The sequence below is a fragment of the Prescottella defluvii genome, assembly GCF_000738775.1.
Classification (GTDB): Bacteria; Actinomycetota; Actinomycetes; order Mycobacteriales; family Mycobacteriaceae; genus Prescottella; species Prescottella defluvii.
This window is the reverse complement of sequence record NZ_JPOC01000008.1, coordinates 1-57671: the sequence shown is the minus strand read 5'-3', so window position 1 is coordinate 57671 and position 57671 is coordinate 1. Positions and strand designations below refer to the sequence as shown.

Genomic DNA, 57671 nt, shown 5'->3' with positions numbered 1-57671 from the left:
CCTGCCGCGAACCGCAACTTCTCCTTCACATTCGACCGCAACGACTCAGGCGCCAGCACCAGGGCGTCGACTCCGTGGCCGGCGATGAGTCGGGCCGTCCAGTCCCACGAACGAACCGGGATCTCGAGGACCGTCCCCGGCCGTGACGAGAGTTCCCGCGGCCCCTGCACCGTGCCCAGCCGTCGGATCTCGTGTGCACGACCGTCGGCCACCCACACCGTCGCGGTTCCCGTCACCGACCCCGCGCCGGTGACCGCGTCGACGATCTCCCGCAGGTCCACGTCCGTCGGCTTCCGGACGACGTTCGAGGGTCCCACCGCCCGGACCGGGTCACCGATACGCGACAGCCGGAACGTCCGGGTCGCATCCCGATCGACGTCGTGCCCGACGAGATACCACCGACCGCGCAGTGTCACCACGCCCCACGGTTCCACCGTCCGCGTCACGTACGGTTCGGTCGGCGCACCCCGATGCTGGAACTCGACCACCCGGCCGGCGTCGACGGCCTCGAGCAGGAGTCGCATCGCAGTCTCGGATCCGCGGGTGCGCGCCGGGATCGCCGACACCGGGACCGCATCGAGATCAGCCTCGACCTGCACGCCCGCGGCGCGCAGTTTCATCAGCGCACTCTGCGATGCCGACATCAGTTCCGGCGAACCCCACAGGCGCACAGCCACCGCCACCGCTGCGGCCTCGGCCGTATCCAGGTCGACGTCCGGCAGTTCGTAGGCCGTCCGGTCGATCCGGTAGCCCTCGACCGTCGAGAACCGACCCGCCGGCCCCGTCTCCAGGGGAATCCCCAGGTCACGGAGTTCGTTCTTGTCCCGCTCGAACATCCGGCTGAAGGCCTCGTTGCTTGCAGACTCGTCATACCCGGCCACACTCTCGCGGATCTTCTCCGCCGTGAGGAACTGCCGGGTGGAGAGCAGACAGATGACAAGGTTCATCAACCGCTCAACTTTCGCTTTCGCCACGACGCAGAGCCTAACGGCTCCGAACCCGACCAACCGGTAGCAAAACAGTCGGAACGGACGTCACATGGACGCGATCAGCCGCTCCACCCTCTCGTCGACCGAACGGAACGGGTCCTTGCACAGCACGGTCCGCTGGGCCTGATCGTTGAGCTTGAGATGAACCCAGTCGACCGTGAAGTCGCGGCCCGCCTCCTGCGCGGCAGCAATGAACTCGCCCCGCAACTTCGCGCGAGTGGTCTGCGGCGGCGTCTCCACCGCGGCCTCGATGGTCTCGTCCTCGGTGACCCGCTTCGCCAGACCCTTCCGCTGCAACAGGTCGAACACACCCCGACCACGCTTGATGTCGTGATACGCGAGATCGAGCTGGGCGATCTTGGGGTCGGCCAACTCCATCCCGTACTTGTCCTGGTAGCGCTGGAACAGCTTGCGCTTGATCACCCAGTCGATCTCGGTGTCGACCTTCGCGAAATCCTGGCTCTCGACCGCGTCGAGGGTGCGGCCCCACAACTCGACCACCTGGTCCACCTGCGGATCCCTTTCGCGGGTCTGCAGGTGCTCGACGGCTCGCGAGTAGTACTCGCGCTGGATGTCGAGTGCGCTGGCCTGACGACCGCCCGCCAACCGGACCGGGCGGCGGCCCGTCAGATCGTGGCTGACCTCACGGATCGCGCGGATCGGATTGTCGAGCGCGAAGTCACGGAACGGGACGCCCGCCTCGATCATCTCGAGCACCAGCGCCGCGGTCCCCACCTTGAGCATCGTCGTGGTCTCGGACATGTTGGAGTCGCCGACGATCACGTGCAGGCGCCGGTACTTCTCGGCGTCGGCGTGGGGTTCGTCGCGCGTGTTGATGATCGGCCGCGACCGCGTCGTCGCGGACGAGACACCCTCCCAGATGTGCTCCGCCCGCTGCGACAGGCAGAACGTCGCCGCCTTGGGTGTCTGCAGGATCTTGCCCGCCCCACAGATCAGCTGGCGGGTCACCAGGAACGGAAGCAGGACGTCGGAGATCCGGGAGAATTCCCCCGCGCGGACCACCAGGAAGTTCTCGTGACAGCCGTACGAGTTTCCCGCCGAATCGGTGTTGTTCTTGAACAGGTAGATGTCCCCGCCGATCCCCTCCTCGGCGAGCCGCTGTTCGGCATCGACGAGCAGATCCTCGAGCACGCGCTCGCCGGCGCGGTCGTGGTTGACGAGTTGCAGCAGGCTGTCGCACTCGGCGGTCGCATACTCGGGATGCGACCCGACGTCGAGATACAACCGTGCGCCGTTCCGCAGGAACACGTTGGAACTACGGCCCCACGAAACCACCCGCCGGAAGAGGTACCGCGCAACCTCGTCCGGACTCAGTCTTCTATGACCGTGAAAGGTGCAGGTGACACCGAACTCGGTCTCAATTCCCATGATTCGTCGCTGCACACTTCGACAGTACAGCGCTGAACGTGTTTGCCACGGCGTTCACGACGAGGCTCGCGACCCTAGGGTGGGAACGTGGCCGAAGTGAGATGTTTCCCCGAACGAACCGACCGGATCCTCATGCGTCTGAGCACCGAACTGCCCCCGTCGCAGGTCGACGGCGGCTTGCGTGCACTCAGCACAGCCGCCAACCACAGTGTCTTGTGGATGGGCGTCGCAACCGGCATGGCGCTGAGTGGCGGGCGCGCGCGGCGGGCCGCGGTGCGCGGACTGCTGTCCGTGGCGGGCGCGAGCGCGTTGTCCAATGCTGTACTCAAACCGATTTTCCCCCGGCGGCGACCGCCCACCGGGACACTCGCGTTCGCGAACCGCCGCGGGCTCCCGGCACCCCGTTCGTCGTCGTTCCCGTCGGGGCACTCGGCCTCCGCGGCGGCGTTCGCCACCGGCGTCGCGCTCGAGTTCCCACTTGCCGGGGCGGTGCTCGCGCCGGTTGCGGCGGCGGTCGCGTACTCCCGGGTCCACACCGGTGTGCACTGGCCGTCCGACGTCGTGGTGGGTCTCGGCGTCGGTGGGGCCGTCGCCCTCGCGACCCGCCGCTGGTGGGCGGTGCGCGACGAGGAACCGGCGACCCTCGGCCCCGACCGCACCACCGCGGCCCTGCCCGACGGCGAGGGCATGGTGGTGTTCGCCAATCCGGGTTCCGGAACCGACGACGACGGCATTCGCGCCGAAGTGGAGTCGCAGCTACCGAAGGTGGTGGTCGTCGAGTTCGATCCGGATCGCGACTTCGATCAGCAACTCGACGAGGTCATCACCGCCCGCGACCCCAAGGCCCTGGGAGTCTGCGGCGGCGACGGGACGGTCGTGACCGTGGCGTCCGCCGCCGTCCGGCACGACCTGCCGCTCGCGGTGTTCCCGGGCGGAACCCTCAACCACTTCGCGCGCGATGCCGGCGTCGGCGACGTCGCGTCGACGGCGGACGCAATCGCCGATGGCAGTGCCGAACTCGTCGACCTGGGCCGGGTAAGGGTGGACGGATGTCAGGAGTCCACCTTCGTCAATACCGCGAGCCTCGGCGGGTATCCGGATTCGGTACGCCTCCGGGAACGCTGGCAGCCACGGCTCGGCAAGTGGCCGGCCGCCGCGCTCGCGATGGCCCGCGTCCTGGCATCGGCGCAGCCACTGAACGTGACCATCGACGGCGCCGGACACGCGGTGTGGATGCTGTTCGTCGGCAACGGTCGCTACGCCCCCACCGATCAGGTGCCGATGTCCCGCCCGGAAATCCACCGCGGCACGCTCGACGTGCGGTACCTGCTGGCCGACCGCCGGTTCTCGCGACTGCGACTCGTGGCCGCGGCGGTGACGGGAACCCTCGGTGCGTCCGCCACCTACGTACAGAAGAACACCAACGCGGTCACCATCGAGATCGACGGGGACCCGGTCGCCCTGGCGACCGACGGCGAGGTGGTCGCCGACGGCCGCCGCTTCCAGTTCCGGAGCGAACCGCACCGGGTGATGCTCTACCGCAAGCTGTGACGGACTAGGTGGTGTCCCCGTTCCCGGGGGCATCACCTTCCGCACCTTCCGCGTCCGGCTTCTTCTCGCTCGTCTCCGCGGCCGAACCACCGTTGTCGGCCGGCGGAGCGGGCGGAACCGGCAGCAGCGACTCGAGGACGCTTCCGGAGATGCGCCGGAACGTGCGCCGCGGCCGGGACTGGTCGAGCACCGCGACCTCGAGACTCGAAACCCCGAGTGTGCGGCGATCGGAATCCCCGTTGCCCGACGACGTTCCGTCCTGCAAGGCCGCGACCGCGACCGCAACCGCCTCCGCGAGGTCCATCCCGGTGCGGTACGACTCGCGCAGCGCGGTGACGATCGGCTCGGTGGTACCGCCCATCACGACGAACTGCTGCTCGTCGACGATCGATCCGTCGTAGGTGATCCGGTACAGCTGCGCATGCGGCGGAGCGTCCTGCGGACCGACCTCGGCAACGCAGATCTCCACCTCGTACGGCTTGGGCTGCTCGGTGAAGATGGTGCCCAGCGTCTGTGCGTACCCGTTGGCGAGCGAACGTCCGGTCACGTCCCGGCGGTCGTACGAGTACCCGCGCATGTCGGCGTGGACGATGCCGGCCCGCCGCAAGTTCTCGAACTCGTTGTACTTGCCTACCGCCGCGAATCCGAGGCGGTCGTACAGCTCGCTGACCTTGTGCAGCGCGGTGGACGGATTCTCCGCCACGAACAGGACCCCGTCCGCGAACGTGAGCACGATGACGCTGCGGCCGCGCGCAATACCCTTGCGCGCCAGCTCCGAGCGATCGCGCATGATCTGCTCGGCGGAGGCGTAATACGGCAACGTCATCGTGGGGTGCGTCCTTCCTCGGTACGGTCTGCCACGACGGCGCGCGCCAGTTCGGCGGTGCGCTCGGCCGGCACGTTCACTGCACCGTCGGCGGTGATCGAGACCGCCGTCGGGTAGATCGCCCGGACCAGATCGGGCCCGCCGGTAGCCGAGTCGTCGTCGGCGGCGTCGTACAGTGCCTCGATCGCCATCCGGAGCGCCGACTCCTCGTCGGCGCCTTCCCGATAGAGCTTCTTGAGCGACGACTTCGCGAACAGGGATCCGGATCCGACCGCGTGGTACCCGGCACGCTCCTCGTATCGGCCGCCCACGACGTCGTACGACACGATGCGCCCGGCACGGTCGACGTCGGCGGCATCCAGGTCGAACCCCACGAGCAGCGGGACGACCGCCAGTCCCTGCATCGCGGCGCCCAGGTTGCCGCGGACCATCGACGACAGGCGGTTGGCCTTGCCGTCGAACGTCAACTGGACGCCCTCGATCTTCTCGTAGTGCTCGAGTTCGACGGCGAACAACCGGACCAGTTCGATCGCGATGCCCGCGGTACCGGCGATTCCGGCCGCGGAGTAGTCGTCGGTGACGAAAACCTTCTCGACGTCGCGACTCGCGATGAGATTGCCCATCGTGGCCCGACGGTCGCCGGCGAGCACCACGCCGCCCGCGAACGTCAGCGCGACGATCGTGGTCCCGTGCGGCGCGATGTCCGCGCTGCCACCGTCAGAACCGGTGGCGCCCAGGCTCATCCGATTTCCGGGCAACAGTTCCGGAGCATGGATGCGCAGGTGCTCGGTGAACGACGACAGATTCGAGCCGTACGCGAACCCGGTGTTCATCCCGAGGCCGCCGGCAGTCGACGGCACCCCTGCACGATCCGCCCTCACTGGCCGCCCTTCTGGACGTAGGCGCGCACGAAGTCCTCCGCGTTCTCCTCGAGCACGTCGTCGATCTCGTCGAGCAGATCGTCGGTGTCCTCCGCCAACTTCTCGCGACGTTCCTGCCCGGCCGCGCCCTCACCGATCGGGGCATCGTCGTCGTCTCCGCCACCAGCGCGCTTGGTCTGCTCCTGGGCCATGGCCACCGACCTCCTCGTTACCGCGGACTCGTCGGAGCACACCTCCGACGGACGTCCTACTCGGACCCTAACCCTACCGATCGGCAGTGTCCGTGGGGCTGCAAGCGCGCGTGGCGACTCGCCGGTGTGATCAGTTCGTAAGCTGATCGACCAGCTCAGCAGCCGAATCCACCGAGTCCAGAAGCTCACCGACATGCGCGCGGCTGCCGCGCAGCGGCTCCAGGGTCGGAATCCGGACCAGCGATTCGCCGCCCAGGTCGAAAATCACCGAATCCCAGCTTGCCGCCGCGATATCCGCGCCGAACCTGCGCAGGCACTCACCGCGGAAGAAGGCCCGCGTATCGGTCGGCGGGTTGTGGACTGCGTCCAGCACCTGCTGTTCGCTGACCAACCGTTCCATCGACCCGCGTGCGACCAGCCGGTTGTAGAGCCCCTTGTCGAGCCGGACGTCGGAGTACTGCAGGTCGATCATGTGCAGGCGGGGCGCCGACCAGGCCAGCCCCTCACGGTTCCGGAAGCCCTCGAGGAGGCGAAGTTTCGCGGGCCAGTCGAGCAGGTGCGCGCAGTCCATCGGATCGCGTTCGAGCAGGTCGAGCACCATTGCCCACTTCTCGATGATGTCCGCGACCCGGGGGTCGTCGTTGCCCTCGCCGTCCACGAACTTCGCAACCCGATCGAGGTAGATCCGCTGCAGCGCAAGCCCGGTGAGTTCGCGGCCGTCTGCGAGGGCGACGGTGGCACGCAGGGTGGGGTCGTGACTGATCCGATGGACCGCGGTGACCGGACGGGCGAGCTGCAGATCGGTCAGGTCGACACCGGCCTCGATGAGATCGAGCACGAGCGCGGTGGTACCGACCTTCAGATACGTCGACATCTCCGCGAGGTTGGCGTCACCGATGATCACGTGCAGGCGGCGGTACTTGTCGGCGTCGGCGTGCGGCTCGTCCCGCGTGTTGATGATTCCGCGTTTGAGCGTGGTCTCGAGCCCGACCTCGACCTCGATGTAGTCGGCCCGCTGCGACAGCTGGAATCCGGCCTCGTCGCCGGACTGCCCGATGCCGACGCGACCGGAGCCGCAGATCACCTGGCGGGATGCGAAGAACGGGGACAGACCGGTGATCACCGCGGAGAACGGGGTCTCGCGTGACATCAGGTAGTTCTCGTGGGTGCCGTACGAGGCGCCCTTGCCGTCGACGTTGTTCTTGTACAGCTGCAGGCGCGGGGTGCCCGGGACGCTGGACGCGTGACGCGCGGCGGCCTCCATCACCCGCTCGCCGGCCTTGTCCCAGATCACCGCGTCGATCGGGTCCGTCACCTCGGGCGCCGAGTACTCGGGGTGGGCGTGGTCGACGTACAGGCGGGCACCGTTGGTGAGGATCATGTTCGCGGCTCCGACCTCGTCCGCATCGATGACCGGCGCCGGACCGCTGATCCGGCCCAGGTCGAATCCGCGGGCGTCCCGTAGCGGCGACTCCACCTCGTAGTCCCATCGGGTGCGCTTCGCTCGGGGCACCCCGGCGGCGGCCGCGTACGCGAGCACCGCCTGGGTGGACGTCAGAATCGGGTTTGCCGAAGGGTCGGTAGGCGACGAGATGCCGTACTCGACCTCGATACCGATGATCCGCTGCATGGCACGAGCCTAGAGCGTTCGGCGGCCCCGCACCCCGTGGACGACGTCGCTCACCGCGACACGGCCCGACACTGGAGGTACGTATCGGCGCCGATCCTCCGCAGCACCGCCGCCACGGGGGCCGGAGCCCACCGTGCCCGGCGGTCCTTCTCGAGACGCGGTTCGACGAGATGCACGACGCGTCCGCGCACCACGACGTCGGCTTCGCCCGCGGCGAGCACGTTGCGTACCCAGTCGCTGTCGGCGCCGTAGGTCAGCGCGAAGCGGTAGCCGTTTCCGATCCGAAACGCATTGACCGGCGTCCGATACGTGCGCCCGGATCGTCTCCCCCGGTGCTGCACGACCGCGAATCCGGGCAGATGCCCCGCGACACGGACCACGACACGATTGAGTCCCACCCGATTGGCCCGGGCGAGTGAACGCGGAAGGGGCATGGCGCCACCACCTCTCGTCCACTGCAGCCTAACGCCGGAACGACGCAACGGTGCCCGAGCCCAGTCGGGGTTGGGCTCGGGCACCGCGCAGCCGACGATAGCGACCGGCACCATGTTTCGCGGCCACTGTGGGGCGCATCTCACTGGATGGCGATCGTGTCTCGGCGCACAGCACGACGCGAATGTGGAGACTTGACCCTGACACGGTGTCAAGGACTCGAATGGTCGACGAAGGAGGTGGTTGTCGTGAACACAACCAATCGTCATCGGCCCGAGGGTCACCTCGTCGACGCTCTGGCCGCGTCGGACTCGTCGGATCGACTGCGGGCAGCACTCGCCGCGGGCACCGACCCCGATCCCACTCTCGTGGAGGTCCTCGTCGCCCGTTGCGCCGTCGAACCGGACTTCTTCGTCCGCGACATGCTGACGTGGGCGCTCTGCCGGCTGCCGGCGGACAGCACGGTGCCCAGGCTGCTCGATCAGCTCGGGTCCGAGACTCCGCAGGCCCGCAGTCAGGCGCTGCACACGCTGTCGAAGATCGGCGATCGGCGCGCGTGGCCCGCCGTCGCGGCTCTGCTGCACGACGGGCACGACGAGGTCGCGCGCAGTGCGTGGCGGGCAGCTGTGGCACTCGTACCGTCCGGTGGCGAAGGTGAACTCGCCGCGGATCTGGCGATCGGACTCGGGCGGGGCGACCGGGACATGCACCTCAGCCTGAGCCGGGCGCTGGCCGCACTCGGGGACGACGCCGCTCCGATCCTGGTCACCGCCATGGCTGGTTCCGATCCGCGCGTTCGTGCGCACGCCGAGGCCACCGAGCAGCTCCGCCTCGACCCCGACAGCGCGTTCACCCTCGCGGTCGAGGTGGCCAAGCGGGTTGCCGTCGTCGGCCCGGACACCTGAGGAGGACGTCGGATGCTGATCGGTGAGGTCTCGCGGCGCAGTGGGGTCAGTACCCGCATGTTGCGCCACTACGACGCGCTGGGACTGGTGCCGCCGACGGGCCGAACGTCCGGTGGCTACCGCGAGTACTCCCCCGACGACATCCGTCGCCTCTTCCACGTCGAGAGCCTTCGAACGCTGGGGCTGTCGTTGGACGAGGCCCGACGCGCCCTGGACGAACCCGGATTCGCGCCGGCCGACCTGGTGGGGAACCTCATCGCGCACACGCGGCGACGGATCGCCGCCGAGGAGGAGTTGCTCGCACGGCTCGAGCACGTCGATTCCGCCGCCCCGGCGGAATGGGACGCGGTCCTGCGCATCGTCACCCTGCTGCGCGCGCTCGAATCCGAGTCCGGGGCCCGCCGCCAGCAGGCCGTGTTGTCGCACGACGAGAGCGTCGCACTGCCGGTCGAGGCGCTGGTCGCGGCGGTCTTGGCGGAGGACGACCTCAATGTGGCGGGCGCACTTCAGTGGTCCCTGGCGCGGGCCGCCGGCCGGGGGTTGGCCGACCTGGCCGTCGGTCTGGATTCGGACGTCCCCGACATCCGGCGCCGTGCGGTATCGGCGATCGCCGCGGTTCCCGACGCGGAGGCGACGGCGCTGCTGCGTCGAGCGCTCGCCGATTCCGACGACACGGTCCGCGACCGCGCGGCCCTCGCCCTCGGCTCCCGGGGCAGCATCGACCCGATGCCCGTCCTCCTCGACATGATCGTCGAGGGTCGCCGCGACGTCGAGGCCGCGGAAGTGCTGGGTCTGCTGGCCGGGACATCGACCTCGGCCGACGCCGTCGTCGGCGCCGTGCAGGACAGGCTCGACGACACGACCGATCCGCCCGCACGGCTGCGGATCACGCAGGCGTTGGCGGAGATTCCCGGACCGGAGGCCCGCCGCGCCCTCGCCCGGCTGACGAACGACGACGATCGAACGGTCGCGGCGACCGCTGCCGCGATCATCGACCTACAGGATCGCGGACGGATGCGGCGCCGGCAGATGCGCTGATCGAAATCGTCGGGATTACCCGATCTCCATAAAACAACTGGACGGTCGGTCTACTGTCCCGTAGTGGCCGATATCGATCACTACGACCGTGGAGCCGATGTGACCCGAAAGACCCTCTCTCGGCGCGGGTTCCTCACCGCCGGCGCCGGTGTGGCCGCTGCGATCACTGCCGGTTCGCTGCTTCCGCCGTCACTGCAACGGGCATTGGCTTCGCCTGTCCCCGCGGGAGGACTCGACTCGGTCGAGCATGTCGTTCTCCTGATGCAGGAGAACCGGTCGTTCGACCACTACTACGGGACCCTGCGCGGGGTGCGGGGGTTCGGCGACCCCAATGCGCTGCAACTGCGGGGCGGAGCCACGGTCTTCGAGCAGCCGGGGCCCGGCGGTCCGGTACTGCCCTTCACCATCCGGGATTCGGCAACCGCGCAGCGCATGGACGTACAGAACGTCACCGGTCTCGACCACAGCTGGGAGGGCGGGCACCGAGCGCTCGCGGACGGCTGGCACGACGGTTGGATCGCCGCCAAGACCGCGACGACGATGGCCTACTACGACCGCCAGGACATCCCGTTCCACTACGAACTCGCCGACGCGTTCACCATCTGCGACGCCTACCACTGCTCGGTGCCCACCTCGACCAGCCCGAACCGCAACTACTGGGTGTCCGGGTACACCGGATTCGAGCCGCCCGGCCTCAATCCGTTCGGTTCGATGGATGAGTTGGGCGTGTCCGGGTCGTCGGAGCCGGCCGGCCCCGACGGGCGTGCCGTCACCAACGCCGCCTACAACCCCTGGCACGCCGGCTACGGGTGGCCCACCGTTCCCGAGCGGCTACAGGCCGCCGGCATCACCTGGAAGACGTACCAGGAGTGGGACAACTTCGGCGACAACAACCTCGAGTACTTCACCACCTTCAAGAAGGTTGGCGCCCACCTTCTCGGCAACCCCGGCCTGATCCCCTATGAGCTGCAGACCCTGGCCGGGTTCTACCTGGCGCTACCCGAGTTGCCGACCGCCGCCCAGGACGCGGCAGTGGTCGCGCTCGAGGCCGCGGTCGACGGGCTCTCCCCCACCGACCGGCAGCTGTACGACCGCGCGCTGTACCGGTCGCGGCCGGGCACCCTTGCCGCCGAGTTCCGCCGCGACGTCGAGTCGGGCAGGCTGCCGCAGGTCAGCTACCTGGTGCCGTCCGAGGTCGATTCGGAGCATCCGTCCGGATCGTCGCCGGCGGCGAGTGCGACGTTGCTGTATCAGGTGCTCGACGCGATCGCCTCCGACCCGGACCTCTGGTCGAAGACGGCCGTGATCGTCAACTTCGACGAGAACGACGGTTACTTCGACCACGTGCCGCCGCCGCGGCCGCCGCTGTCGGCCGATACCGAATGGGTGGCGGGTCAGCCCCTCGGACTCGGCCCGCGGGTGCCGATGACGATCATCTCGCCGTGGACCGTGGGCGGTTTCGTGTGCTCCCAGGTGTTCGACCACACAGCGGTCACGCAGTTCCTGGAGAAGCGTTTCGGGATCAGCCAACCGGAAATCGACCCGTGGCGTCGGACGGTGAGCGGCGACCTGACGTCGGCGTTCGACTTCGCCACCCCGCGGAGCCGGCCCACCCTCACCCGACCGCAGCCGACGCCGCCTCTGGAACCGAGATGGACGCCGACTCCACCGGTCGACCAGCGGCTTCCTCAGCAGGAGGACGGCGTCCGCCCTGCCCGCGCCCTGCCGTACCAGCCCGACGCCCACGTGACAGTGGATCCCGCGGCGCGTTCGCTGACGTTGACTCTGGGCAACACCGGTACCGCGTCGGCGCACCTGGCCCTGTACCCGTATGCGGGCGAGTTCGACCTCCCGCGGCACTACGACGTCCTCGGCGAGGACAGCGACACGGTGCACCTGCCGAGCTCGCGCTACAGCCTGGCACTGCTGGGACCCAACGGCTTCAGGCGGGAGTTCGCCGGGTCGACCGACGCAGCCGCGGCCGCCGTCGACGTGTCCGGGGCGATCGACGCCGCGACGCGATCGCTCGCGCTGACCGTGACGAACCGGGGAGCCCACGAGCTGACCGTCGACGTCGACGGTCAGCGGCGTCGGCTCGCGGCCGGCGGCTCCGAATCACTGACGGTGTCGTCGAAGAACGGTTGGTACGAGGCCACCGTGACCGTCGACGAGGACCCCGGCTTCCGGCGACGACTCGTCGGACATATCGAGAACGGGCAGGACAGCGTCAGTCAACCGACCTGACGGGATGTCGCCGGCACCCCGGCGAGGAACGTGATCAATCCGAGAGTCCCGTAGGAGGACCCGTGCGTCGTATCCGGCTCGTTTCGCTGATAATGACAGGCTCGATGGTGCTCGGTGGCGGCGTTGCCGCCGCCCAGAGCAGCTTCCCCACGTCGGGAAGTGGCAGTGGTAGTGGCAGTGGCAGTGGCAGTGGCGCCGAGCTGACGCCGTCCTATCTGAAGGACGATGCAGGCCGTTCACTGATCCTGCGCGGGTTCAACACGGCATCGAGCGCGAAGAGTGCGCCGGACGGTATGCCGGACTTCACCGAGGCAGATCTCGATCGCGAATATGCAGACATGGGAACCAACTTCGTGCGGTTCCTGATCTCCTGGCGCTCGATCGAACCCGCGCCGGGCGTGTACGACCAGCAGTATCTGGACCGTGTCGAGGACCGGGTCGGCTGGTACGCCGAGCGCGGCTACAAGGTCATGCTCGACATGCACCAGGACCTGTACTCCGGTGCGATCACCTCCGACGGCGCCGGCGGCAACGGCGCCGGCAACATCGGCAACGGCGCGCCGGCCTGGGCGACGTACATGGACGGTCTTCCCGTGGAGCCTCAGCCCCGGTGGGAGCTGTACTACATCCAGCCCGGCGTGATGCGCGCGTTCGACAACTTCTGGAACACCACCGGCAAGCACCCGGAGCTCACCCAGCACTACGCGAATGCATGGCGGGCGGTCGCAGAGCGTTTCGCCGACAACGACGCCGTCGTGGCCTACGACCTGATGAACGAGCCGTGGGGAGGCTCGCTGCAGGGGCCTGCGTTCGAGGCCGGTCCGCTCGCCGCGTTGTATCAGCAGAGCACCGATGCCATTCGACAGGTCGACCAGGACACCTGGGTGTGTGTGGCCCCGCAGGCGATCGGCGTCAACCAGGGCCTGCCCAGCGGGCTCACCAAGATCGACGATCCCCGCGCGGGTGAGCAGCGCATCGCCTACTGCCCGCACCTCTACCCACTGCCCCTCGACATCGGTGGCGGACACGAGGGCCTGGCACGCACGCTCACCGACGTGACCGTGGACGCCTGGCGCGCCAACACCGCCCACACCGCCGGCGTGCTCGGTGACGTGCCCATCATCCTCGGCGAATTCGGACTCGACACCACGTTGCCCGGCGCCCGGGACTACATCGAACGCGTCTACGGAACCGCGCGGGAGATGGGCGCCGGGGTCTCGTACTGGTCCAGCGATCCCGGCCCCTGGGGTCCGTACCTACCCGACGGCACCGAAACGCTGCTCGTCGACACCCTGAACAAGCCGTACCCGCGCGCCGTGGCCGGCACTCCGGTCGAATGGTCGTCGACCACGGATCGCCTCCAACTGACGATCGAGCCGGACGGCGCTGTAAGCGCCCCGACCGAGATCTATCTTCCGGAGGCCGGGTTCCCGGGCGACGTGCGGGTCGACGGCGCCGATGTCGTGGACTGGGATCGGCAGAATCGCCTGCTCACGGTGCGAACTCCCGCCGGCTCGGGTGCCGCGACCGTCACGGTGACTCCGGCTGCCTGATCCGGCGACACCGACGAACCGTCGTCGATGCGACGATGACTGCATGGATGAAGTGGTCTCGGTCTACGACGCGCAGGGCACCGTGATCGGCGCGGCACCGCGCTCCCGGGTGTACGCCGAGGGGCTGTGGCATGCCAGTGCGGGTGTCCTGCTGCGGTCGACCGACGGCAACCGTATCTACGTTCATCGCCGTGCGCCGGACAAGGCGGTGTTCGCGGGCATGCACGACTGCCTGGCGGGCGGCGTGGTGGACCCGGGCGAGACGCCCGAGGTCACCGCGCGCCGCGAACTCGCCGAGGAACTCGGCGTCACCGGTGTGGACCTGGCTCCGATCTCCCGGATCGCGTGGGACGGGACCTGGGCCGGTGCACCCCTGCGCTGTCACCTGTTCGCATTCGAGACCCGCTACGACGGCCCCATCCACCACCAGCCCAGCGAGATCACCGACGGCTGGTGGTGGTCCGAGCAGGAACTGCGCGCCCACCTGCAGGACCCGGAGTGGCCGTTCGTTCCGGACACCCGGATCCTGCTGGCGGACTACTTCGACTGACGCTGTCTACAGGTACTGGCCGGTGTTCGACTCGGTGTCGATCGCACGGCTGGCACTGGCGTTCTTGCCGGTGACCAGGGTGCGGATGTAGACGATCCGTTCGCCCTTCTTGCCGGAGATCCGGGCCCAGTCGTCGGGATTGGTGGTGTTCGGCAGGTCCTCGTTCTCCGAGAACTCGTCGACGATCGAATCGAACACGTGCTGCACCCGCAGACCCGGCGAACCGGTCTCGAGCACCGACTTGATCGCGTACTTCTTGGACCGGTCCACGATGTTCTGAATCATGGCACCGGAGTTGAAGTCCTTGAAGTACAGAACCTCCTTGTCCCCGTTGGCGTACGTGACCTCCAGGAAGCGGTTGTCGTCGCTCTCCGCGTACATCCGGTCCACGACCCGCTCGATCATCACCTTGATGCACGCCGCCCGATCCCCGTTGAACTCGGCGAGGTCGTCGGCGTGCAGCGGCAGGGTCTCGACGAGGTACTTCGAGAAGATGTCCTGCGCGGACTCCGCGTCCGGGCGCTCGATCTTGATCTTCACGTCGAGCCGGCCGGGCCGCAGGATCGCGGGGTCGATCATGTCCTCACGGTTCGACGCACCGATCACGATGACGTTCTCGAGGCCCTCGACGCCGTCGATCTCACTGAGGAGCTGCGGGACGACGGTGGTCTCGACATCGGACGACACACCCGAACCGCGGGTGCGGAAGATCGAATCCATCTCGTCGAAGAACACGATCACCGGCGTGCCCTCGGACGCCTTCTCGCGCGCCCGCTGGAAGATCATCCGAATGTGACGCTCGGTCTCGCCGACGAACTTGTTCAGCAGCTCCGGGCCCTTGATGTTGAGGAAGTACGACTTGGCTTCCTTGCTGTCCTGGCCCCGGGATTCGGCGATCTTCTTCGCGAGCGAGTTCGCGACCGCCTTCGCGATGAGGGTCTTGCCGCAGCCCGGCGGACCGTAGAGCAGCACACCCTTGGGCGGGCGCAACTCGTACTCGTGGAACAGATCCTTGTGCAGGAACGGCAGTTCGACGGCGTCCCGGATCTGCTCGATCTGCCGGCCGAGGCCTCCGATGTCGTTGTAGCCGACGTCCGGGACCTCCTCGAGGACCAGATCCTCGACCTCGGCCTTCGGGATGCGCTCGAACGCGTACCCGGCCTTGGTGTCGACCAGCAGGGAGTCGCCGGGCCGCAACCGGCGCGACGGCGAATCCGGATCCTTCACGCCGTCCTCGGCCGCGATCTCGGCGAGCGGCGCCGCAAGCCACACCACCCGCTCCTCGTCCGCGTGACCGACGACCAGCGCACGTTCGCCGTCGTCGAGAACCTCACGCAGAGCGCAGATCTCACCGATCCGTTCGAACCGGGTGGCCTCGACGATCGTCAACGCCTCGTTGAGGCGAACGGTCTGCCCCATCTTCAGGGTGTCGGTATCGATGTTGGGCGAGCACGTCAGCCGCATCTTGCGCCCGGAAGTGAACACGTCGACGGTCTTGTCGTCGTGGACATCGAGGAGCACGCCGTATCCACTCGGCGGCTGCCCCAGGCGATCCACCTCTTCGCGCAGGGCGATGAGCTGCTGCCGGGCTTCCTTCAAGGTGTCCATCAGCTTGCCGTTGCGGACGGTGAGCGAGTCGACGCGTGACTCCAACTCCCGCAACTGCTCGGGCGATTCCGCCAGCTGCCTACGGAGCGTCGCCGCCTCTGCCCGCAGGGCGTCGAGTTCACGCACCGCCGCAACCGGGTCCGGATTCTCTGTCGGGTTCATGTGCCGCTCCTCCCAGTCCGATCTGTCAACGCTACCGGCAGCGGGAGCAAAGCGGGACGCGACACGTGCCCGAGCTTTGCCACGGCAGCCACGGAATCGGAAGATCCACCCGAACCAGCCATGTTAGCCTTGCCTTCGTTCCGGCCGGTATCGACCGACCGAGCCCAGAAACGAAAGGCCCAACCACCGTGATGATCCGCAAATCGCTCGTCGCCGCCGGCGTCCTGGTCGCCGCCCTCGGAATGACGGCGTGCAGCTCCGACAACACCTCGGACTCCTCGGACAACGCAGCTACCACCAGCTCGGCCACCGCATCGACGACGACCGCAGCGGCCTCCGCCGACGCCCCGACCGCCGAGGAACTGCAGAAGCAGCTGACCGTGTTCTTCGACCCGGCAGCCCCGGCCGCCGACAAGACCGTGGTGATCGAGAACGGTGAGCAGCGGGCCGCCCTGCTCGAGCAGCTCAATGGTGTCCTGGCCGGCTACCCGCTCACCGCCGAGGTCAAGGAGGTCACCGTCGACGGCGACACCGCGACCGCCATCACCCAGATCGGCGGACCGCACGGTGGAGCGCCGGTGCCCGTCACCTTCACGCAGAAGAACGGCGAATGGGTGATCTCCGACGCCAGCACCTGCGAAATCCTCGGCATGGGCAAGCTCGTCTGCAGCTGATCCGCCGGTCGGTGGTTCACCACCGCAACAGCTGAAGGGACCCTTTGTGCGCTGACAGCGCACAAAGGGTCCCTTCAGCTGTTCACCGGGCGGAATCAGCCCTTGCTGGGGCGGCGCTGCGGCTTGGGGGTGACGGTGCCTTCGGCGAGTCGGCGCGCGGTGACGAGGAACGCGGTGTGGCCCTGCATGCGGTGCTCCGGGCGCACAGCGAGGCCCACGACGTGCCACCCGCGGACGATCGACTCCCACGAGCGTGGTTCGGTCCAGCACTCCTGCTCGCGCATCGCCTCGACGACCTTCGACAGCTGGGTCGTGGTCGCGACGTAGACGACGAGGACGCCGCCGGGGACCAGGGCCTTCGACACCGCCGGCAGGACGTCCCACGGTGCGAGCATGTCCAGCACGACGCGGTCGACCTTGCCTTCGACGTCGGCGTCGTACTCGGCGAGGTCGGCGATCGTGAGATCCCAGTTGTCGGGGCGTCCGCCGAAGAACGTCTCGACGTTGCGGACGGCGTGCTCGGCGTGATCCTCGCGCACCTCGTACGAGGTGACCCGGCCGGTCGGTCCGACGGCACGCAGCAGCGAGCACGTCAGCGCACCGGAACCGGCGCCCGCCTCGAGTACCCGGGCGCCGGGGAAGACGTCACCCTCGTGCACGATCTGCGCGGCGTCCTTGGGGTAGATCACCTGCGCGCCGCGCGGCATCGACAGCACGTAGTCGGTGAGCAGCGGGCGCAACGCCAGGTAGGGGGTGCCGTTGGTGGAGGTGACGACGGTGCCCTCGTCGGAGCCGATGAGGCTGTCGTGCAGGATGCCGCCGCGGTGGGTGTGGAACTCCTTGCCCGGTTCCAGGACCACCGTGTATTTACGGCCCTTGGCATCGGTGAGTTGGACGCGGTCACCGACCTGAAAAGGTCCGCTACGTCCCAGTCCGCCTGATGCCATCTCGCGCCCACTCCATTCGTTCGTCCGGCCGACATCGTGTCGGACCCAGCGCATAGCCTGCCAGGTGTGAGCATCGAGGTTCCGACGCACCCTGCTCCGGACGGTCACGGAGCCGGCCGGACGCCCGGCACGGTGCGCGGACGCCGTCTCGCGTTGTCGCCGTCGCGGGCGAGCGATTTCAGGCAGTGCCCGCTGCTGTACCGCTTCCGCGCGATCGACCGGATCCCCGAGACACCCACGAAGGCCCAGGTGAGGGGCACCGTGGTGCACGCCGCTCTCGAATCGCTGTTCGCGCTGCCGCGCGCCGATCGGGTGCCGGCGCGGGCACGCGAGTTGGTGGAACCGGCGTGGGAGCGTCTCCTGCAGCCCTCCCCCGACCTCGCCGACCTGGTCGGCCCCGCCGAACGCGGGCAGTTCCTCACGGAGGCTCGGCGGCTGATGTCCGGGTACTACAAGCTCGAGGATCCCACCCGGTTCGATCCCGAATCGTGTGAGCTCCGGGTGGAGACCGAACTCGACGACGGTGTCCTGTTGCGCGGTTTCGTCGACCGCATCGACGTGTCGGCAACCGGCCTGCTGCGGGTGGTCGACTACAAGTCGGGCCGGGCACCGTGGGAGATGGGCGAATCCAAGGCACTGTTCCAGATGAAGTTCTACGCCCTGATCCTGCTGCGGACCCGCGGCATCGTGCCGGCGCAGCTGCAGCTGCTGTATCTCGGCGACGGTCAGGCGCTGACGTACCGGCCGGAGGAAGACGAGCTCCGACGCTTCCAACGGATCCTGTCGGCGCTCTGGCGGGCCGTCGTCGACTCCGGTGCCACCGGTGACTTCCGCCCCAATCCTGGGCGATTGTGTGATTGGTGCAACCATAAGACGCGTTGCCCGGCTTTCGGAGGAACACCGCCCCCGTATCCCGGATGGCCGGTTCCTCCGGAGGACAGTTCGGAGTTCGAGGAGACAGTCCAGTGAGTGATCAGGCCTACTACATCCCGTTGGGACGCACCGGAGACGGCGCCGAGCTCTTCGGGTCGACGCCGCTGACAGCGAGCACGTGGGCCGACACGATGCAACACGGCGCGCCGCCGTCGGCGCTGCTGGTCCGCGCCCTCGAGCGCTGCGGCGACCGGCCCGACACGCGTCTGACCCGCGTCGTCGTCGAGATCCTCGGGCCGATCCCGATCACCGACATCGAGGTCCGCTCGTGGATCGAGCGTCCCGGCAGGCGTGTCGAACTGGTCGTCGCGGAACTGTGGGCGGCGGGACCGGACGGTAGTTCCCGCGCGGTCGCCCGCGCGACCGGCTGGCGGATGGAGACGGTGGACACCTCGGCGGTCGTGCACACCGCGGACGCTCCCCTGCGCCCCGTCGCCGAGGCGCACGAGGTCGCGCTCGACGGCCCGTTCTGGGACACCGGATTCGTCACGAGCCTGGAGTGGCGCTGGCTCGCCGAGATCGGCTGCGAGGGGCCCGGTCAGATGTGGGCCCGCCCGATTCCTGTTCTGGTGGAGGGCGAGTCGCTGACCCCGATCCAGCGTCTGTTCACCGTCGCCGACGTCTCCAACGGCGCCGGCGCGAAGATCCACCCCGATCAGTGGACGTTCCTCAACACCGACCTGACGGTGCACCTGTTCCGTGTCCCCGACGGCGTTCGGTACAGCGTCAGAAAGCGCGGCAGGACCGGATGTCGGATGCCAGGATCGCCTTGGCACCGAGCTCGGCCAGCTCGTCCATGACCGCGTTGTGGACCTTGCGGGAGACCATCGCGCGCACCGCGACCCAGTTCTCGTCGACGAGCGGCGAGAGGGTGGGCGATTCGAGACCGGGCGTGATCTTGACCGCCTGCTCGAGCACGGCCTTGGGGCAGTCGTAGTCGAGCATCAGGTACTGCTGGGCGAACACGACGCCCTGCACCCGTGCGATCAACTGGTTGCGGGCCTTGTCGCTGCCGTCGGAACCGTCACGTTCGATCAGGACTCCCTCCGAGTCGCACAGCGACTCACCGAAGGGAACCAGGTTGTGCTGACGGAGGGTGCGGCCGGAGCCGACCACGTCGGCGATCGCGTCGGCGACACCGAGCTGGATCGAGATCTCCACGGCGCCGTCCAGGCGGATCACGGTGGCGTCGAGTCCACGGGCCGCGAGGTCGGTGCGCACCAGGTTCGGGTAGGACGTCGCGATCCGCGTGCCGGCGAGATCCTCGACCGCCCAGTCCTTTCCGGCGGGCGCGGCGTAACGGAAGCTGGACCGGCCGAAGCCCAGTGCGAGCCGCTCGTGGACGGGCGCGCCCGAGTCCAGTGCGAGGTCGCGGCCGGTGATGCCGAGATCGAGTTCACCGGATCCGACGTAGATCGCGATGTCCTTCGGGCGCAGGAAGAAGAACTCGACGTTGTTGGTGGGGTCGAGAACCGTCAGGTCGCGCGAATCGGTACGCCGGCGGTATCCGGCTTCGGCGAGGATCTGGCTGGCAGATTCCGAGAGCGATCCCTTGTTGGGCACTGCTACGCGCAGCATGGGTTGTGGTCCTTCCGAGGATGGGTGCAAGGAGACGAGGCCGAACTCACAGATGTCGGTACACGTCTTCGAGCTTCAGGCCCTTCCCCACCATCAGGACCTGAACCCAGTAGAGAAGCTGGGAGATTTCTTCCGCGAGCGCGTCGTCGCTCTCGTGTTCGGCGGCGATCCAGACCTCGCCGGCCTCCTCGAGCACCTTCTTGCCCTGCGCATGGACACCAGCGTCCAGCGCAGCAACGGTGCCGGATCCCTCGGGACGGGAGGCGGCGCGCTCGGTCAGCTCGGCGAACAGGGATTCGAAGGTCTTCACGGGTACCGATTCTCGCACGAGACACCGGACAGCCCGCATTCAGCGTGCAGCAGTCGGCGGACTGCGACGAACTTCCTGGAACTTTTCGTGCCTTGTGTGGTCTGCTCCCGTGGTGAAGCCGAGCCGGAAGCGGGTACGGCGACGATGGGCCGTCGCTGTCGTGGTCGTCGTCGCTGCGGTGACCGCCGTGTGGTTCGGCGGCCCGCCCCTGTACCGCTGGAGCGTCGAGCGGACCGGGTCGACGAGCGCTGCACGGCTCGCGTCGAGTCTCGGCCTGCCGCTGACGGACGACGACACCGTCGTCTACGCCCAGTACCAGAGTTCGTTCCCCGATCCGGCGGCATATCTGGTGGTCGATTCGACGTCGGCCGCCCACGCGGACAAGTTGCGCCGTGAACCGGCGGTGGCGTCCTGCGAAGCTCAGCCATTCACCGCCCCCGAGGACGCGCCTCGCGAATACCGTCCGGCACCGACCGCGAGGGGATGGTCCTGCCGGATCCAGATGCCCGGAGACGGGGTTCTGCAGATCGCCTGGGATCCCGTCGACGACGGCCGACGAACCTATGTGTGGGCCATCAAGATGTGACGGGCCGCAACGGCCACTCCAGCGCCTGGCGGCTCTCGAAGCGTCTGGGCTCGCCGGTCAGCGGATCGTCGAACTCGAGGCTGCGGGCCAGCAACCGCAGCGGGTCGGTGAAATCGTTCGGGTCGCGGCGCCGGAACTCGGGGTAGAAGTTGTCGCCGACGATCGGCGCGCCCAGCGAGTTCAGGTGCAGACGCAACTGGTGGGTGCGACCGGTGCGGGGCCACAGCCGGTAGCGCGCCAGGTCGCCGCGCCGCTCGACCAGGTCGATCAGGGTCTCCGAGTTGGGTTCCCCCGGTTCCTCTGATGCGGTGAGTTCCCCGTGCACCTTGCGAATGCGACTGCGGACGGTGCGGGGGAACTCGACGTCCCCGAGTGCCGGGGCGATGGCCTCGTACGTCTTGCGCACCCGCTGCTTCTCGAACATCTCCTGGTACGGCCGGCGCAGCGCCGGATCGGCGGTGCACAGCAGGACCCCGGCGGTCATCCGGTCCAGCCGATGCACCGGCACCAGATCGGGTAGCTCCAGGTCCCGGCGCAGTCGCACCACAACGGTCTCCCGGATGTGTGCGCCCCGCGGGATCGTCGCGAGGAAGTGCGGCTTGTCGACCACGACCAGCCCGGAACCGCCGTGCAGGACGTCCACCGTGAACGGCACCGGGACCTCGGGTGGCGGTTCCCGGTAGAAGTACACGAACCGGGTCGGCTGGTAGGCAGTGGTGTGGTCGACGACGCGTCCGTGCTCGTCGACGACCTCGCCGGCGCCCAGCCGGGCGATCCAGTCCTCGTCCGGATGCTGCCCGACAAGGAAGTCGACGACGGTCGACGACGGCCGCCCGGCCGGCATCCGGATCCGGTCGGGTCCCAGTCCGTCGCGGATCGGGAGCGGGGCGCGTGCCATCGTCAGCGGCGACTCAGGCGTCGGGGACGCACGACTCGCACACCAGCGTCAGGTCACGACCGCCTGCGTCCGGGTAGTTGCGGAACCGCGACGTCGGGGCGCCGCAGAGGGTGCACTTGCCCAGTGTCACAGCATGATCGGTGAAGTCGACGTTCATGCGCTTGTCGAAGACGTAGAGCGAGCCGTCCCACAGGCCCTCGTCGCCGAACGTCTCGCCGTAGCGGACGATGCCGCCGTCGAGCTGATAGACCTCCTCGAAGCCCCGGTTGCGCATCAACACCGACAGGACCTCGCAGCGCACACCGCCCGTGCAGTACGTGACGACCGGCTTGGACTTGAGGTGGTCGTAGCGTCCGCTGTCGAGTTCGGCGACGAAGTCGCGGGTGGTCGCGACGTCGGGAACGACGGCGTTCCGGAACCTCCCGATCTGCGCCTCGAACGCGTTGCGGCCGTCGAAGAACACGACGTCGTCGCCGCGGCTGCCGACCAGTTCGTGCAGCTCGTTCGGCGACAGGTGCGTGCCCCCGCCGACGACGCCGTCGGCGTCGACCTTCAGTTCCTCCGGCGCCCCGAACGTGACGATCTCGGGCCGGACCTTCACCGACAGCCGCGGGAAGTCGTCGCCGACCCCGTCCGACCACTTGATGTCGGCGTCCTTGAACGGTGCATAGGACCGGGTACCGCGCACGTACCGCTTGACGTCGGCGATGTCGCCGCCGACGGTGGCGTTGATCCCGTGCTCCGAGACGAGGATTCGGCCCGTGAGGTTGTTCGACGCGGCCAGCGTCTGCTGCCACAGCCGGATCGCCTCCGGATCCGCGAGCGGCGTGAACCGGTAGAACAGAACGATCTTCGGTGTCGCCACTACGCGACCTCCCGCCGGTGCAGCGCGTGCAGATCCGACTCGACGATCCCCTCCAGCGTGGTCCGGAAGATGCGCCGGGGCGACTCCGGGACCGTCGTGATGGACGGGATCACCAGAACGGTGCAGCCCGCGGCGTCGGCCGCGGCGGCGCCGGTCGGCGAATCCTCCACCGCGAGACAGTCGCCGGGTTCTACGCCGAGCAGTTCCGCCGCGCGCAGGTACGGCGCCGGATCGGGCTTGCCCGCCGGGACCTCGTCGCCGCACACCGAATGGTCGAAGTGCTCGCGGCCGAGGGTGTCGAGCGCGAACTCGCACAGCTCACGATCCGTGTTGGTCACGAGCGCCGAGGCGAGGCCGGCGGAGCGGACGGTGCGCAGCGCCTGCTGCGCACCGGGTCGCCACGGCAACCCGGCCTCGAACAACACACCCATCCTGCGGTAGAGCCACGCCTTGGCGTCGGCGAGCGCCTCGGGATGCGGATCCAGGTCGAGGGCGGCGAACACCGTGGCGAGGGCGTTGGCACTGGAGGCCCCGATGGTGGCCAGCCGGGTCTCCTCCGACATCGGGCCGCCCAGGTGCAGCGACAACTCCTTCACCCCGATGTCCCACAGGTTCTCGGATTCGAGCAGCGTGCCGTCCATGTCCCACAGGACGGCACGCAGGGTGCCGGTCGGACGATCCGGCGCTACCGACGTTCGATCAAACATTGAAGTACTTGGCCTCCGGGTGGTGCAGCACGAACGCATCGGTGGACTGCTCGGGATGCAACTGGACCTCCTCGGACAGCTCGACGCCGATGCGCTCCGGCTCGAGCAGCGCCACGAGCTTGCGGCGATCCTCCAGGTCGGGGCAGGCGCCGTAGCCGAACGAGTAACGCGCGCCGCGGTATTCGAGCTTGAAGAAGTCCTCGATGTTGGACGGATCCTGCTCGGCGATGTTGTGGCCGCCCGGCAGTACCAGTTCCTCGCGGACCCGGCGATGCCAGTACTCGGCGAGCGCCTCGGTGAGCTGGACACCGATCCCGTGCACCTCGAGGTAGTCGCGGTACGCGTTGGCCGCGAACAGTTCGTTGGCGAAGTCCGCGATGGGCTGGCCCATCGTCACCAGGTTCATCGGCAGCACGTCGACCTGACCGTCCTTGCGGGCGTCCTCGCGGGAGCGCACGAAGTCGGCGATGCATAGGAACCGGTCGCGCTGCTGACGCGGGAACGTGAACCGGAACCGCTCGGGGGCATCGGGTTCCGGAGACTCGAGGACGATGACGTCGTCGCCCTCCGAGACCGCCGGGAAGTAGCCGTACACGACCGCCGCGTGCGCGAGCACGCCCTCAGCGGTGAGCCGGTCCAGCCAGTACCGCAGGCGCGGACGCCCCTCGGTCTCGACCAGTTCCTCGTAGGACGGCCCGTCGCCGGCGCGCTGTCCGCGCAGCCCCCACTGACCGAGGAACAGAGCACGCTCGTCGAGCAGGCCCGAGTACTCGGACAGCGAGATGCCCTTGACGATCCGGGTGCCCCAGAACGGCGGGACGGGGACGACGATGTCAGCAGCGACGTCGGACCGCTCCGGAACCTCCACCGGCGCCTCGGAGGCCTTGCGCTTCTCCGCGATCCGCTTGGAACGCTCGTGACGCTCCTTGCGCTCGGCGGCCTTCGCCTTGGCCGCCAACGCCTCCGGGCTGTCCGGCGCCGGTCCCTCGCCGCGCTTGACCGCCATGATGGTGTCCATCAGGTTCAGGCCCTCGAACGCGTCACGCGCGTACGACACCTCGCCGTCGTACACCTCCGACAGATCGTTCTCGACGTACGAGCGCGTCAGCGCCGCGCCGCCGAGGAGCACCGGGAACTGCTCGGCGACGCCCTTGGCGTTGAGTTCCTCGAGGTTCTCCTTCATCACGACCGTGGACTTCACCAGCAGGCCGGACATGCCGATCACGTCGGCCCGCTTGTCGATCGCCGCGTCGAGGATGGTCGCGATCGGCTGCTTGATGCCGAGGTTGACCACCTCGTATCCGTTGTTGGACAGGATGATGTCGACGAGGTTCTTGCCGATGTCGTGGACGTCGCCCCGCACGGTGGCGAGCACGATCCGGCCCTTGCCGTCGTCGCCGGTCGACTCCATGTGCGGCTCGAGGTAGGCCACCGACGACTTCATGACCTCGGCGGACTGCAGCACGAACGGCAACTGCATCTGGCCGGAGCCGAACAGTTCGCCGACGGTCTTCATGCCCGACAGCAGGGTCTCGTTGATGATCTCGAGCGGCGGGCGCTCGGTCATCGCGGCATCGAGGTCGGCTTCGAGGCCGTTGCGTTCGCCGTCGACGATGCGCCGTTCGAGCCGCTCGAACAGGGGCAGGGCCGCCAGTTCCTCGGCGCGGGACTCGCGCGCCGACGCCGCCGAGACACCCTCGAACAGTTCCATCAGCTTCTGCAGCGGGTCGTATCCCTCGCGGCGGCGGTCGTAGACCAGATCCAGGGCCGTCTCGCGCTGTTCCTCCGGGATCCGCGCCATCGGCAGGATCTTCGACGCGTGCACGATCGCCGTGTCGAGGCCGGCCTCGGTGCACTCGTGCAGGAACACCGAGTTCAGTACCTGGCGCGCGGCCGGATTGAGGCCGAACGAGATGTTGGAGATGCCGAGCGTGAAGTGCACGCCGGGGTAGCGGCGCTTGATCTCACGGATCGCCTCGATGGTCTCGATGCCGTCGCGGCGCACCTCTTCCTGGCCCGTCGAGATCGGGAAGGTCAGCGCGTCGATGATGATGTCCGACTGGGACAGTCCCCACGTGCCGGTGATGTCGTCGATGAGGCGCCCGGCGATCCGCACCTTGTGCTCGGCGGTACGGGCCTGCCCCTCCTCGTCGATCGTCAGCGCGACGACGGCGGCACCGTGCTCCTTCACCAGCCGCATGATCCGCTGGTAGCGCGAGTTCGGACCGTCGCCGTCCTCGTAGTTCACCGAGTTCACGGCGGACCGGCCACCGAGGTGCTCGAGCCCCGCCCGCAGCACCTCCGGCTCGGTGGAGTCCAGCATGATCGGCAGCGTCGACGCCGTCGCGAATCGGCTCGCGAGGGCCGCCATGTCCGCGGCACCGTCGCGTCCGACGTAGTCGACGTTGAGGTCGAGCATGTGTGCGCCGTCGCGGGTCTGGTCCTTCGCGATGTCGATGCACTTCTGGTAGTCCTCGGCGATCATCGCCTCGCGGAATGCCTTGGAGCCGTTGGAGTTGGTGCGCTCACCGATCATCAGGATGGACGCGTCCTGATCGAACGGGACGGCCGCGTAGAGCGAGGACGTGCCGTCCTCCGGCTCCGGGGTGCGCGGCGCCTTCTCGACCGCGCGGACCGCCTCGGCGAGCTGGCGGATGTGCTCGGGCGTGGTGCCGCAGCAGCCGCCGACGAACGACAGACCGTATTCACTGACGAAGCCGGACAGCGCGACGGCCATCTCCTCGGCGGTGAGCGGGTACTCCGCACCGTTCGGACCCAGCTGCGGCAGACCCGCATTCGGCATCACCGACACCGGCAGCTTCGAGTGCCGCGACAGGTGCCGCAGGTGCTCGCTCATCTCGTCCGGACCGGTGGCGCAGTTCAGGCCGATCATGTCGATGCCGAGCGGTTCGAGTGCCGTGAGCGCCGCGCCGATCTCGCTACCCAGCAGCATGGTGCCGGTGGTCTCGACGGTGACGTGCGTGATGATCGGCAGGCGGCGGCCGAGCTTCTCCATCGCGTGCTGGCTGCCGATGATCGCGGCCTTCACCTGGAGCAGGTCCTGGCAGGTCTCGATGAGGATCGCGTCGGCGCCCCCCTCGATCATGCCGAGAGCGGACTCGGTGTACGCGTCGCGCAGCACCGCGAACGGGGCGTGTCCGAGGGTGGGCAGCTTGGTGCCCGGGCCCATCGAGCCGAGCACGAAACGGCCCATGCCGTCGCGGCCGGGCCCCATCTCGTCGGCGACCTCACGAGCGATGCGGGTGCCCCGCTCGGACAGATCGCGAATGCGATGGGCGATGTCGTAGTCGGCGAGGTTCGGCAGGTTGCAACCGAAGGTGTTGGTTTCGACCGCGTCGGCGCCGGCTTCGAAGTACGCGCGGTGGATGTCGCGCAGCACGTCGGGGCGTGTCTCGTTCAGAATCTCGTTGCAGCCCTCGAGGCCGAGGAAATCGTCGAGAGTCAGATCCGCGGCCTGCAACATCGTGCCCATGGCGCCGTCGCCGATGACAACGCGCTGTTTCAGCGCATCAAGCAGGGCAGAGTGGAATGGTGCAGACATGCGGTCCAGAGTAGTGGGCGGCTCGACGACGGCTGGCCGTAGGCTGGGTAGGTGAGTTCACCCGAGTTCCCAGACACCACCGAATCGGACGATACCGACGCGGACGTGCCGACTCTGCGCGATCCGGTGTTGATCGCCGCGTTCGAAGGCTGGAACGACGCCGGCGACGCCGCGAGCGGCGCCGTCGAGCATCTCGAGCTCACCTGGGAGGCCAAGCCACTCGCCGAACTCGACTCCGAGGACTACTACGACTACCAGGTCAACCGTCCCACCATCCGGCAGGTCGACGGGGTCACCCGCGAGATCTTGTGGCCCACCACCCAGCTGTCGTTGTGTTCCCCGCCGAGCAGCGACCGGGACGTGGTGCTGCTGCGTGGGATCGAACCGAACATGCGTTGGCGCAGCTTCTGCGACGAGTTGCTCGAGTTCATCGACGAGCTCGGGGTGCACACCGTCGTGATCCTGGGCGCCCTGCTCGCCGACACTCCGCACAGCCGGCCGGTCCCGGTGACGGGCACCGCGCACAGCGTGGAGGCCGCCGAACACTTCAACCTGGAGCAGACCCGATACGAGGGGCCGACCGGCATCGCCGGGGTCCTGCACGACGCGTGCGTCAAGGCCGGTGTCCCGGCGGTGTCCTTCTGGGCCGCGGTCCCCCACTACGTGTCCCAACCGCCCAACCCCAAGGCCACCATCGCGCTGCTGCAGCGCGTCGAGGACGTCCTCGACATCGAGGTCCCGCTCGGCGATCTGCCGAACCAGGCCGAGGACTGGGAGGAGTCGGTGTCCGAGATGACCCGCGACGACGAGGAGATCGCCGAGTACGTGCGCACCCTCGAGGAGCGCGGCGACGCGGAGACCAACATCTCCGACGCGATCTCGAAGATCGACGGCGACGCGCTGGCCGCGGAGTTCGAGAAGTACCTGCGTCGTCGCGGCCCCGGCCGCTTCGGGGCGTGACCGGGGAGGCCACCCCGGGATTGCGCACACGGCTTCAGCTCTCCGCGCTGTACGCCGGCGGATTCCTGGGGCCGTTCGGCGGCGGTGTGGTCACGTCGATGCTCCCCGAGATCGGCGACGACCTCGGCGTGGACGCCTCCGCCGCGGCGACGTCACTCACGGCCTATCTGCTGCCGTTCGCCCTGGTCATGCTGGTCTCGGGCACTCTCGGCGCACGATGGGGCCGGATGCGTACCGTCCGGATCGCGTACGGGGTCTATCTCGCGGCGTCGGTTGCGTGCTTCGCGGCGCCCACCCTGGAGTTGTTCCTCGGCGCCCGGGTTCTGCAGGGCTGCGCCAACGCGTTCACCACTCCCCTGCTGCTGGCGACACTGGCCGCGATGACACCGCAGAACCGGCTCGGCCGGGCCCTCGGCGCGTTCGGCGCGCTGCAGGCCGCCGGCCAGACCACCGCACCGCTGATCGGCGGCCTCGCCGCGGAGGCGAACTGGCGTCTCGCCTTCCTCGCGATCGCGGTGGTGGCGGGACTGCTCGGTGCACTCGGCCTGCCCGACGCCGCCCGCAACCTCCCCGCCGATACCGGCGCCCGCCTCCGGGACGCGCTGCGCCCGGAGGTGCTGCGCGTCGGTGTCGTCGCACTCCTCGGGTGGGGCGCGCTCGGCGGCCTGGGATTCCTGCTCGCCTTCCGCGCCGAGGACGTGTTCGGTATGAGCCCGGCCGTCCGCGGACTGTTGCTGACCGGATTCGGCGTCGCCGGCATCCTCACGGCGCGACCCGTCGGACTGCTGATCGACCGGATCGGGGCGCGACGGACCGTCGTCGTCGGTGCGCTCACCGGCGCCGCCCTGGTCGCCGTCGCGGGCACCGTGGGCCTCGCGGCCGTCGCCGCCGTCGCCTGGTTCTTCGCCGGCATCTCGTCGCAGTTCCTGCTGGTCGGTGTCAACGCCGCGGTCCTCGGCTCGCAGGGCGGCAACCGCGGCGGCGCGGTCTCGGTGGTGCAGTCACTGCGATTCTCGGGCGCGGCACTCGCTCCGCTCGCCCTCACGCCCCTGTACGCGGTCCATCCGAGTGCGAGTTTCCTGCTCCCCGCACTGCTGTTGGCAGTCCTGCCGCCGCTCCTGACGCCCCGCACGCCGCGGCCCGACTGATCGCGACTGATCCCGACTGATCCGACCCCCTCTCCACCCCCCCTGCCCTCCTGAGCGATAAGTGCGCAAAACGCGAGGGGCGGGCGAAACCCCGAAACTTCGGGATTTCCTACGGTTCCGTCACGCACCGACTTCCGCGCGACACGCACCCGCCGATTCGGCTTTTCTTCCGGTTCCGTTGGGCACAGAGTGACTACTGTTGCGGATGTGACCCTGACGGACGTTGCACCCAACCCGCGGCCCGAACGCAGCATCGACATCTACCGGCGCGCCCTGTCGTGGCTGGAGGCGCAACTGCCCCACGGCTGGACCGTGTCGTCGGACCGCCCCCGCTCCCCCGCCGCACCGAATCGTCTGCTCGTCACCGCGCCGGACGGCGAATCCGTGTCCTACGCGATCACCGCATCCAAGGGCGTCCTCAGCGGCGACGTCGCCCGGATCGCCGCCGAGCTCTCCGGCAGCGACCGCGGATTCGTCTGCGCGCACTACCTGTCCGAGCCGGTACGCCGGCAACTCGACGGACACGGCCTGTCGTACGCGGACGCCACCGGGAACCTGAGCGTGGTCGCGGACCGGCCGGCGATCTGGGTCCGGAACCGCGGCGCCGACAACGATCCGTGGCGCGGCCCCGGCCGCCCGTCCGGGGTCCTCACCGGCGAGCCGTCCGAGCGGATCGTGCGGGCGCTGGCCGATCACGTCGGGGACATCTCGGTGCCCGCGCTGATCAAGCTGTCGGGGGCGTCGACGGGGGCGGCCTACCGCGTGGTCGAGGTCCTGTTCGAGCGGGAACTGCTGACGCGCCTGCCCCGCGGCCCCATCACCGACGTCCGCTGGACGCACATGCTCCGCGCGTGGGCCGCGGACCGTAAACCGTGTGCCACCCGCAGTTTCGCGGCCCCGAACGGACTGGACGAACTGCGGACACGGCTCGCGGCGGGCAACGGCGACCCGGCGTATGCGGTGACCGGGATCGGCGCGACCGACTACGCGGCGGCCTCGGTGCTCGAGCTCTACGCCGACGATGTCGATGCCTTCGCAGCCGCACTGGACCTGCGTCCGGTCACCGGCGGGGCCGACGTCGTGGTCGCGACACCGTGGTCGGCAGCGGTTTTCGAGCGGATGCAGTACCGCGACGGGCTGCGCTGCGTCGCACCGAGCCAGGCGTACGCCGATCTGGTGGCCGGCCCGTTCCGGCATCCCGACGCCGCCGAGTACCAGTTGGCGGCGCTCGGCGCGGACGAATCCTGGCGCCGGCCGGTCGGCCGCGGCCGGTGACCGGGTGGCGTGTTCACTCGCCGTTCGAACGACGCCCTAGGCTGTCACGGTGAGCGATTCAGGTGACCCTCGCACGTCCCCGGGCGGCGACGTCGCCGTACGCGAGGAGCGGCTGCGGCTGTTCTCCTTCACGACCGCCGAGAAACGCGCCGAATATCTATGGGTGCTACGGGCGTTCGACCACGCGCGCGCCAACTATGTCGTCCTGCTGCACGCCGGCGAGGTCGCGGAGATCCTGGGCCGGATCTCCGGGGACGACCCTGCAGCGGCACTGACGTCCACCGAGATCACTCCCCTGCTGGAGCAATTGCACACGTGGGCGGTGCTCGAACGCAGCTACGACGGCAGCCGCGCCGCGACCCTCGCGGAGTATCGGAACCGGCACTTCGTGTACCAGTTCAGTCAGGCCGGCTATCTGGCGTTCCGGGCCGTCGAGGATCTGCTCGGCGCACGCCTCGAGGACGCGACGCTGTCTCGGCTGGCACTGCCGGACCTGCTCGCCGACCTCGAGGAACTCGCGGAGGCCAACCGCCGCGGCGACGGGGACCTCATCTACCGCAAGCTCGCCCGCCTGGACTCCACCCTCACCGACATGGCGGCGCGGGCGGCCCAGTTCTACCTCATGCTCGGTGATCTGGTGCGTACCACCGAGATCACGCCCGAGGCGTTCCTGTCCCACAAGGACGCCCTGCTCAGCCACATGCGCGAGTTCAGCTCCGATCTGGCCCGCTACGCGCCGAAGCTGCGCGCCGCCATCGAGGCGGTCGAGGCCACCGGCGTCTCCTCCCTGATCGCACGGGCCGCCACCAGCGACGATCGCCTCTTCCTCTCTCAGGAGGAGCGCGAATCCGATTGGCGTGCACGCTGGTCCGGCCTGGCCCAGTGGTTCGTCGGGGTGTCGGGTCCCAGCGAGTCCGACCGGCTGCGGGAGGGGACGATGAGCGCGATCGCCGCGGTGCTGTCGCTGTTGCGCCGCGTCACCGAGACCCGGCGGGGCGGCGTGAGCCGCGAGAGTCAGCTGCGGCACCTGGCCGGCTGGTTCGCGGCCACTCCCGACGAGGATTCGGCGCACGCCCTGTTCCAGCTCGTCTTCGACCTTGGACGCCCCCGCCATCTGTCGATGGTGCATCCGGACGCCGACATCATCCCCGACACGCGGTCGTGGTGGGATGCGACGCCCGTCGAGATCTCGCGCACGCTCGCCGAGACCGGCCGGGCCGCGCAGCCGGGCATGCCGTCGCGGATGCAGCGCAACGAGGGCAGTATCCGCCGACTCCGGGCGGAACAGTTGGCGGCCCAGCGTGCCCGGGCGGTCGCGGCGTCGTCGCTGGCCGCGTCCGGCGCCTACGACCGGGTCCTCGACGCCGACGAGACCGACGTCCTGCTGAGCCTGCTCAATGCCGCGCTCACCGCGCGGGTGCCGGTCAGTGGCACGGTGCCCAGTTCGACGGGTTCGGAGAACGGTGTCCGACTCACGCTGCGCCCGCACGGGGAGACGACGGTGGTGCAGACCGTCCGCGGCCGACTGCATCTCGACGGACTGCAGGTGAGTGTGCAGTGAGGTCTCGTTCCGTCTCGCCGCTGGATCTCGACTCGTACCAGCGGGCCGCCCGGGTGATCCTGTCGAACCATCTCGTGACCCAGACCTATCCCGATCGGCTCGCGCTGCCGCTGCTGCGGCGGTGGGCCACCGAGCTCCGGGACGACCTGCTGGAGCTGTTCGGGTACCGGCTCGAGGTCACCGAGACCACCGCCCGGCTGTTCACCGTGGCCGACCGGCTCGAGCCGGGCATCCCCGCGCGCACCGCGAACGACCGGACCTTCGACCGGCACCGCTACGCCTACCTCGCGTTGGCGCTCGCCGCGCTCGGCCGGGCCGGCAACCAGATCACCCTGTCCGAGTTGGCCGATCACGTCGCCTCCGACGCCGCGCAGGTCCCCGGTGTGGCGCTGGCGACCGACCGGGCCGCCGACCGCGACGCGTTCGTCGACGCCGTCGGCTGGCTCGCGGCCCGCGGTGCGATCGTCCTCGCGGACGGCGACGCGGGCGGTTGGGCGTCCAATCCCGATGCGGGGGAAGCGCTCTACGACATCGACCGGTCGGTCGTGGTCGCATTGTTCCGCCCGCCCCGCGCACTCCAGCACCTCACCTCGGTGCGGACACTGCTCTCGGGTGTCGAGGGTCCGCACGACGACGACCTGATCGGCCTGCGGTCCGGGGATGCCCGCGAGGTCGCCCGGCGGATGCGACGGGCCCTCGTGGAACGGCCGGTGGTGTACGCGGACGAGCTGTCCGACGACGAGCGCCTGCAGCTCGCGCTGCCCCGCACCGCCGCCGACGTCGAGGATTTGACCGGGCTCGTCGCCGAGCGCCGGGCCGAGGGGATCGCGCTGATCGACCCGTCCGGCCGCATGTCCGACATCCGGTTCCCCAGCACCGGCACCGTGTCCCAGGTCGCGCTGCTCCTCGCCGGCGAGATGGCCGACCGGGTCCTCGATCTCGACGCGCCGGACCTCCCCCGGCTCCCGCTGCCGGCGTCGAATCAACGTGAGTTGATCGCCCGGCTCGACGGGGCCATTCCGAGCGCGGGGATCTTCTCCGAACTCGCCGAGCACGTCGAGTTCGACGACGGCGCCACCACCACCGGCGATGCCGACAGCACCGACGAGGATCGGCCCGAGCCGGCGGTGTACTCGATGCTCGACGACGCCTGGATCGCGGCCGCGGTCGACGAACTGGTGCTGCGCTTCGGTCGCACGTTCGCGGCGCAGTGGCAGGCCGATCGGGAGGGATTGAAGCGCAACGCGATCGGGCTGCTCGAACGCCTGCAGTTGATCCGGCCGGTCGACGGCGGGTTCCTGGTGATGCCGCCCATCGCCCGGTTCCGTGGTGTCGTGGTCACCATCCGGGAGCGCACCGCGCAGTCCGAACTGTTCGACGGGCCTGTTCCCGACGATCCGCCGAGCACCGACCAGCACCACCCGGACGAGCTCCCCTCCGTAGAGAAGTAGAGGCACCTTCGCATGGCACACGCGCGCTTCAAGCCGACCCGCGCCGGGATCGTCAACCTGTGGGACTACCGCGACCAGGAGTTCTCCTTCGCGGACGGGCGTCTCGTACTGCGCGGGCCCAACGGTTCGGGCAAGACCAAGGCGCTCGAGGTGCTGTTCCCGTTCGTCTTCGACGGCCGCATCGAGCCGCGCCGCCTGAACCCGTTCGCGGGTGAGGAACGCACGATGAAGTCGAACCTGCTCTACCGGGGCCAGGATTCGGCGCACTCGTACGTGTGGATGGAGTTCGCGCGCGGTCCGCAGGACGACCCGGAGGCCGTCACCGTCGGGATCGGGATGCGCGCGAGCCGCCAGAACGACAAGGTCACCCGCTGGTACTTCGTCGCGGAAGGCCGCGTCGGCGTCGACTTCTCACTGCTCGGCAGCGACGACCGGCCCCTCACCAAGAAGCAGCTCGCCGAACAGCTCGGTGGTGACGCGATCACCGATCGTCCCGTCGACTACCGCGCCGCGATCGATGCGCGCCTGTTCGGGCTGGGCACCGAACGCTACGACCAGCTCATCAACCTGATCCTCACCCTGCGCCGCCCGCAGCTCGCGAAGAACCTGGACCCGAAGGGGTTGTCGCAGGCACTCACCGACGGCCTGCGCCCACTCGACGAGCAGTTGGTGCTCGAGGCGGCCCGCTCCTTCAGCGACATGGAGGAGGTCAGCCGCGCGCTCGAGGGGCTCGCCGCCGCCGATCAGGCAGCGCAGAGCTTCGTGACGGTGTACTCGAAGTATCTCGGCCAGCAGGCCCGCACCGATGTCGAGCAGGTCGCGCGGCGCATCGAGTCGGTGGAGCGGGCGAAGACCGTACTGGACGAGGCCGTGGTGCTGCAGACGTCCCGGCAGGAGGAGCGACTGCTTGCCGAGGACCGGTTCACCGCCGCCGAACGGGCGCTCGAGCAGAGCCGCGCCGACCTCGAGACGCTGCAGCGTTCCGGGGCCTACGAGGGCAAGCAGCAACTCGACGACCTCGCCGCCGCCGTGGCACAACTGAAGCTGTCCACCGAGCAGCAGGCGGACAAGGCTCGCCGGGCGCAGGCGACGCTCGAACAGCGCACCGACGAGGCCGGTCGGGCCTCCGATTCGGTGAAGCGGGCGACCACCGAACTGGTGCGGGCCGAGGAGCAGTTGGCCGAGGCCGCCGAACAGGCCAGCATCGTCTGGAGCCCACTGCCCGACGGGGTGCGCTCGGACCAGATCACCACCGCGGTCCGCGGGCACGCCGAGGAGCGCGACGGCGACGTCCGCGCGGTCCGGGGTGCGCTCGCCACCGTCGAGAAGGCCGGCACCGAGCGGACGCGGGCCGACCGCGCCGCCGACAAGGGTCGCGAACTGCTCGAGGCCGCGCAGGCGGCGGTCGCCGAGGCCGAGGCCTCGGTCGCGTTGGCGCGCGCCGATTGTGCTGCCACGCTGCGGGCGTGGTGGACCGAGCACTCGGCGGGGTACGCCTCGATCGGGGTGACCGCCGATCTGTTCTCCGCGCTGGACATCGCGCTGTCGCTGGCCGGTGACGACGACTCCCCCAGCCTCACGACGGTGCTGCACGAGCAGACGCACACCGCGCTCGACGAGCAGCGGGCGCGGCGGCGCCATGCCGTGGCCGAGCAGTCCGCGGCCACCGAACGGATCGCCGCACTGCGCGCCGACCACGATCGCGTCGCGGCCGAGAAGGACGATGCTCCGGCCGGGTTCGCGTTCCGCACCGGCGATCGGAGCGAGCTGTCCGGCGCTCCGCTGTGGCGGTTGGTGCGGTTCGTCGACGGCGTCGAACCCGCGGTGGCCGCGGGCGTCGAGTCGGCGCTGGCCGCCGCGAATCTGCTCGACGGCTGGGTCTCAGCCGGTGACGGTACGCACCCGGACGTCGAGTCGGAGCAGTTCCTGACGCCGCTGCCCGGGGCGCTGCGCCCGCAGGGGCCGACCCTCGCCGACGTCCTCGAGGTGGAGCCCGACGCCGGGGTCCCGGAGTCGGTGGTGCAGGCGCTCATCGAGTCCATCGCGCTCGACACCGCGGGCGCCGCCGGCACCGGCACCGTCGGTGTCGGGGTGGACGGCCGGTTCTGGCAGGGCGTGCAACGCGGCCGCCACGTCAAGGCGGACGCCGAGTACATCGGCGCGACAGCCCGGAAGCGGCGGCGCGCACAGCGCATGGAGGAGATCGCCCGGGAGATCGCAGAGGCCGAGGCGCGGCGGGATACCGCCCACGCCGAGGAGTCCGCGACGACCGCACTCCTCGGCCGGGTCGCGGCAGCCGGGAAGTCGCTGCCGCGCACATCGGGCGTTCTCGCCGCGATCAAGAAGCTCACCGAGGCCGCCGGCGCGCTGCGCAGCCGGTCCGAGTCGACCGCGAGTTCCGGTGAGGAACTCGATCACGCGATCGCCGACCACACCGTCAAGGAGAAGCAGCTCCGCGCGGTCGCCGTCGCGCATCGACTGTCGCATCAGGCCCGCGACATCGACGCGGTGGCGGCGTCGATCCGGCACTTCGAGAGCCGGGGCGAGCAGTTGCTCCGCTGCCGGCGGGAGCAGGAGAAGGAACTCGAGCTCCACCGGGAGTCCGTGAACCGGCTCGAGGAGGCCCGCAGTAATACGGAGGAGTTCGTCGAGGAGGCGGCGGTCGCGGAGGAGAACTACGCGCAGCAGATCTCCCGGCTCGAGACCCTGCGGGAGGCCCTGGGCGCGAGCGCGGAGCAGATCGACGCGGATCTCGAGCAGGTCCGCGCCCGGATCGAGGTCTGCAAGACCGAGCAGCGGTCCGCGCGCAAGGCCTACGATGCGGCCGTCGAACAGATCGGCAAGGCCGAGGGCGCCCACAGCGCCGCGATCGGGGCGCTGCGCAGCGCACTGACCGAGACCCGGACCGACGTCGACCGTCTGGCGCCCTACGCGCGCCGCGACCTGCTCGATCTTCTCGGCGTCGAGGGCGCCCACTCGTGGCCGCAGAGCAGCGCGGCGTGGCTCACGCCCGACCAGCTGGTCTACCGGATCGCGACGGAGGGCGACGTGGACTCGCCGATCCTGCCGCCCGAGGTGGACGCGCTCTACCACGCGATGGTCACGGCCACGGCGTCGGTGAAGACCAGTGAGAACGCCAAGAAGGCGACCCGCTCGGCGCTCACCGCGGCGCTGCAGGACTTCGACGCCCAGCTCGCCGCGGCCGGCCAGGACTACCGCCTGCAGTGGGACGCGCCGGACGGCCTGACGGTGGTGCGGGTCCAGGACGACCAGGGCTACGCGTCGATCGGCGAGTTCGCGACCCGGATCGCCGCGGCCCGACAGGACCAGGAGGTGCTGCTCACCGACTCCGAGCGGCGCATCCTCGAGGACGCACTGCTCACCGGGTTGGCGCAGCAGATCCACGAGCGCACCGCCGACGCCCGCGATCTGATCGCCCAGATGGGCGCGGAGATGCGCGAGCGGCGCATGTCGTCGGGCAGCACGATCGGCGTGCACTGGATCCTCGCCGACAATCTCGACGACAGCTCACGCGCTGTGTCCAAGCTCCTCGATCGGGCCCCGTCGGCCCTGAGCGCCGACGAACTGGCCACCGTGCGCGCACACTTCGCGGCCCAGGTGCGGATCGCGCGCGCCGCTCATCCCGAGCGCTCGTACCCGGAGATCCTCGCCGCCGCGCTCGACTACCGACGGTGGCGGGTGTTCTCCTTCACACTGATCGGCGGCGACGGCAGCGAGGATCGTCTCACCGTCGCCCGGCACAGCGCGCTCTCGGGCGGCGAGCAGTCCGTGTCGCTGCACCTGCCGCTGTTCGCGGCGGCGCACGTGATGTTGTCGTCCGCCGATCCGCACTCACCGCGACTGCTCGGCCTGGACGAGGCGTTCGCCGGCGTCGACGACAACGGTCGCAGCGAGCTGTTGGGGCTCAGCGTCCAGTTCGATCTGGACCTGTTCATGACCGGTTACGACCTGTGGATCACGTACGGCGGCGTGCCCGGGTGCGCGCACTACGATCTGGCGCATTCCACCGCCGAGCAGAGCGTCAGCGCCGCACTGCTGGTGTGGTCGGGCGGCGAGTTGCTCGCCGAGCACGACGGCAGTGATCTGGCCCGCGCGCTGGGGTCGCCGATGCGCCGTCGGGTTCCGGTCACCGCCGAGGGCGGCCTCGAGTTCGCCGAGGTCTAGTCGGGCGAAAACGGCTCACCGGGCGGGGCGACGACCAACTCCGACCGGTGACCGGCCACCCCCGAATCGGTCCTTTACCAGCGAATTATCGGCATGTCCCGCAGCGACACGCCGGTCTTTTTGTGACCTGTGTCACAAATTAGCCCCGGAGTGACCCTCGCCTCCATGACTTGAACATTCCGTGTAACGGCCTGTTATCTGGTTGTGACATTGCCGTGACCACCGAGTGATCTTCGGTCTCGATCTCGTAGACCACTGCCGATTCTACCGGTGCTCACGCCCGACGCGGCTGCGCAGTTGGCAGCCCCAAGCCGGAGCAGAGCCTTGCATACCTCCCCTGAAAGCACGACCGACCAGACGACGTCCACACCGCGTGGACTCATGTCACGAGTCCGCATCGCCGGCCTGGCCACCGCCACCGTCGCCGGACTGTGCGTCGGCAACCTCGCAATCGGACCCATTGCATCCAGCTCGGCGCAGTCGCTGCCGACACCCGCCGCGGCGGTCCAGTTCCTCGACACGACAAACCTGCGGAAGGCACTCGACCTCCCCGCATCGACATCGGCCGCAGCGCCCGTCGCCCAGGCCCGGGTCATGCCGGCACTCGCCACCGATGCGACCGGCGCTGCGGACGCACCCGCGGCAGCGCCGGCCCCGGTCGCGCCGCCGGCACCGAGCCCCGCATCTGTCACCCTCGACGAACTCGCGGGCATCGTGCCGCACGTCGCGCCCGACCTGCTCGCCCAGTACGTCGCCCCGCTCAACGAGGCGCTCGCCAAGGCCGCGATCGACACCCCTGTCCGCAAGGCCGCCTTCATCTCCCAGCTGGTCGTCGAGTCCGACTCCTTCCGCACGTTCGAGGAGTACGCCTCCGGCCGTGCCTACGAGGGCCGCGCGGATCTGGGCAACGTCGCGCCCGGCGACGGCGAGCGGTACAAGGGTCGCGGCGCGATCCAGGTGACCGGCCGGCACAACTACCAGAGCGTCAGCGACTACCTCGGCATCGACTTCGTCGCTCATCCCGAACTGATGGCCGCACCGGAGAACGCCTTCGAGACCGCCGCGTGGTACTGGCAGTCCCGCAACCTCAACGCCACCGCCGACACTGCCGGCATCGAGCAGGTCTCGCGGATCGTCAACGGGGGCACCCACGGGCTGCCGCAGCGCATCGACAGCTTCCTGCGGGGACTCGCCGTCCTCGGCTGACCGATTCGGCCACACTCACACGAACGCCCCCTTCCGGACGAGGAAGGGGGCGTTCGTGCGCTACAGGGCGCCCCAGCTTGAAAGTTTGGGAACCCGAATTCTATAGTGCGTATACGCGAATCGCCCCGGTCGGTGCTCGCGGAATGCCCCGAAGAGTTCAGTGAGCGGAGTCCAGTGAGCACCGAGATCGACGCACCCGCCGCGACGCGACACAAGGGCGGCGGTCTCCGCTCGGTGGCCCTGCTCGGTCCGGCCTTCGTCGCCGCCATCGCCTATGTCGACCCCGGCAACGTGGCCGCCAATCTCACCGCCGGCGCCAAGTACGGCTACCTGCTGATCTGGGTGCTCGTCCTCGCGAACGCGATGGCTGTGCTGATCCAGTACCTGTCGGCCAAGCTGGGCCTGGTGACCGGGCGGTCGCTGCCCGAGATGCTGGGGCAGCGCCTGCGCACCGGCAATCGCCGGGCATTCTGGGTGCAGGCCGAGGTGATGGCGGCTGCCACCGACCTCGCCGAGGTCATCGGCGGCGCCATCGCCCTCCATCTCCTGTTCGGCCTGCCCCTGTTCGTCGGTGGCCTCATCACCGGCGCCGTCTCGATGGTCATCCTGTCCATCCAGTCCCGCCGCGGACAGCGCACGTTCGAGTTCGTGGTCATGGGACTGCTCGCGATCATCACGATCGGGTTCCTCACGGGCCTCGCGTTCACCGACGTGGCAGCCGGCGACGCCGTCGCCGGCCTCGTTCCCCGCTTCGAGGGCACCGAGACCGTCCTACTCGCGGCGAGCATGCTCGGCGCGACCGTCATGCCGCACGCCATCTACCTGCACTCCGCCCTGGCCCGCGACCGTCACGGCGCCGCCGGCCACGGGCCCCGCCTGCGCCGCCTGCTGCGGGTGACCCGCTGGGACGTCGGCGGCGCGCTCGTCGTCGCCGGCGGCGTCAACATCGGCATGCTGCTGCTGGCCGCGTCCGCCCTGCGCGGCGTCCCCGGCACCGACAGCATCGAAGGCGCCCACGCCGCCATCCAGGCGGCCCTGGGCCCCGGCGTCGCGGTGGTGTTCGCGATCGGGCTCCTGGCCTCCGGCCTGGCCTCGACCTCGGTGGGCTGCGCCGCCGGATCCGAGATCATGCACGGACTGCTGCACATGCGCATCCCCGTCCTCACTCGCCGGGTGGTCACGCTCATCCCGGCGCTGATCGTGCTCGGAATCGGGATCGATCCCACCTACGCACTCGTCATCAGCCAGGTGGTGCTGAGCCTGTGCATCCCGTTCGCGCTCGTCCCCCTCGTCCGCATGACGTCGGACCCCGAGCTCATGGGACCCGAACGCAACGCCTCGGCGACGACCGCGCTCGCGTGGGGTTGTGCAGGTCTGATCATCGCCCTCAACGTCGCCCTGCTCTGGCTCACCGTCACCGGAGCCGGGTAGGCCGCGCCGGCTCACGGCAGCGTCCACACCACCGTCGTCAGCAGCCAGAACGCGATGGCCGCGAGGGCGAGGAAACCCACCGACACGACGACGCCGAGCGTGTCGACCCGCCGGTCGGTGACGGTGCCGGGTTCGAGCCAGAATCGCAGCGCGCGCGTGACGATGGGCATCACGACCCAGGTGAGCAGGCTCACCGACGCGATGTTGCCGATCAGCAGGCTCAGCCACAGCGGCGCCCGCGGCCACACCTCGTCGATCGTGATCGTCAACACCACGACCAGGGGGTAGAGCCCGACCAGCACCGACAACGCGGTCTTCCAGGACGGGACCTGCGTGGCCGCGCCGGCGGTCGACGGGAACCACGACCCGTACGGATTCGGAACGGTACGCAGGCTGAAGTCCCGGAACGCCCGACCCTCCGCGAGCAACGCGGCCCGGTCCGGCGACCCGAGCCACCGGTCCAGGTCGGCCTGCGATCCGAACGTGAACAGGATCGTCCACTCGTCCTGGATCCCCGGGATCGGCGCATGCAGTTCCGATCCCCGGAAGCCGGGGAACCTGCTCTCGGCCTGGGTGATTCGTTGCTGCCACGCCAGGAACTCCGGTTCGCGACCGGGCACGGGGGGATGCGACACCGCGACCGTCACCGGTGCCGTCCCGTCGTCCTCGACCAGCACGTGCTGTGTCGGCGCCCGTTCGAACAGCGAGTCGGCTCGGTCGAGCAGGTCGCGGCGGCGGGCACTGCCCAGCCACCGCTCGAGGTGGGTCACCGAGTCGAACCGGTACACCACCGACCACTCACACCCACCGTTCCCGGACGAGGTGACCTCGGACCCGAGAAAGCCGTCGAATCCTGCTGCCGCCCTGTCGACTTCGTCCTGCCAATGGCGAAAGTCCGGTTCGCGCCCGGCCCGGACCGTGTGCGTGACCACCACCGTCGCCGGGGAGCGACGTGGCGGTCTGGCATCCGAGGCGACCATCGCTGTGACCGCTCAGTAGGGATGCTTGTCGGGCTTGTCGGCCCACACCGCGTACGCGGCCGCGCCCAGATCCTGACGCACCTGCTCGATCCTGATGGATCGATCCGCGAACGGGCGGGTGAAGTCGTCGTACTGGAACGCGTCGTCGAATCCGATCGCAGTGGTCGCCGCGAAGTCGCTCGCGAAGTACACCGCATCGAGGCGGGACCAGTAGATCGCGCTCATGCACATCGGGCACGGGGCGCCGCTGGTGTAGATCTCCATCCCCATCAGCATGCGGGCGCGCTCGGGAACCTTGTCCGGCGAACCCTCGGGGCGCGGCACCAGTGTCAGCGTCGACTCGTCGAGGTGCTCGGCGCCGATGCTCGGCGCCCGGGCATTGAGGACCTGGACCGCCTTGCGGATCGCCTCGACCTCTCCGTGCGCGGTGACGTCACCGGTCAACAGCACCCGATTCTGGCCGCGGGCCACGATCTCACCGTCGCGGGAGATCACCGCCCCGAACGGGCCGCCCCAGTTGTTGGTGACCGACTCGACCGCGAGCCGGCATGCCTCGTTCATGAGTTCGTCTGGTGTCATGGCCGTTTCGCCTCCGGAGCTTCGGCCCCCTCCGCACAATTTACCCATTCGGTGACCCTCACCACACGGCTTCGGCTCCGATCACAGCGTCGACCTGCACCAAAACGCCCGCACCGGCACGGCACCACGACCGACGGCGACCTGACACCAGCGAACTCCGGGTGTCTACTGGGATACACCCGTAGCCGATCGAGCCGAGGTGAGCGCAGATGCCGGTGTGGCGATTGCGAGACTTCCAGGACGACGACCTGGACCAGGCGATCCAGGTCTGGGACCAGAGCCGGTCCCCCGGATCCCCCGAACCCGTCTTCACCCTCGCCGAGGTGATGGCTGCCGCGCGGGCCGGTCAACCGGCCGTGGTGGCCGCCGTCGGCGACGAACTCGTCGGCATGGCCGTCGCGCAGGTGCACGGCGAACGAGCGTGGATCCTGCTGGTCGCGCTCGGGTCACGCTGGCGCAACCGCGGCATCGGCAGCGCGCTGCTCGCCAACCTCGAGCGGCGACTGCGCAGCGCCGGGGCCCACCGGATCTCCGCGGTGCTGCCCGAGGCCGCGACCGGGTCGGCCGCGTTCGAACACTCCGGCTACCTCCGCCGCGACGGCCTGGTCTACTACGAACTGCTCGAGCCCCCGGGGCCGGACAAGACGCTGCTGAGCGAACTCGGCGGCCGGGTGATGCCGAACGGGTTGTGGGCGACGATGTCCGGGATGGAGGAGGTCAAGACGGTCATCGAGCAGCGGATCGTCTCCCCGCTGGAGAACCCGGATCTGGCAGACCAGTACGGCGTCCAGCCACCGAAGGCGGTCATCCTCTTCGGCCCACCCGGCACCGGGAAGACCAGCTTCGCGAAGGCCATCGCGTCCCGCCTGGACTGGCCGTTCGTGGAACTGTTCCCCTCCCGCCTGGCGGCGACGTCCGACGGCGGACTGGCGGCATCGCTGCGCGAGGTGTTCGCCGACCTCGCCGAACTCGACGAGGTCGTCGTCTTCATCGACGAGGTCGAGGAGATCGCGAGCGCCCGAACAGGACTGGCCACCAGCCCGGCGCACGGTGTCACGAACGAACTGCTCAAGCTGATCCCGGCGTTCCGGGAATCGGAGCGCCGGCTGATGGTGTGCGCGACCAACTCGGTCCACTCCCTGGACTCGGCGTTCCTGCGTCCCGGACGATTCGACTACGTCATTCCCGTCGGACCGCCCGACACGCCCGCCCGCCGCGCCGTGTGGCAGCGCTACCTCGGCGCGTCCGCGGTCCACGTGAACCTCGACCGTCTGGTCGAGGCCAGCGAGCTTTTCACCCCCGCCGACATCGAGTTCGCCTCCCGGAAGGGCTCGCAGGCCGCGTTCGAACGCGAGGTGTCCGAACGCTCCGGCCGGCCGGCGACCACCGAGGACTACCTCGCGGCGATCGCCGACACCCGCCCGACGCTGACCAGCGAGATCCTCACCGAGTTCGAGGAGGACCGCGAACGGTTCACGCGGCTGTGACCGCCGTCAGCGCAGGTCGACGCCGAGCAGCGCGTCGACCGCCGCCGCGAGCGCGGCCGGAGCGGACTCGTCCGGCCCGCCGTGGTCGACCGTCCGCCGCGCCCATCCGTCGATCGCGTCGAGCGCCTTGGGCGTGTCCAGGTCGTCCGCGAGATGCTGCCGCAACCGGGCGATCGTGTCCTCCGCCGACGGAGCGGACGCGACGGCGGCGGCCTTGCGCCACAACTCCAGTCGCGCCTGCGCGTCGGCCAGCACCTGGCCGGTCCACGCACGGTCGGTCCGGTAGTGGCCCGACAGCAGACCCAGCCGGATCGCGGCCGGATCGACGCCCTCGCCGCGCAACTTCGAGACGAACACCAGGTTGCCGCGGCTCTTCGACATCTTCTCGCCGTCCAGCCCGATCATGCCGGTGTGCACATAGTGGCGAGCGAAACGTTCCGTGCCCGAGGCCGATTCGGCGTGAGCGGCCGAGAACTCGTGATGCGGGAAGATCAGGTCGCTGCCGCCGCCCTGGATGTCGAAACCGGAGCCGATGCGGTTGAGCGCGATTGCGGCGCACTCGATGTGCCAGCCGGGACGACCGGGACCGAACGGCGACGGCCACGACGGCTCGCCGGGACGCTGCGCGCGCCACACGAGCGCGTCGAGTGGATCACGCTTGCCCGGGCGGTCGGGATCCCCGCCGCGCTCGGCGAAGAAGTGGTCCATCGTGGCGCGGTCGTAGCCGGACTCGTACCCGAACTGCGCGGTGGCGTCCGCCCGGAAGTACACGTCGGGGAACTCGGCGTCGTCGACGATGTACGCGGCCCCGGAGGCCACGAACTTCTCGACCAACTCCACGACCTCGTCCACCGATTCCACGGCGCCGATGTAGTCGCGGGGAGGCAGTACCCGGAGCGCCTCCATGTCCTCACGGAAGAGCGCGGTCTCCCGCATCCCGAGCACGATCCAGTCCTCACCGTCGCGCGCGGCCCGCTCGAACAGCGGATCGTCGACGTCGGTGACGTTCTGCACGTAGTGCACGTCGTGCCCTGCATCCCGCCAGATCCGGTTCACCAGGTCAAACGTCAGATAGGTCGCGGCGTGCCCGAGGTGGGTCGCGTCGTACGGGGTGATCCCGCACACGTACATCTTCGCCACCTGCCCGGGCGTCACCGGACGGACCTGTCGATCCGCGGTGTCGTAGAGCCGGAGGGCCGGGCCCTGGCCGGGCACGGACGGGACAGCGGTATCGGACCAAGACTGCATGGGAACGAGCCTAATGGAGAGTCGCTGCCGCCTCTGCGGGCGGAGTCGACGGCGGCGCTTCCCCGGAGTCCGGGGCCGACGCCAGACGGCTCGGCCACCAGATCTTCCGACCGATGTCGATCGTGAGCGCGGGCACCAGCAGCGACCGCACCAGCAGCGCATCGAGCAGCACCCCGAACGCGACGATGAACGCGAGTTGCGCGAGGAACAACAGCGGAATCACCGCGAGCGCGGAGAACGTCGCCGCGAGAACCACACCCGCCGAGGTGATCACGCCGCCGGTGACGGTGAGCGCCCGTAGGGTGCCGCGCCGCGTCCCGAACCGGATCGACTCCTCGCGTACCCGGGTCATCAGGAAGATGTTGTAGTCGATGCCGAGCGCCACCAGGAAGACGAACGCGAACAGCGGCACCACCGGGTCGGCACCCGGGAAGCCCAGCAGGTGGTCGAACACGAGCGAGGACACCCCCAGCGTCGCCGCGAACGACAGCACCACGGTCGCCATCAGGATCAGCGGCGCGAGCAGCGCGCGCAGCAGCAACGCCAGGATCGCGAACACCACCAGGATCACCACCGGAATGATCACCGTGCGGTCGCGGGTCGAGGTGGTCTTGGTGTCGAGATCGGTCGCGGTCGGGCCGCCGACGAGCGCGTCGGCGCCCGGCACCGCGTGGACGGAGTCACGCAGACGCTCGATGGTCTGCTCCGCCGCGAGCGAATCCGCGGGATCGGTCAGCGTCGCCCGGAGCGCCACGCGGCCGTCCACGACCATCGGGGTGCCCGTCGGGTCGCCGGGCGTCGACACCACGAGCACCTCGCTCACGCCGTCGACCTGCGAGGCCGCGACGACCTCGTCGACGGCCCCCTCCCGAGCGATCACCACGGCCGGTGACCCGGCGCCCGCGTCGAAGTGCTCACCGAGGACCTGCTGACCGGCGACCGAATCGACGTCGAGCAGGAAGATGTCCGATTGCGCCACACCACTCGCCTTGAACGTGGGCAGCAGCAGCGCGAACGCCACGAGCACCAGGCTCGACGCGATCCAGAACCGGCGCGGGTGCGCGCCCACCTTCTTCGCGAGGCCACCCCAGAAACGATGGTCGGCGGTCTCGTCCCGGTCGGCGTGGCCGGGATCGTAGGACGGGCGCTTGGGCCAGAACGCGACCCGGCCGAACAACACCAGCACGGCCGGGAGATAGGTCATCGACGCGACGAACGACGCCGCGATGCCCAGCGCCGCCACCGGACCCAGCCCACGATTGGAATTGAGGTCCGACAGCAGCAGGCACAGCACACCGGCGATGACCGTGCCGGCGGACGCCGCGACCGGCTCGAGAGTGGCCCTCCACGCGCGTTTCATCGCGTCGAACCGATCCGGTTCGTTGCGCAGTTCCTCCCGGTACCGCGCCACCAGGAGCAGGGCGTAGTCGGTGGCGGCACCGAACACCAGGATGAACAGGATGCCCTGGCTTTGCCCGTTCAGCGCGATCGCACCGGAATCGGCCAGCAGGTACACCAGCAGGCTCGCGAGCCCCAGTGCGAACACCGCCGACGAGAGCACCAGCAGCGGCAGCAACGGACTGCGGTAGACCACGACGAGAATGAGCAGCACCACCGCGCCTGCGACCAGCAGGAGCAGTCCGTCGATCCCCTTGAACGCCGTCGACAGGTCCGCCACCTGACCGGCCGGCCCGGTGACCAGCACCTCGAGCCCGTCGGGCGCTCCCTCGAGCCCGGTCCGCAACTCGTCGACGCTGTCCCCCACGTCGACGGTGGAGTCGATCGGGACGATCATCTGCAGCGCGCGCCCGTCCTGGGACGGAATGGGCGGCGACACCTGGTCACCGAAGCCCTCCCCGCCCGCGACCGCGGCTCCCGCCTGCGCGAGGAACTCCGCGTCACCCGGCACGATCCCGGAATCGCGTTCCGCGACGACGATGGCCGGCACGAAGCGTGTGTCGGTGAATCCCTCGTAGAGGACTCCCGCCTCGGTCGCCTCCGCGGAGGCCGGCAGGAATGCGGTGTTGTCGTTCTGCTGAACCTCACCGAGCTTGCCGGCGAACGGGCCGCCGAATCCGCCGACGGCGAGCCAGACGAGGACGAGGAGGGCCGGCAGGAGCCAGCGCAGGCGGGAGGTGCGGCGCTGGCTCGAATCAGTCCGTGCAGGCATGCTGTGGATCCTCCGGGGATCGACGAGGGGAATAGGCTCGAACTCGAGAGAGAGTTTATTCAGCCTGCTGAACAATTGCACGGAGGCCCGACGTGACCGACACCACCCCCGCCTCCGGACCGGCGTCCGGCGGGTTCGACTCCTGGCCCACCGGCCGGCTGCTGTCCACCGCCGCACGCCTGGTCGAACGCACGTGGGAGGAGCAGTTGCGTACCCACGGCATGACTCACGCCGGCCTCATCGCACTCCACACCCTCGCCGACGGGCCGCACTCGCAACGGGACATGGCCCGCGCCTGTCAGGTCACCGACCAGACGATGAGCCGCACGGTCGAGCGGCTCGAACGCGAAGGCTTCGTCAGCCGGGAGACCGACCCGCGGGACGAGCGGCGTCTACGCGTCCGGATCACCGACACCGGGCACGAGATCTACCGTCGACTCCTCGCCCTCGAACGCGACGACACCAGCCTCACCGCCGGCGTCTCCGATCCCGGCGCCCTGCGCCGTCTACTGCTGGAACTCATCCGCAGTCGACAGGTCCACCGCGACCGGACCGAGTCAGAAGGCGGGCCAGGGAATCGGGCGTGACCCGACGGGATGCGGCATCACCGGTGCCGCGACGAGATCCCGCGCGCGCTCCCGCAGTGCATCGATCTCGCGGGCCGTGATGTGCTCGGCGAGAACGGCCGCGAACTCCTCGCCCTCGAGCCGCTCCGCGAACGCGGCCACGTCGGCCATCAGGTCGTCGCCGATCGGCGCACCCGCCCAACCCCACAGCACCGTGCGCAGCTTGAGCTCCTCGTGCAGGCAGATGCCGTGGTCGACGCCGTACACCGATCCGTCGACACCCTCGAGTGCATGGCCGCCCTTGCGGTCGGCATTGTTGAGCAGGATGTCGAGGACCGCCATCCGCTGCAGCCGTGGATCGTCGGCGTGGATCAACGCCACCTCCGCACCCTGCACGTCGAGAGCACGCAGCACCTCGAGCCAGCCGGGCGGCACCTCCTCGGGAGGGCAGATGTCCACCAGATCGAGTTGCCCGCCCGACTCCGGATGGCGCTCCGGGGTCTCGATCCACTGCTGCACCATGCCGGGCCCCAGCGGCCCGTCACGCAGGATCGTCCGGGGTATCACGCCCCAGCCCAGTTCCTCCGAGATCAGATACGACGCGACCTCGCGGCCGGCGAGGGTCCCGTCCGGAAAGTCCCACAGTGGGCGCTCGCCCCGGATCGGCTTGTACACGCAGCGCACCGACCGGCCGTTCGTGGACGCGTCGCACACCAGCGTCGCGTTGCTCGCATGGACGATCCGACCGACCGGCGTCAGTTCGCCGACCGCGAGCAATTCGCGGTCCGAGGGATCCGACGGGTCGACCGGCACCGCCGTCAGAGCTCTTCTCCGAACTCGACGGTCGAATCGAATCCCGCGATACGCCGGTATCCGTTGGTGCGGATGCAGACGTGGCCGTCCGCGGTCAGCGGCTCGCCACACAGCGGGCACGGGGCACGTCCGGCCGCGACGACACGCTCGGAGCGCAGCGCGAACTCGCGGGCCTGGATCGGGGTGAGGAACACCCGCACGGCATCGGGCCCTTCCTCCGCGTCGTCGAGGACGACGGATTCGTCGATCTCCGTCTCGGTCACCGCCAACAGTTCGACGACGACCGACTCCGCCTCCGCGTCCCAGCCCAGCCCCATCGTGCCTACCCGGAACTCGACGTCCAGCGGTGTCAACAGCGGACTGAGGTCACCGAGTTCGCCGGCCTCCGGGGGCACGGCCGTCCCGAACCGTCGGTGCACTTCCTCGAGCAGCAAACCCATCCGGTCGGCGAGCACCTGCACCTGCTGCTTCTCGAGCAGCACGCTCACCACCCGCGCGTCATGCACGGCCTGGAGATAGAAAGACCGGTCGCCGGGTTCGCCGACCGTCCCCGCAACAAATCGATCAGGGGTGCGAAAAACATGGATCGCGCGTGGCATTGCACCTCCTCGAATTCTGCGTATCGCTTCATTATCCGCCTACCGTCCCGCAGGCCGATCATTGCCGACCTCGCCGCCGGGCACCGACTCCTGCGCGTCGTGTCCCGCGCCGCCGGCGCCGTTCAACTCGGCAAGGTCCCCTCCGGTGTCGTTCATCCGGAGAACGAACGGTCGAGTCTCGGTGTAACGCACGACGCTGATCGACGCGGGTTCGGCCACGATGCGCTGAAACCCGTCGAGGTGGCTGCCCACCGCGTCGGCGAGCACCGATTTGATCACGTCACCGTGACTGCAGGCGATCCACACGACGTCCCGGCCGTGTTCGCCGGCCAGACGCCGGTCGTGGTCGCGCACCGCGGCCACGGCACGGGCCTGCACCTGCGCCAGCCCCTCGCCGCCGGGAAACACCGCGGCCGACGCGTGCTGCTGGACGACCCGCCACAGCGGTTCCTCGACCAGTTCCTTCAGGCTCCGGCCGGTCCACTGCCCGTAATCGACCTCGACGAGTCGCTCGTCGACCCGCGGCGTCAGGCCGCGGTCGATCGCCAGCGGGGCGACGGTCTGCTCGCACCGCAGCAGCGGCGACTGCACGATCTCGGCGATCGCGACGCCCGCCAACCGGTCGATCAGCCCCTTGGCCTGCTCGACGCCGAGGTCGTCGAGCGCGATCCCGGGTGACCGGCCGGCGAGGGTGCGGGAGGTGTTCGCCGTCGAACGTCCGTGTCGGAGCAGGATCACCGTCATGCGCTACAGCCTAGTGGCGTCCCACGCCGGCACCGGTCAGGTCGCCGAGACCACACCGGTCGCGAGCAACGCCAGCACGACGACACCGAGCACGATGCGGTACCCGACGAACCAGTACATCGAGTGGTTGACGACGAAGCGGAGCAGCCACGCGATCGAGGCATACCCGATGGCGAACGCGACCAGCGTGGCCACCAGCAACTGCGGCCCGGACGCGATCAGCCCCTCACCGGCCGGTTCGAATGCATCGGGGAGACTGAACAATCCGGACGCAACGACCGCGGGGATCGCCAACAGGAACGAGTAGCGGGCGGCGGCCTCGCGGGTGAGCCCGAGGAACAGACCGGCGCTGATGGTGCCGCCGGAACGCGAGACACCGGGGATCAACGCGAGCGCCTGCGCGGAGCCCATGATGATGCCGTCCCGTGCCCGCAGGTCCTCGATGGGGCGCGTCTTGCGCCCGTAGTACTCGGCCGCCGCGATCACGAGAGCGAAGACGATGAGCATCGTGGCGATGAGCCACAGATTCCTTGCGCCGGTCCGGATCTGGTCCTTGAACAGGAACCCGAGCACGCCGACGGGAATGGTGCCGATGATGACGTACCAGCCCATGCGGTAGTCGAGGTCCCCGCGGTGCTCGGCGTGGAACAGTCCACGGAACCAGGCGGTCACGATCCGGGCGATGTCCCGGGCGAAGTAGAGCAGCACCGCAGCCTCGGTGCCGAGCTGGGTCACGGCGGTGAACGACGCCCCGGCGTCGGTGCCGAAGAAGATCTCCGAGACGATCCGCAGGTGGCCCGACGACGAGATCGGCAGGAACTCGGTGAGCCCCTGTACCGCGCCGAGCACGATCGCCTGGAGCCAGGTCATGGCCTCCCCGATCACGCGAGGGACCCCGGGCCACTCGTGTCGACTGCGCAGCGGCGGATCAGGTTGCGGGCATCCGCATTACACGCGTGTGGTCCAAGTTTCACGGCACAGACGGTACCCGGCGTGGCTGTACTCGGCGCGCCGTGCGCGCTACTAGTGTTCTTCACCGGTGGGCGTTCGTCCTGCCGGTGAAGTCAACGGAAACAACCAGTGTCGAGACGTGGGCGGTTATGGAATACAGAGCGGTGGGAACGAGCGGTCTGCGGGTGTCGAGGCTCGGGCTGGGAACCCTGCACTGGGGTCGGGACACCGACGGTGACGAAGCCGCGGCACAGCTGTCCGCCTTCGTCGATGCCGGTGGCACCCTCGTCGACACCTCCCCCGCCTACGGTGACGGCAAGGCCCAGCGCCTGCTGGCCGAGTTGCTCGACGACGTGGTGCCCCGCGAGTACCTGATCCTCGGCGGGAGCGCCGGCATCAATCCGTATGCGCACAACGGGCAGCGCGTCGACTGCTCCCGCCGCGGTCTGCTCGCTCAGCTCGATTCGACGCTGCGTGAGCTCGGCACCGACCATCTCGACATGTGGCAGGTCGCGACGTGGGATCCGCTGACACCGGTGGACGAGGTCGCATCGGCCCTCGATCATGCGGTCAGCAGCGGCCGCGTCCGCTACACCGGGGCCCGCGGGTATCTGGGCTGGCAGCTCGCGACGGCGGCGGGTTGCCACGGGCCGGGACGGCTGGTCGCGACCCAGGCCGAGTACTCACTTCTCGCCCGCGGGGTAGAGGAGGAACTCCTCCCCGCCGCGGCGCATCACGGTGTCGGGGTGTTCGCCGCGGTCCCGCTCGCGGGCGGCGTTCTCACCGGTAAGTACCGGGACGGGATTCCCGCCGACTCCCGCGGCGCCGACGAGCAGCATGCCGCGGAGGTCCGCAGCTATCTCACGGAGTCGTCGGTCCGGGTGGTCGACGCGGTCCTCACCGCTGCCGACGGCCTGGGCACGTCACCGCTCGCGGTGGCACTCGCGTGGGCGCGGGACCGGCCGGGTGTGGCCAGCGCTGTCGTCGGCGCACGGGACCTCGCGCAGCTCACCGGGGTGTTGTCCGCCGAGGACCTGGTGCTGCCCGCGGCGATCGCGTCGGCGCTCGACGACGTCAGCGCCTGATAGGTCGCGCGTCCAACTTTCGATTGATTCGGGGTGATTAGTAAGGAAAACGATCCGAGGATAGGCTAACCTCGTAGCCGTTGTGTCCGACGAAAGTCACCGTGAAGGAGATCACATGGACGTGCTCGACCAGGGTACCGAGACCGGCGCGCCCGCCGGTTTCGCCGAGCGCATCAAGACCGAGACCGATGCGGCTCACCGCGCCACCGAGCAGTCCCGATTCGTGGGCGATCTCCTTGCGGGCAAGCTGACCAAGGACGGCTACGCGGCCCTGTTGGTGCAGACGTACCTGGTGTACGAGGCACTCGAACGCGCTGCCGACGCTCACGCGGCCGACCCGATCGCGGCACCCTTCATCGCCCCCGAACTGGTCCGGCTTCCGGCCCTCGCCGCCGACCTCGAGTTCCTGCTCGGCCCGGCATGGCGTGACCAGTTGGTGGCCACCCCCGCGACCGCGGCGTATGTCGCGCGCCTCGAGGAGGTTGCCTTCACTTCCGCCGCAGACTTCGTCGCGCACCACTACCTCCGCTACATGGGCGACCTGTCCGGCGGCCAGATCATCCGCCGCATGCTCGAGCGTGCGTACGGCTACGAGGTCGACGGGCTGCGCTTCTACATCTTCGACCAGATCGCCAAGCCGAAGGTCTTCAAGGACGAGTACCGGGCCAAGCTCGATCAGGCGCCGCTGTCCGCCGACGAGCAGGCCCGCTTCATCAGCGAAGTCACCCTCGCGTACGGCCTCAACGGCGGCCTGTTCGCCGATCTCGAAGCCGATATCGATCGCTACCTTGTGAAATGAGATCTGCGCTCTCCCGGCTCCTCGTCGCGGCCGCCTCGGCCGTGACCGTCGTCTCCCTCGCGGCCTGCACCTCGGTCACGAGCGACGACACCGCTCAGCGCGGCCCGACCACCGCAGTGGTCGTCGACGCCGACCCCCGGCCCGTTGCGGACGATCCGACCCCGCAGTTGCCGGTCACGGTGCGCAGTTTCGACGGTGCCGACGTCACGATCACCGACACCAGCCGCATCGTCACCGCCGACCGGTACGGCACCCTGACCGAAACGGTGTTCGCACTGGGTCTCGGTGACAAGGTCGTCGGTCGCGACACCGCATCCGGATTCCCGGCCGCCAAGGACATCCCCAACATCACCCCCGGCGGGCAGGCGATGAACGCCGAGGCGATCCTGAATCTCGCCCCGACCGTGGTGCTGACCGACACCAGCATCGGCCCCAAGTCGGTGCAGGACCAGCTCCGCGCCGCCGGCGTTCCGGTCGTCTTCTTCGATCCCACCCGCACGCTCGAGGGTGTGCCGGGGCAGATCACCGCGGTGGCCGAGGCGTTGGGCGTGCCCGCCCAGGGAGAGCAGCTCGTCGCACGGACCGAGCAGGAGATCGCCGCCGCGAAGGCGTCGGTCCCTGCCGGTGCGGACGCACCCAAGATCGCGTTCCTCTACATGCGTGGCCCCTCCATCACGATGCTCGCAGGACCCGGCTCCGGAGCCGACTCGCTGATCGCGGCGCTCGGCGCCACCGACGCGGGCACCGCATCGGGCCTGACCAGCGAGTTCGTCCCGATCACGAGTGAGGCCATGATCGCTGCCGCACCCGACGTCATCCTGATGATGAGCGGCGGTCTCCAATCCATCGGTGGCGTCGACGGCCTGGAGAAGGTTCCGGGCATCGCGCAGACGCCGGCGGGCCGGAACAAGCGGGTCGTCGACATGTCCGACACCGTGCTGCTCAGCTTCGGCTCCAACACCGGCCAGGTGCTGGCGGCGCTGTCCGAGGCGATCTACCACCCCGACGCGGAATGAGTACCACAGTCACCGACCGGCCCCGCGTCAAGCCGATCACGGTCGTCGTCGGGCTGGTCGTCCTGCTCGCAGCGCTGGCGCTGGCGTCGGCCTGCATCGGCCAGGTCCCCACCAGTCCGGCCGAGGTCCTCGGCAGCGTGATGCACCGCATCGGGCTCGACATCGGGCCGATGCCGTCGCACCCCAGCGGCGAGGTGACGCTGTGGCAGGTGCGGTTCCCGCGGGTGATCCTCGCGATCCTGGTCGGGGCAGCCCTCGGTTGTTCGGGCGCCCTCCTGCAGGGCGTGTTCTCCAACCCGCTCGCCGAGCCGGGCGTCATCGGCGTCTCGGCCGGCGCGGCGGTGGGCGCCAGCGCCGCGATCGTGCTGGGCGGCGCCTTCACCGCCGGACCGGCCGTCGCGGCGTCCGCCTTCGTGGCGGGCCTGATCACGACGACGCTCGTCTACCTGCTGGCCCGTTCCGAGGGCCGCACCGAGGTGGTCACCCTCGTACTCACCGGTGTCGCGATCAACGCCTTCGCCGGCGGCCTCATCGCGTTCTTCACGTTCGTCGCGAGCCCCGCGGCCCGCGACCAGATCGTGTTCTGGCAGCTCGGCAGCCTCAACGGGGCCAGCTGGAACGCCGTCGCGATCGTCGCCCCGATGGCGATCGCCGGAATCGCCGCATCGATGCTGATCGCGCCCAAGCTCGACCTGCTCGCCCTCGGCGAGAGCGCCGCCCGGCACCTCGGTGTCGACGTCGAGAAGCTGCGACTGATCGCGATCGTGATCGTCGCGGTGCTGGTGTCGTCGGGCGTCGCGTTCACCGGCATCATCCTGTTCGTCGGCCTGGTCGTGCCGCACGTCATGCGCATGCTCGTCGGCCCCGGACACCGACTGCTGCTGCCCGCCAGCGTGCTGGGCGGCGCGGTGGTCCTGCTGGCCGCCGACCTGGGTTCCCGCACTCTGGTGGAGAACGCCGACCTGCCGCTGGGCATGCTGACCTCCCTCGTGGGTGGACCGTTCTTCTTCTGGCTGCTGCGCCGCACCCGATCCCGGCAGGGTGGGTGGGCGTGATGAGTTCGATCCTCGACCGCGCCCGAAACATGTTCGGCCGCACCGCTGACGTCCCGGCCCGCACCGAACCCGGCGGAGTGACGATGCGGGCCACCGGAATCCGGGTCGAGCGCGGCGGTCGCACCGTCCTCGACGGCGTCGACCTCACCGTCCGCGCCGGCGAGGTACTCGCGCTCGTCGGCCCCAACGGCGCCGGCAAGTCCACGCTGCTGGCCGCGCTGTCCGGCGACCAGCCGGTCGCGGCGGGGACCGTCGAACTCGACGGCAAGCCGCTCGGCGAATGGACACCGTCGGACATGTCGCGTCGCCGCGCGGTGCTGCCGCAGCAGCACACCGTGGGGTTCTCGTTCACCGCCCGCCAGGTGGTCACCATGGGGCGGGCGCCGTGGCAGCGGACCGAACGGGACGTCGACGACGACGAGGTCATCGATACGTGCCTGGACATCTGTGATGTCCGACACCTCGCCGACCGGCCGTTCAGCGTCCTCTCCGGCGGTGAACGGGCCCGCGTCGCCCTCGCCCGCGTCCTCGCACAGGACACCGAGACCGCCCTCCTCGACGAGCCCACCGCCGCCCTCGACCTGGGCCATCAGGAGTCCGTGATGCGCATCGCCCGGGACCGGGCGGCCGACGGCGCCGCGGTCGTCGTCGTGCTGCACGACCTGGGACTGGCTGCGGCGTACGCCGACAGGATCTGTGTCCTCGAGGACGGCCGCGCGGCGGCCGACGGCCCACCCGCCGACGTGCTCACCGAGGAACTGCTGTCCCGCGTCTACGGGCATCCCGTCGAGGTGTTCCGGCACCCACGATCGGGTGCCACGCTGGTGCTTCCGCGCCGGGACGCCGCGCCGGCCTCCGGGAGGCGAGTGTCGCCCGACTCACGTACGGGGTGACTCGGATTCCGGCCGGTTCGGTCGATCATGGATGCTAGGAGGCGAGCACACACGCACCCCACGGCACCACCGCTGCAGCATCCGAGGAGCACACCCATGCGAGTACCGGCACCGCGCATCACCGCTTGCACGATCGGGGCCGCCGCGTTGCTGTTGCTCACCGGGTGCTCGTCCGAGCAGAACGGTGACAACCTCAAGACGATCGAACCGGCCACCGCGGCGGTCTCCCCCGCCGGCGCCACCCCCGCCGGATCGGTGCAGGACATCGGACGCGCCGTCGACGCACTCCTGTTCGACGCGACCACGAAGACCACCACGGTCCTCACCGACGGCGGCACGCGTCTGCTGCTGCAGACCGAGGGCACGGAGCCGCGGGAGATCACGCTCGACGGAACCGCCGCGCAGATCACGCTCGCATCCGACGGACGCGTGCTCGCACCGATGGACGGCCGCGTCCAGATCGTCGACATCGCCTCCGGCGAGGCGGCCTCGACCGCGGTCGACGGGGATGCCCGGTCCGCAGCCTTCCTCCCCGACGGCCGGCTCGCGGTGGGACTCTCGAGCGGTCGCGTCCAGGTGATCGCCGGAACCGGCGGGACCACCGAGACGATCTCCGGTCTGGCATCCGTCGACGCCCTCGCGGTGACCGGCGAGGACCTGAGTGCCCTGGACCGCCGTCAGACGTCGCTGACGCAGATCGACCTCGAGGACGCGGAACTGGGCCTGGCCCTGCGCGCCGGCGAGGGCGCCACCCAGCTGATCACCGACCGGCACGGGCGGATCCTCGTCACCGACACCACAGGCAACGAACTGCTGGTGTTCACCACCGACCCGCTGATCATGCGCCAGCGGTACCCCGTGGCGAACGCCCCGTACGCGATCGCCTACGACGACCGGACCGATCTCGTGTGGGTGACGCTGACCGCGAGCAACAAGGTGGTCGGCTACGACCTCTCGACCGGCATCCCCGTGGAGAAGGCCCGCTACGACACCGTCCGCCAGCCCAACTCCGTCGCGGTGGACACCGTCGGCGGAAACCTGGTCGTCGGCTCCGCGGCCGGCGACGGACTGCAGTGGATCCCGCTGGCCGCGGGGTGATCCACCGTGACGTCCAGGTCGCAGCGTCGCCGCGGGATTCCTCCCGAGTGGGAATCGGACTCCGAGGAGTTCGAGTACATTCCGCTGAGCCTGCCCCGTGACGTCACCCGGGTGAGCGCGTCGATGCGTCTGGCCCTGCAGGCCGAGTTCGGCGGCTGGGAACTCTCACGCGTGCGCCTGTACACCGACGGCAGTCGTCGGATCCTGCTCCGCCGCCGCAAGACCACCCATCACATTCCGGCACCAGGAATCTAGGGAGATTCGTGTACCACCTGCTTCTGCGTCTGATGTTCCGGGTTCCCCCGGAACGCATCCATCACCTCGCGTTCGCCGCGATGCGACTCGTGACCCGTTTCGCACCGATCCGCGCCCTCGTCGCCAAGGTGCTCGTCGTCGACGACCCGGCGCTGCGCACCACGGCGTTCGGCGTGGACTTCCCGGCGCCCGTCGGCCTGGCCGCCGGCTTCGACAAGGACGCGACCGGGGTCGACGCATGGGGGCCGCTGGGCTTCGGCTTCGCCGAGGTGGGCACCGTCACCGCGCAGGCCCAGCCCGGCAACCCGGCGCCGCGACTGTTCCGGCTCCCGGACGATCGCGCCCTGGTCAACCGGATGGGATTCAACAACCACGGCGCCGGCCACGCCGCCAACCACCTGCGGCACCGCCGCGGTGACGTGCCGATCGGCGCGAACATCGGCAAGACCAAGATCGTCCCCGCGGAAGAGGCGGCCGGCGACTACACCGCCAGCGCCCGGTTGCTGGGCCCGCTCGCCGACTTCCTCGTCGTCAACGTCAGCTCCCCCAACACCCCGGGACTGCGGGATCTGCAGGCCGTCGAGTCGCTGCGCCCGCTGCTGCAGGCGGTCCTCGACACCGTGCACATCCCGGTGCTCGTGAAGATCGCGCCCGACCTGTCCGACGAGGACGTCGACGCCGTCGCCGACCTCGCAGTCGAACTGGGCCTGGCCGGCATCGTCGCCACCAACACCACGATCTCCCGCGCGGGCCTGCGCACCCCGCAGTCGCGGATCGACGAGATCGGTGCGGGCGGCCTGTCCGGTGCCCCCGTCGCGCGTCGGTCGCTCGAGGTGCTGCGCCGCCTGCACGCCCGGGTCGGCGGCAAGCTGGTCCTGATCTCGGTCGGCGGCATCGAGACCGTCGACCAGGCCTGGGAGCGGATCCTCGCCGGAGCGACCCTGGTGCAGGGCTACACCGGATTCATCTACGGCGGTCCGTTCTACGCCCGCAAGCTGCACAAGGGCCTGGCCCGCAAGGTCCGCGAGGCCGGCTTCCAGTCGATCGGCGACGCGGTGGGTGCCGGCGCGCGCACGTAACCACCGCACCGACGCCGCGGGCTGTTGC

The 57671-nt window shown here is 69.4% G+C and carries 51 protein-coding genes (1 of these 51 running past the window's edge); 28 read left to right on the top strand and 23 right to left on the bottom strand.

All coding sequences use genetic code 11. The features are described from left to right. Together IJ15_RS0103315 and pafA are read right to left on the bottom strand one after the other, a co-directional pair. Nucleotides 1-974, bottom strand: the 5' portion of a protein-coding gene (locus tag IJ15_RS0103315) for a helix-turn-helix transcriptional regulator (RefSeq protein ID WP_031936924.1). Its footprint begins 34 nt before the window's first position; only the first 974 of its 1008 coding nucleotides appear in the window; the start codon lies at nucleotides 972-974; its stop codon lies off the left edge, out of view. Between the two features lie 60 nt (nucleotides 975-1034). Next, nucleotides 1035-2393 carry a Pup--protein ligase gene (pafA, locus tag IJ15_RS0103310; RefSeq protein ID WP_197059729.1) on the bottom strand — a complete coding sequence of 453 codons (1359 nt, stop codon included), beginning with the start codon at nucleotides 2391-2393 and terminating at the stop codon, nucleotides 1035-1037. A 117-nt stretch (nucleotides 2394-2510) separates the two neighbouring features. On the opposite strand from pafA, the gene IJ15_RS0103305 reads away from it, so the two are divergent. Further along, nucleotides 2511-3929 (top strand): bifunctional phosphatase PAP2/diacylglycerol kinase family protein, encoded by a 1419-nt coding sequence (locus IJ15_RS0103305; protein WP_051918471.1) that lies wholly within the window; start codon nucleotides 2511-2513, stop codon nucleotides 3927-3929. Nucleotides 3930-3933: 4 nt separating this feature from the next. On the opposite strand, the gene prcA is transcribed toward IJ15_RS0103305, so the two are convergent. From prcA to IJ15_RS0103280, 5 genes are all read right to left on the bottom strand, one after another. Then, nucleotides 3934-4755 (bottom strand): proteasome subunit alpha, encoded by an 822-nt coding sequence (prcA, locus tag IJ15_RS0103300; RefSeq protein ID WP_031936921.1) that lies wholly within the window; start codon nucleotides 4753-4755, stop codon nucleotides 3934-3936. After that, on the bottom strand, nucleotides 4752-5636 hold the full coding sequence (gene prcB, locus IJ15_RS0103295; protein WP_407983990.1) for a proteasome subunit beta: 885 nt from the start codon (nucleotides 5634-5636) through the stop codon (nucleotides 4752-4754). Before prcB ends, prcA begins: the two co-directional genes overlap by 4 nt. Further along, nucleotides 5633-5827: a ubiquitin-like protein Pup gene (locus IJ15_RS0103290; protein WP_005513229.1), complete on the bottom strand. Its 195-nt coding sequence runs from the start codon at nucleotides 5825-5827 to the stop codon at nucleotides 5633-5635. Before IJ15_RS0103290 ends, prcB begins: the two co-directional genes overlap by 4 nt. Before the next feature lie 130 nt (nucleotides 5828-5957). Then, complete coding sequence (dop, locus tag IJ15_RS0103285) at nucleotides 5958-7457, bottom strand: depupylase/deamidase Dop (RefSeq protein WP_031936919.1); 1500 nt, start codon at nucleotides 7455-7457, stop codon at nucleotides 5958-5960. A 50-nt stretch (nucleotides 7458-7507) separates the two neighbouring features. Then, entirely contained in the window at nucleotides 7508-7891 is a 384-nt protein-coding gene (locus IJ15_RS0103280) for a nitroreductase family deazaflavin-dependent oxidoreductase (protein WP_051918469.1), read from the bottom strand. A 237-nt stretch (nucleotides 7892-8128) separates the two neighbouring features. On the opposite strand from IJ15_RS0103280, the gene IJ15_RS0103275 reads away from it, so the two are divergent. The 5 genes from IJ15_RS0103275 to IJ15_RS0103255 all read left to right on the top strand — a co-directional run bounded on the left by IJ15_RS0103275 (nucleotide 8129) and on the right by IJ15_RS0103255 (nucleotide 14179). Further along, nucleotides 8129-8794, top strand: coding sequence for a HEAT repeat domain-containing protein (locus IJ15_RS0103275; protein ID WP_231569406.1), 666 nt, complete (start codon nucleotides 8129-8131; stop codon nucleotides 8792-8794). 12 nt (nucleotides 8795-8806) lie between these two features. Next, nucleotides 8807-9832, top strand: coding sequence for a MerR family transcriptional regulator (locus IJ15_RS0103270; RefSeq protein ID WP_031936916.1), 1026 nt, complete (start codon nucleotides 8807-8809; stop codon nucleotides 9830-9832). A 63-nt stretch (nucleotides 9833-9895) separates the two neighbouring features. After that, on the top strand, nucleotides 9896-12076 hold the full coding sequence (locus IJ15_RS0103265) for a phosphocholine-specific phospholipase C (RefSeq protein ID WP_231569405.1): 2181 nt from the start codon (nucleotides 9896-9898) through the stop codon (nucleotides 12074-12076). A 92-nt stretch (nucleotides 12077-12168) separates the two neighbouring features. Further along, nucleotides 12169-13629 (top strand): cellulase family glycosylhydrolase, encoded by a 1461-nt coding sequence (locus tag IJ15_RS0103260; protein WP_231569404.1) that lies wholly within the window; start codon nucleotides 12169-12171, stop codon nucleotides 13627-13629. A gap of 43 nt (nucleotides 13630-13672) precedes the next feature. Further along, nucleotides 13673-14179 carry an NUDIX hydrolase gene (locus IJ15_RS0103255; RefSeq protein WP_031936913.1) on the top strand — a complete coding sequence of 169 codons (507 nt, stop codon included), beginning with the start codon at nucleotides 13673-13675 and terminating at the stop codon, nucleotides 14177-14179. 6 nt (nucleotides 14180-14185) lie between these two features. Here the strand turns inward: IJ15_RS0103255 and arc are convergent, their stop codons facing one another. Next, the gene (arc, locus tag IJ15_RS0103250) at nucleotides 14186-15949 is read right to left on the bottom strand and encodes a proteasome ATPase (protein WP_031936912.1); all 1764 of its coding nucleotides are present in this window, start codon (nucleotides 15947-15949) and stop codon (nucleotides 14186-14188) included. Nucleotides 15950-16140: 191 nt separating this feature from the next. On the opposite strand from arc, the gene IJ15_RS0103245 reads away from it, so the two are divergent. Continuing rightward, complete coding sequence (locus IJ15_RS0103245) at nucleotides 16141-16623, top strand: nuclear transport factor 2 family protein (RefSeq protein ID WP_331281005.1); 483 nt, start codon at nucleotides 16141-16143, stop codon at nucleotides 16621-16623. 95 nt (nucleotides 16624-16718) lie between these two features. Here the strand turns inward: IJ15_RS0103245 and IJ15_RS0103240 are convergent, their stop codons facing one another. Continuing rightward, complete coding sequence (locus tag IJ15_RS0103240; protein ID WP_031936910.1) at nucleotides 16719-17570, bottom strand: tRNA (adenine-N1)-methyltransferase; 852 nt, start codon at nucleotides 17568-17570, stop codon at nucleotides 16719-16721. Between the two features lie 72 nt (nucleotides 17571-17642). Here IJ15_RS0103240 and IJ15_RS0103235 point away from each other — a divergent pair, with 72 nt between their 5' ends. Both IJ15_RS0103235 and IJ15_RS24815 read left to right on the top strand, forming a co-directional pair. After that, nucleotides 17643-18539 (top strand): RecB family exonuclease, encoded by an 897-nt coding sequence (locus IJ15_RS0103235; RefSeq protein ID WP_031936909.1) that lies wholly within the window; start codon nucleotides 17643-17645, stop codon nucleotides 18537-18539. Beyond that, nucleotides 18536-19303 (top strand): thioesterase family protein, encoded by a 768-nt coding sequence (locus IJ15_RS24815; RefSeq protein ID WP_231569403.1) that lies wholly within the window; start codon nucleotides 18536-18538, stop codon nucleotides 19301-19303. The genes IJ15_RS0103235 and IJ15_RS24815 overlap by 4 nt, the downstream gene beginning before the upstream one ends. On the opposite strand, the gene hisG is transcribed toward IJ15_RS24815, so the two are convergent. Next, nucleotides 19230-20081 carry an ATP phosphoribosyltransferase gene (hisG, locus tag IJ15_RS0103225; RefSeq protein ID WP_031936908.1) on the bottom strand — a complete coding sequence of 284 codons (852 nt, stop codon included), beginning with the start codon at nucleotides 20079-20081 and terminating at the stop codon, nucleotides 19230-19232. The genes IJ15_RS24815 and hisG overlap by 74 nt on opposite strands. Before the next feature lie 46 nt (nucleotides 20082-20127). Further along, a complete protein-coding gene (locus tag IJ15_RS0103220) occupies nucleotides 20128-20409 on the bottom strand; it encodes a phosphoribosyl-ATP diphosphatase (RefSeq protein ID WP_197059728.1) in 282 nt (93 codons plus the stop codon). Nucleotides 20410-20503: 94 nt separating this feature from the next. Here IJ15_RS0103220 and IJ15_RS0103215 point away from each other — a divergent pair, with 94 nt between their 5' ends. After that, nucleotides 20504-20977 (top strand): hypothetical protein, encoded by a 474-nt coding sequence (locus IJ15_RS0103215; RefSeq protein ID WP_231569402.1) that lies wholly within the window; start codon nucleotides 20504-20506, stop codon nucleotides 20975-20977. Here IJ15_RS0103215 and IJ15_RS0103210 read toward each other — a convergent pair. Genes IJ15_RS0103210 through metH form a run of 4 tightly spaced genes read right to left on the bottom strand, consistent with a single transcriptional unit; the run spans nucleotide 20967 to nucleotide 27009 of the window. Then, nucleotides 20967-21875, bottom strand: coding sequence for a pseudouridine synthase (locus tag IJ15_RS0103210; RefSeq protein WP_031936905.1), 909 nt, complete (start codon nucleotides 21873-21875; stop codon nucleotides 20967-20969). The two genes, IJ15_RS0103215 and IJ15_RS0103210, sit on opposite strands and share 11 nt — an antisense overlap. 13 nt (nucleotides 21876-21888) lie before the next feature. Further along, on the bottom strand, nucleotides 21889-22740 hold the full coding sequence (gene trhO / locus IJ15_RS0103205; RefSeq protein WP_031936904.1) for an oxygen-dependent tRNA uridine(34) hydroxylase TrhO: 852 nt from the start codon (nucleotides 22738-22740) through the stop codon (nucleotides 21889-21891). Beyond that, nucleotides 22740-23447, bottom strand: a complete 708-nt coding sequence (locus tag IJ15_RS0103200; protein WP_031936903.1) for an HAD family hydrolase — start codon at nucleotides 23445-23447, stop codon at nucleotides 22740-22742. Before IJ15_RS0103200 ends, trhO begins: the two co-directional genes overlap by 1 nt. Then, a complete protein-coding gene (gene metH, locus IJ15_RS0103195; RefSeq protein WP_031936902.1) occupies nucleotides 23440-27009 on the bottom strand; it encodes a methionine synthase in 3570 nt (1189 codons plus the stop codon). The genes IJ15_RS0103200 and metH overlap by 8 nt, the downstream gene beginning before the upstream one ends. Before the next feature lie 51 nt (nucleotides 27010-27060). Between metH and IJ15_RS0103190 the strand changes: the two genes are divergently transcribed. From IJ15_RS0103190 to IJ15_RS0103155, 8 genes are all read left to right on the top strand, one after another. Then, nucleotides 27061-27969, top strand: a complete 909-nt coding sequence (locus IJ15_RS0103190) for a PAC2 family protein (protein WP_031936901.1) — start codon at nucleotides 27061-27063, stop codon at nucleotides 27967-27969. Between the two features lie 20 nt (nucleotides 27970-27989). Beyond that, the gene (locus IJ15_RS0103185; RefSeq protein ID WP_407983989.1) at nucleotides 27990-29117 is read left to right on the top strand and encodes an MFS transporter; all 1128 of its coding nucleotides are present in this window, start codon (nucleotides 27990-27992) and stop codon (nucleotides 29115-29117) included. Between the two features lie 207 nt (nucleotides 29118-29324). Next, nucleotides 29325-30392, top strand: coding sequence for a hypothetical protein (locus tag IJ15_RS0103180; protein ID WP_031936899.1), 1068 nt, complete (start codon nucleotides 29325-29327; stop codon nucleotides 30390-30392). Between the two features lie 112 nt (nucleotides 30393-30504). Further along, a complete protein-coding gene (locus IJ15_RS0103175) occupies nucleotides 30505-31953 on the top strand; it encodes a TIGR02677 family protein (protein ID WP_031936898.1) in 1449 nt (482 codons plus the stop codon). Next, nucleotides 31950-33404: a TIGR02678 family protein gene (locus IJ15_RS0103170; RefSeq protein WP_051918466.1), complete on the top strand. Its 1455-nt coding sequence runs from the start codon at nucleotides 31950-31952 to the stop codon at nucleotides 33402-33404. The genes IJ15_RS0103175 and IJ15_RS0103170 overlap by 4 nt, the downstream gene beginning before the upstream one ends. 12 nt (nucleotides 33405-33416) lie before the next feature. Beyond that, complete coding sequence (locus IJ15_RS0103165; RefSeq protein WP_031936896.1) at nucleotides 33417-37589, top strand: TIGR02680 family protein; 4173 nt, start codon at nucleotides 33417-33419, stop codon at nucleotides 37587-37589. A gap of 381 nt (nucleotides 37590-37970) precedes the next feature. After that, nucleotides 37971-38795, top strand: a complete 825-nt coding sequence (locus IJ15_RS0103160; protein WP_197059727.1) for a glycoside hydrolase family 19 protein — start codon at nucleotides 37971-37973, stop codon at nucleotides 38793-38795. Between the two features lie 174 nt (nucleotides 38796-38969). Continuing rightward, on the top strand, nucleotides 38970-40226 hold the full coding sequence (locus IJ15_RS0103155; protein WP_031936894.1) for an Nramp family divalent metal transporter: 1257 nt from the start codon (nucleotides 38970-38972) through the stop codon (nucleotides 40224-40226). An 11-nt stretch (nucleotides 40227-40237) separates the two neighbouring features. Here the strand turns inward: IJ15_RS0103155 and IJ15_RS0103150 are convergent, their stop codons facing one another. Continuing rightward, the gene (locus tag IJ15_RS0103150; RefSeq protein WP_031936893.1) at nucleotides 40238-41206 is read right to left on the bottom strand and encodes an antibiotic biosynthesis monooxygenase; all 969 of its coding nucleotides are present in this window, start codon (nucleotides 41204-41206) and stop codon (nucleotides 40238-40240) included. Between the two features lie 12 nt (nucleotides 41207-41218). Further along, a complete protein-coding gene (locus IJ15_RS0103145; RefSeq protein ID WP_031936892.1) occupies nucleotides 41219-41785 on the bottom strand; it encodes a nucleoside deaminase in 567 nt (188 codons plus the stop codon). A 209-nt stretch (nucleotides 41786-41994) separates the two neighbouring features. On the opposite strand from IJ15_RS0103145, the gene IJ15_RS0103140 reads away from it, so the two are divergent. Continuing rightward, nucleotides 41995-43272 (top strand): ATP-binding protein, encoded by a 1278-nt coding sequence (locus tag IJ15_RS0103140; protein ID WP_031936891.1) that lies wholly within the window; start codon nucleotides 41995-41997, stop codon nucleotides 43270-43272. 6 nt (nucleotides 43273-43278) lie between these two features. Here the strand turns inward: IJ15_RS0103140 and mshC are convergent, their stop codons facing one another. Together mshC and IJ15_RS0103130 are read right to left on the bottom strand one after the other, a co-directional pair. Then, a complete protein-coding gene (gene mshC / locus IJ15_RS0103135) occupies nucleotides 43279-44520 on the bottom strand; it encodes a cysteine--1-D-myo-inosityl 2-amino-2-deoxy-alpha-D-glucopyranoside ligase (protein WP_031936890.1) in 1242 nt (413 codons plus the stop codon). A gap of 10 nt (nucleotides 44521-44530) precedes the next feature. After that, a complete protein-coding gene (locus IJ15_RS0103130) occupies nucleotides 44531-46690 on the bottom strand; it encodes an MMPL family transporter (RefSeq protein ID WP_031936889.1) in 2160 nt (719 codons plus the stop codon). Between the two features lie 92 nt (nucleotides 46691-46782). Between IJ15_RS0103130 and IJ15_RS0103125 the strand changes: the two genes are divergently transcribed. Beyond that, entirely contained in the window at nucleotides 46783-47277 is a 495-nt protein-coding gene (locus IJ15_RS0103125; RefSeq protein ID WP_031936888.1) for a MarR family winged helix-turn-helix transcriptional regulator, read from the top strand. Here the strand turns inward: IJ15_RS0103125 and IJ15_RS0103120 are convergent. Genes IJ15_RS0103120 through IJ15_RS0103105 form a run of 4 tightly spaced genes read right to left on the bottom strand, consistent with a single transcriptional unit; the run spans nucleotide 47248 to nucleotide 50294 of the window. Next, on the bottom strand, nucleotides 47248-48069 hold the full coding sequence (locus IJ15_RS0103120; RefSeq protein WP_031936887.1) for an SCO1664 family protein: 822 nt from the start codon (nucleotides 48067-48069) through the stop codon (nucleotides 47248-47250). The genes IJ15_RS0103125 and IJ15_RS0103120 overlap by 30 nt on opposite strands. Before the next feature lie 5 nt (nucleotides 48070-48074). Continuing rightward, nucleotides 48075-48668, bottom strand: a complete 594-nt coding sequence (locus IJ15_RS0103115) for a DUF3090 domain-containing protein (RefSeq protein WP_031936886.1) — start codon at nucleotides 48666-48668, stop codon at nucleotides 48075-48077. 39 nt (nucleotides 48669-48707) lie between these two features. Beyond that, complete coding sequence (locus IJ15_RS0103110; protein WP_031936885.1) at nucleotides 48708-49412, bottom strand: histidine phosphatase family protein; 705 nt, start codon at nucleotides 49410-49412, stop codon at nucleotides 48708-48710. Between the two features lie 36 nt (nucleotides 49413-49448). Next, nucleotides 49449-50294 (bottom strand): undecaprenyl-diphosphate phosphatase, encoded by an 846-nt coding sequence (locus tag IJ15_RS0103105; RefSeq protein WP_197059732.1) that lies wholly within the window; start codon nucleotides 50292-50294, stop codon nucleotides 49449-49451. Nucleotides 50295-50512: 218 nt separating this feature from the next. On the opposite strand from IJ15_RS0103105, the gene IJ15_RS0103100 reads away from it, so the two are divergent. The 8 genes from IJ15_RS0103100 (at nucleotide 50513) to IJ15_RS0103065 (ending at nucleotide 57643) form a co-directional block, all read left to right on the top strand. Next, entirely contained in the window at nucleotides 50513-51448 is a 936-nt protein-coding gene (locus IJ15_RS0103100) for an aldo/keto reductase (RefSeq protein WP_031936883.1), read from the top strand. A gap of 115 nt (nucleotides 51449-51563) precedes the next feature. After that, the gene (locus IJ15_RS0103095; RefSeq protein WP_031936882.1) at nucleotides 51564-52247 is read left to right on the top strand and encodes a biliverdin-producing heme oxygenase; all 684 of its coding nucleotides are present in this window, start codon (nucleotides 51564-51566) and stop codon (nucleotides 52245-52247) included. Beyond that, entirely contained in the window at nucleotides 52244-53263 is a 1020-nt protein-coding gene (locus IJ15_RS0103090) for a heme/hemin ABC transporter substrate-binding protein (protein ID WP_031936881.1), read from the top strand. Before IJ15_RS0103095 ends, IJ15_RS0103090 begins: the two co-directional genes overlap by 4 nt. After that, on the top strand, nucleotides 53260-54318 hold the full coding sequence (locus IJ15_RS0103085; RefSeq protein WP_031936880.1) for a FecCD family ABC transporter permease: 1059 nt from the start codon (nucleotides 53260-53262) through the stop codon (nucleotides 54316-54318). Before IJ15_RS0103090 ends, IJ15_RS0103085 begins: the two co-directional genes overlap by 4 nt. Further along, nucleotides 54318-55211 carry a heme ABC transporter ATP-binding protein gene (locus tag IJ15_RS0103080; protein ID WP_051918477.1) on the top strand — a complete coding sequence of 298 codons (894 nt, stop codon included), beginning with the start codon at nucleotides 54318-54320 and terminating at the stop codon, nucleotides 55209-55211. The genes IJ15_RS0103085 and IJ15_RS0103080 overlap by 1 nt, the downstream gene beginning before the upstream one ends. 96 nt (nucleotides 55212-55307) lie before the next feature. After that, nucleotides 55308-56309: a YncE family protein gene (locus tag IJ15_RS0103075; RefSeq protein WP_031936878.1), complete on the top strand. Its 1002-nt coding sequence runs from the start codon at nucleotides 55308-55310 to the stop codon at nucleotides 56307-56309. Between the two features lie 6 nt (nucleotides 56310-56315). After that, nucleotides 56316-56564 (top strand): DUF5703 family protein, encoded by a 249-nt coding sequence (locus IJ15_RS0103070; RefSeq protein WP_031936877.1) that lies wholly within the window; start codon nucleotides 56316-56318, stop codon nucleotides 56562-56564. Between the two features lie 8 nt (nucleotides 56565-56572). Continuing rightward, entirely contained in the window at nucleotides 56573-57643 is a 1071-nt protein-coding gene (locus IJ15_RS0103065) for a quinone-dependent dihydroorotate dehydrogenase (RefSeq protein ID WP_031936876.1), read from the top strand. Nucleotides 57644-57671 lie beyond the last annotated feature (28 nt).

What these genes read in the sequence shown, in the direction of transcription:
- IJ15_RS0103305 (WP_051918471.1), top strand. Translation starts at nt 2,511, where the DNA reads ATGCGTCTGAGCACCGAACTGCCCCCGTCGCAGGTCGACGGCGGCTTG.
- prcA (WP_031936921.1), bottom strand. Translation starts at nt 4,755, where the DNA reads ATGACGTTGCCGTATTACGCCTCCGCCGAGCAGATCATGCGCGATCGC.
- IJ15_RS0103290 (WP_005513229.1), bottom strand. Translation starts at nt 5,827, where the DNA reads ATGGCCCAGGAGCAGACCAAGCGCGCTGGTGGCGGAGACGACGACGAT.
- dop (WP_031936919.1), bottom strand. Translation starts at nt 7,457, where the DNA reads ATGCAGCGGATCATCGGTATCGAGGTCGAGTACGGCATCTCGTCGCCT.
- IJ15_RS0103280 (WP_051918469.1), bottom strand. Translation starts at nt 7,891, where the DNA reads ATGCCCCTTCCGCGTTCACTCGCCCGGGCCAATCGGGTGGGACTCAAT.
- IJ15_RS0103270 (WP_031936916.1), top strand. Translation starts at nt 8,807, where the DNA reads ATGCTGATCGGTGAGGTCTCGCGGCGCAGTGGGGTCAGTACCCGCATG.
- IJ15_RS0103260 (WP_231569404.1), top strand. Translation starts at nt 12,169, where the DNA reads ATGACAGGCTCGATGGTGCTCGGTGGCGGCGTTGCCGCCGCCCAGAGC.
- IJ15_RS0103255 (WP_031936913.1), top strand. Translation starts at nt 13,673, where the DNA reads ATGGATGAAGTGGTCTCGGTCTACGACGCGCAGGGCACCGTGATCGGC.
- arc (WP_031936912.1), bottom strand. Translation starts at nt 15,949, where the DNA reads ATGAACCCGACAGAGAATCCGGACCCGGTTGCGGCGGTGCGTGAACTC.
- IJ15_RS0103245 (WP_331281005.1), top strand. Translation starts at nt 16,141, where the DNA reads ATGATCCGCAAATCGCTCGTCGCCGCCGGCGTCCTGGTCGCCGCCCTC.
- IJ15_RS0103240 (WP_031936910.1), bottom strand. Translation starts at nt 17,570, where the DNA reads ATGGCATCAGGCGGACTGGGACGTAGCGGACCTTTTCAGGTCGGTGAC.
- hisG (WP_031936908.1), bottom strand. Translation starts at nt 20,081, where the DNA reads ATGCTGCGCGTAGCAGTGCCCAACAAGGGATCGCTCTCGGAATCTGCC.
- IJ15_RS0103210 (WP_031936905.1), bottom strand. Translation starts at nt 21,875, where the DNA reads ATGGCACGCGCCCCGCTCCCGATCCGCGACGGACTGGGACCCGACCGG.
- IJ15_RS0103200 (WP_031936903.1), bottom strand. Translation starts at nt 23,447, where the DNA reads ATGTTTGATCGAACGTCGGTAGCGCCGGATCGTCCGACCGGCACCCTG.
- metH (WP_031936902.1), bottom strand. Translation starts at nt 27,009, where the DNA reads ATGTCTGCACCATTCCACTCTGCCCTGCTTGATGCGCTGAAACAGCGC.
- IJ15_RS0103165 (WP_031936896.1), top strand. Translation starts at nt 33,417, where the DNA reads ATGGCACACGCGCGCTTCAAGCCGACCCGCGCCGGGATCGTCAACCTG.
- IJ15_RS0103160 (WP_197059727.1), top strand. Translation starts at nt 37,971, where the DNA reads ATGTCACGAGTCCGCATCGCCGGCCTGGCCACCGCCACCGTCGCCGGA.
- IJ15_RS0103150 (WP_031936893.1), bottom strand. Translation starts at nt 41,206, where the DNA reads ATGGTCGCCTCGGATGCCAGACCGCCACGTCGCTCCCCGGCGACGGTG.
- IJ15_RS0103145 (WP_031936892.1), bottom strand. Translation starts at nt 41,785, where the DNA reads ATGACACCAGACGAACTCATGAACGAGGCATGCCGGCTCGCGGTCGAG.
- IJ15_RS0103140 (WP_031936891.1), top strand. Translation starts at nt 41,995, where the DNA reads ATGCCGGTGTGGCGATTGCGAGACTTCCAGGACGACGACCTGGACCAG.
- mshC (WP_031936890.1), bottom strand. Translation starts at nt 44,520, where the DNA reads ATGCAGTCTTGGTCCGATACCGCTGTCCCGTCCGTGCCCGGCCAGGGC.
- IJ15_RS0103130 (WP_031936889.1), bottom strand. Translation starts at nt 46,690, where the DNA reads ATGCCTGCACGGACTGATTCGAGCCAGCGCCGCACCTCCCGCCTGCGC.
- IJ15_RS0103115 (WP_031936886.1), bottom strand. Translation starts at nt 48,668, where the DNA reads ATGCCACGCGCGATCCATGTTTTTCGCACCCCTGATCGATTTGTTGCG.
- IJ15_RS0103110 (WP_031936885.1), bottom strand. Translation starts at nt 49,412, where the DNA reads ATGACGGTGATCCTGCTCCGACACGGACGTTCGACGGCGAACACCTCC.
- IJ15_RS0103100 (WP_031936883.1), top strand. Translation starts at nt 50,513, where the DNA reads ATGGAATACAGAGCGGTGGGAACGAGCGGTCTGCGGGTGTCGAGGCTC.
- IJ15_RS0103095 (WP_031936882.1), top strand. Translation starts at nt 51,564, where the DNA reads ATGGACGTGCTCGACCAGGGTACCGAGACCGGCGCGCCCGCCGGTTTC.
- IJ15_RS0103090 (WP_031936881.1), top strand. Translation starts at nt 52,244, where the DNA reads ATGAGATCTGCGCTCTCCCGGCTCCTCGTCGCGGCCGCCTCGGCCGTG.
- IJ15_RS0103085 (WP_031936880.1), top strand. Translation starts at nt 53,260, where the DNA reads ATGAGTACCACAGTCACCGACCGGCCCCGCGTCAAGCCGATCACGGTC.
- IJ15_RS0103080 (WP_051918477.1), top strand. Translation starts at nt 54,318, where the DNA reads ATGAGTTCGATCCTCGACCGCGCCCGAAACATGTTCGGCCGCACCGCT.
- IJ15_RS0103075 (WP_031936878.1), top strand. Translation starts at nt 55,308, where the DNA reads ATGCGAGTACCGGCACCGCGCATCACCGCTTGCACGATCGGGGCCGCC.